General features: G+C 58.9%; 51 protein-coding genes and 2 pseudogenes (2 of these 53 only partly in view). 22 read left to right on the forward strand and 31 right to left on the reverse strand.

Annotated features, from left to right (window positions below):
• The 3 genes in view from H4W29_RS22285 to H4W29_RS22295 are tightly spaced (at most 26 nt apart) and all read left to right on the forward strand, a layout consistent with a single transcriptional unit that may run on beyond the window.
• A protein-coding gene (locus tag H4W29_RS22285; protein WP_192731045.1) for a carbohydrate ABC transporter permease crosses the window boundary here: on the forward strand, window positions 1–532 show its 3' portion. Its footprint begins 377 nt before the window's first position; the window shows 532 of its 909 coding nt (coding positions 378–909); the start codon falls outside the window, past its left edge; it ends in the stop codon at window positions 530–532.
• 4 nt (window positions 533–536) lie between these two features.
• Window positions 537–1640 carry an ABC transporter ATP-binding protein gene (locus H4W29_RS22290; RefSeq protein WP_192731046.1) on the forward strand — a complete coding sequence of 368 codons (1104 nt, stop codon included), beginning with the start codon at window positions 537–539 and terminating at the stop codon, window positions 1638–1640.
• A 26-nt stretch (window positions 1641–1666) separates the two neighbouring features.
• Window positions 1667–2914 carry an ABC transporter substrate-binding protein gene (locus H4W29_RS22295; protein WP_192731047.1) on the forward strand — a complete coding sequence of 416 codons (1248 nt, stop codon included), beginning with the start codon at window positions 1667–1669 and terminating at the stop codon, window positions 2912–2914.
• A gap of 75 nt (window positions 2915–2989) precedes the next feature.
• On the opposite strand, the gene H4W29_RS22300 is transcribed toward H4W29_RS22295, so the two are convergent.
• Both H4W29_RS22300 and H4W29_RS22305 read right to left on the reverse strand, forming a co-directional pair.
• Window positions 2990–3433, reverse strand: coding sequence for a VOC family protein (locus H4W29_RS22300; protein ID WP_113201806.1), 444 nt, complete (start codon window positions 3431–3433; stop codon window positions 2990–2992).
• 3 nt (window positions 3434–3436) lie between these two features.
• Window positions 3437–3871 carry a VOC family protein gene (locus tag H4W29_RS22305; RefSeq protein WP_192731048.1) on the reverse strand — a complete coding sequence of 145 codons (435 nt, stop codon included), beginning with the start codon at window positions 3869–3871 and terminating at the stop codon, window positions 3437–3439.
• Window positions 3872–4126: 255 nt separating this feature from the next.
• On the opposite strand from H4W29_RS22305, the gene H4W29_RS22310 reads away from it, so the two are divergent.
• A complete protein-coding gene (locus H4W29_RS22310; protein WP_192731049.1) occupies window positions 4127–4999 on the forward strand; it encodes an IclR family transcriptional regulator in 873 nt (290 codons plus the stop codon).
• A gap of 74 nt (window positions 5000–5073) precedes the next feature.
• Here the strand turns inward: H4W29_RS22310 and H4W29_RS22315 are convergent, their stop codons facing one another.
• The 3 genes from H4W29_RS22315 to H4W29_RS22325 all read right to left on the reverse strand — a co-directional run bounded on the left by H4W29_RS22315 (window position 5074) and on the right by H4W29_RS22325 (window position 8400).
• Window positions 5074–6180: a Gfo/Idh/MocA family protein gene (locus tag H4W29_RS22315; protein WP_246517413.1), complete on the reverse strand. Its 1107-nt coding sequence runs from the start codon at window positions 6178–6180 to the stop codon at window positions 5074–5076.
• Between the two features lie 27 nt (window positions 6181–6207).
• Window positions 6208–7137, reverse strand: a complete 930-nt coding sequence (locus H4W29_RS22320; RefSeq protein WP_192731051.1) for a sugar phosphate isomerase/epimerase family protein — start codon at window positions 7135–7137, stop codon at window positions 6208–6210.
• A gap of 207 nt (window positions 7138–7344) precedes the next feature.
• Entirely contained in the window at window positions 7345–8400 is a 1056-nt protein-coding gene (locus H4W29_RS22325) for a substrate-binding domain-containing protein (RefSeq protein ID WP_192731052.1), read from the reverse strand.
• A gap of 227 nt (window positions 8401–8627) precedes the next feature.
• On the opposite strand from H4W29_RS22325, the gene H4W29_RS22330 reads away from it, so the two are divergent.
• From H4W29_RS22330 to H4W29_RS22335, 3 genes and pseudogenes are all read left to right on the forward strand, one after another.
• The gene (locus tag H4W29_RS22330; RefSeq protein WP_192731053.1) at window positions 8628–9557 is read left to right on the forward strand and encodes an aldo/keto reductase; all 930 of its coding nucleotides are present in this window, start codon (window positions 8628–8630) and stop codon (window positions 9555–9557) included.
• A 16-nt stretch (window positions 9558–9573) separates the two neighbouring features.
• Window positions 9574–9806 (forward strand): annotated as a pseudogene (locus H4W29_RS34815) (sugar phosphate isomerase/epimerase family protein); the annotation flags it as partial.
• Between the two features lie 53 nt (window positions 9807–9859).
• Window positions 9860–10606: a phosphoglycerate mutase family protein gene (locus H4W29_RS22335; RefSeq protein ID WP_192731054.1), complete on the forward strand. Its 747-nt coding sequence runs from the start codon at window positions 9860–9862 to the stop codon at window positions 10604–10606.
• A 21-nt stretch (window positions 10607–10627) separates the two neighbouring features.
• Here the strand turns inward: H4W29_RS22335 and H4W29_RS22340 are convergent, their stop codons facing one another.
• From H4W29_RS22340 to H4W29_RS22370, 7 genes are all read right to left on the reverse strand, one after another.
• Window positions 10628–11371, reverse strand: a complete 744-nt coding sequence (locus H4W29_RS22340) for a tyrosine-protein phosphatase (RefSeq protein ID WP_192731055.1) — start codon at window positions 11369–11371, stop codon at window positions 10628–10630.
• A gap of 2 nt (window positions 11372–11373) precedes the next feature.
• Complete coding sequence (locus H4W29_RS22345; RefSeq protein ID WP_192731056.1) at window positions 11374–12234, reverse strand: carbohydrate ABC transporter permease; 861 nt, start codon at window positions 12232–12234, stop codon at window positions 11374–11376.
• Window positions 12224–13177 (reverse strand): carbohydrate ABC transporter permease, encoded by a 954-nt coding sequence (locus tag H4W29_RS22350; protein WP_192731057.1) that lies wholly within the window; start codon window positions 13175–13177, stop codon window positions 12224–12226. Before H4W29_RS22350 ends, H4W29_RS22345 begins: the two co-directional genes overlap by 11 nt.
• A gap of 81 nt (window positions 13178–13258) precedes the next feature.
• On the reverse strand, window positions 13259–14554 hold the full coding sequence (locus tag H4W29_RS22355; protein WP_192731058.1) for an ABC transporter substrate-binding protein: 1296 nt from the start codon (window positions 14552–14554) through the stop codon (window positions 13259–13261).
• Between the two features lie 16 nt (window positions 14555–14570).
• The gene (locus tag H4W29_RS22360) at window positions 14571–15413 is read right to left on the reverse strand and encodes a metallophosphoesterase family protein (protein ID WP_192731059.1); all 843 of its coding nucleotides are present in this window, start codon (window positions 15411–15413) and stop codon (window positions 14571–14573) included.
• 110 nt (window positions 15414–15523) lie between these two features.
• The gene (locus tag H4W29_RS22365; RefSeq protein WP_192731060.1) at window positions 15524–16165 is read right to left on the reverse strand and encodes a TetR/AcrR family transcriptional regulator; all 642 of its coding nucleotides are present in this window, start codon (window positions 16163–16165) and stop codon (window positions 15524–15526) included.
• Between the two features lie 90 nt (window positions 16166–16255).
• Window positions 16256–17980: a peptidoglycan D,D-transpeptidase FtsI family protein gene (locus tag H4W29_RS22370; RefSeq protein WP_192731061.1), complete on the reverse strand. Its 1725-nt coding sequence runs from the start codon at window positions 17978–17980 to the stop codon at window positions 16256–16258.
• Window positions 17981–18350: 370 nt separating this feature from the next.
• Between H4W29_RS22370 and H4W29_RS22375 the strand changes: the two genes are divergently transcribed.
• Window positions 18351–18524, forward strand: a complete 174-nt coding sequence (locus H4W29_RS22375; RefSeq protein WP_007813042.1) for a hypothetical protein — start codon at window positions 18351–18353, stop codon at window positions 18522–18524.
• 43 nt (window positions 18525–18567) lie between these two features.
• On the opposite strand, the gene H4W29_RS22380 is transcribed toward H4W29_RS22375, so the two are convergent.
• The 6 genes from H4W29_RS22380 to H4W29_RS22405 all read right to left on the reverse strand — a co-directional run bounded on the left by H4W29_RS22380 (window position 18568) and on the right by H4W29_RS22405 (window position 26940).
• Complete coding sequence (locus tag H4W29_RS22380) at window positions 18568–19878, reverse strand: HlyD family type I secretion periplasmic adaptor subunit (RefSeq protein WP_192731062.1); 1311 nt, start codon at window positions 19876–19878, stop codon at window positions 18568–18570.
• Window positions 19865–21712, reverse strand: a complete 1848-nt coding sequence (locus H4W29_RS22385) for a type I secretion system permease/ATPase (RefSeq protein WP_192731063.1) — start codon at window positions 21710–21712, stop codon at window positions 19865–19867. The genes H4W29_RS22380 and H4W29_RS22385 overlap by 14 nt, the downstream gene beginning before the upstream one ends.
• Before the next feature lie 7 nt (window positions 21713–21719).
• Complete coding sequence (locus tag H4W29_RS22390; RefSeq protein ID WP_192731064.1) at window positions 21720–22457, reverse strand: hypothetical protein; 738 nt, start codon at window positions 22455–22457, stop codon at window positions 21720–21722.
• 76 nt (window positions 22458–22533) lie between these two features.
• The gene (locus H4W29_RS22395; protein ID WP_246517538.1) at window positions 22534–25170 is read right to left on the reverse strand and encodes a TonB-dependent receptor; all 2637 of its coding nucleotides are present in this window, start codon (window positions 25168–25170) and stop codon (window positions 22534–22536) included.
• Between the two features lie 135 nt (window positions 25171–25305).
• On the reverse strand, window positions 25306–26322 hold the full coding sequence (locus tag H4W29_RS22400; RefSeq protein ID WP_192731065.1) for a FecR family protein: 1017 nt from the start codon (window positions 26320–26322) through the stop codon (window positions 25306–25308).
• A gap of 117 nt (window positions 26323–26439) precedes the next feature.
• Window positions 26440–26940: an RNA polymerase sigma factor gene (locus H4W29_RS22405; RefSeq protein WP_192731066.1), complete on the reverse strand. Its 501-nt coding sequence runs from the start codon at window positions 26938–26940 to the stop codon at window positions 26440–26442.
• A 418-nt stretch (window positions 26941–27358) separates the two neighbouring features.
• On the opposite strand from H4W29_RS22405, the gene H4W29_RS22410 reads away from it, so the two are divergent.
• The 4 genes from H4W29_RS22410 to H4W29_RS22425 all read left to right on the forward strand — a co-directional run bounded on the left by H4W29_RS22410 (window position 27359) and on the right by H4W29_RS22425 (window position 31768).
• Window positions 27359–28030 (forward strand): L,D-transpeptidase, encoded by a 672-nt coding sequence (locus H4W29_RS22410; RefSeq protein ID WP_192731067.1) that lies wholly within the window; start codon window positions 27359–27361, stop codon window positions 28028–28030.
• A gap of 13 nt (window positions 28031–28043) precedes the next feature.
• Window positions 28044–28580 carry an OmpA family protein gene (locus tag H4W29_RS22415; protein ID WP_192731068.1) on the forward strand — a complete coding sequence of 179 codons (537 nt, stop codon included), beginning with the start codon at window positions 28044–28046 and terminating at the stop codon, window positions 28578–28580.
• A 288-nt stretch (window positions 28581–28868) separates the two neighbouring features.
• Complete coding sequence (locus tag H4W29_RS22420) at window positions 28869–30179, forward strand: polysaccharide biosynthesis/export family protein (RefSeq protein ID WP_192731069.1); 1311 nt, start codon at window positions 28869–28871, stop codon at window positions 30177–30179.
• Window positions 30180–30259: 80 nt separating this feature from the next.
• Entirely contained in the window at window positions 30260–31768 is a 1509-nt protein-coding gene (locus H4W29_RS22425) for an O-antigen translocase (protein WP_192731070.1), read from the forward strand.
• A gap of 54 nt (window positions 31769–31822) precedes the next feature.
• On the opposite strand, the gene H4W29_RS22430 is transcribed toward H4W29_RS22425, so the two are convergent.
• Genes H4W29_RS22430 through H4W29_RS22455 form a run of 6 tightly spaced genes read right to left on the reverse strand, consistent with a single transcriptional unit; the run spans window position 31823 to window position 37369 of the window.
• Window positions 31823–33052: a DegT/DnrJ/EryC1/StrS family aminotransferase gene (locus tag H4W29_RS22430; RefSeq protein ID WP_192731071.1), complete on the reverse strand. Its 1230-nt coding sequence runs from the start codon at window positions 33050–33052 to the stop codon at window positions 31823–31825.
• The gene (locus tag H4W29_RS22435; RefSeq protein ID WP_192731072.1) at window positions 33049–34023 is read right to left on the reverse strand and encodes an NAD-dependent epimerase/dehydratase family protein; all 975 of its coding nucleotides are present in this window, start codon (window positions 34021–34023) and stop codon (window positions 33049–33051) included. The genes H4W29_RS22430 and H4W29_RS22435 overlap by 4 nt, the downstream gene beginning before the upstream one ends.
• On the reverse strand, window positions 34020–34739 hold the full coding sequence (locus H4W29_RS22440; protein WP_192731073.1) for an acyltransferase: 720 nt from the start codon (window positions 34737–34739) through the stop codon (window positions 34020–34022). Before H4W29_RS22440 ends, H4W29_RS22435 begins: the two co-directional genes overlap by 4 nt.
• Complete coding sequence (locus tag H4W29_RS22445) at window positions 34729–35832, reverse strand: DegT/DnrJ/EryC1/StrS family aminotransferase (protein ID WP_192731074.1); 1104 nt, start codon at window positions 35830–35832, stop codon at window positions 34729–34731. The genes H4W29_RS22440 and H4W29_RS22445 overlap by 11 nt, the downstream gene beginning before the upstream one ends.
• A complete protein-coding gene (locus tag H4W29_RS22450) occupies window positions 35829–36866 on the reverse strand; it encodes a Gfo/Idh/MocA family protein (RefSeq protein WP_192731075.1) in 1038 nt (345 codons plus the stop codon). Before H4W29_RS22450 ends, H4W29_RS22445 begins: the two co-directional genes overlap by 4 nt.
• Window positions 36863–37369, reverse strand: a complete 507-nt coding sequence (locus tag H4W29_RS22455) for an acyltransferase (RefSeq protein ID WP_192732758.1) — start codon at window positions 37367–37369, stop codon at window positions 36863–36865. The genes H4W29_RS22450 and H4W29_RS22455 overlap by 4 nt, the downstream gene beginning before the upstream one ends.
• A gap of 556 nt (window positions 37370–37925) precedes the next feature.
• Between H4W29_RS22455 and H4W29_RS22460 the strand changes: the two genes are divergently transcribed.
• Complete coding sequence (locus tag H4W29_RS22460; protein WP_192731076.1) at window positions 37926–38714, forward strand: response regulator transcription factor; 789 nt, start codon at window positions 37926–37928, stop codon at window positions 38712–38714.
• A gap of 273 nt (window positions 38715–38987) precedes the next feature.
• Here H4W29_RS22460 and H4W29_RS22465 read toward each other — a convergent pair whose 3' ends face one another.
• The 5 genes from H4W29_RS22465 to H4W29_RS22485 all read right to left on the reverse strand — a co-directional run bounded on the left by H4W29_RS22465 (window position 38988) and on the right by H4W29_RS22485 (window position 44570).
• Complete coding sequence (locus H4W29_RS22465; protein WP_192731077.1) at window positions 38988–39980, reverse strand: glycosyltransferase family 2 protein; 993 nt, start codon at window positions 39978–39980, stop codon at window positions 38988–38990.
• A 70-nt stretch (window positions 39981–40050) separates the two neighbouring features.
• Window positions 40051–41055 (reverse strand): glycosyltransferase family 8 protein, encoded by a 1005-nt coding sequence (locus tag H4W29_RS22470; RefSeq protein WP_192732759.1) that lies wholly within the window; start codon window positions 41053–41055, stop codon window positions 40051–40053.
• A 56-nt stretch (window positions 41056–41111) separates the two neighbouring features.
• Entirely contained in the window at window positions 41112–42164 is a 1053-nt protein-coding gene (locus H4W29_RS22475; RefSeq protein ID WP_192731078.1) for a UDP-glucuronic acid decarboxylase family protein, read from the reverse strand.
• A gap of 45 nt (window positions 42165–42209) precedes the next feature.
• On the reverse strand, window positions 42210–43697 hold the full coding sequence (locus H4W29_RS22480) for a sugar transferase (RefSeq protein ID WP_192731079.1): 1488 nt from the start codon (window positions 43695–43697) through the stop codon (window positions 42210–42212).
• Between the two features lie 15 nt (window positions 43698–43712).
• A complete protein-coding gene (locus tag H4W29_RS22485) occupies window positions 43713–44570 on the reverse strand; it encodes a WecB/TagA/CpsF family glycosyltransferase (protein ID WP_192731080.1) in 858 nt (285 codons plus the stop codon).
• A gap of 294 nt (window positions 44571–44864) precedes the next feature.
• Here H4W29_RS22485 and H4W29_RS22490 point away from each other — a divergent pair, with 294 nt between their 5' ends.
• From H4W29_RS22490 to H4W29_RS22515, 6 genes are all read left to right on the forward strand, one after another.
• Entirely contained in the window at window positions 44865–45770 is a 906-nt protein-coding gene (locus H4W29_RS22490) for a phytanoyl-CoA dioxygenase family protein (RefSeq protein ID WP_192731081.1), read from the forward strand.
• Window positions 45771–46441: 671 nt separating this feature from the next.
• Window positions 46442–47392 carry a glycosyltransferase family 2 protein gene (locus tag H4W29_RS22495; protein ID WP_192731082.1) on the forward strand — a complete coding sequence of 317 codons (951 nt, stop codon included), beginning with the start codon at window positions 46442–46444 and terminating at the stop codon, window positions 47390–47392.
• Window positions 47389–48489, forward strand: a complete 1101-nt coding sequence (locus H4W29_RS22500; RefSeq protein ID WP_192731083.1) for a glycosyltransferase family 4 protein — start codon at window positions 47389–47391, stop codon at window positions 48487–48489. Before H4W29_RS22495 ends, H4W29_RS22500 begins: the two co-directional genes overlap by 4 nt.
• Window positions 48483–49625 (forward strand): glycosyltransferase family 4 protein, encoded by a 1143-nt coding sequence (locus H4W29_RS22505; protein ID WP_192731084.1) that lies wholly within the window; start codon window positions 48483–48485, stop codon window positions 49623–49625. Before H4W29_RS22500 ends, H4W29_RS22505 begins: the two co-directional genes overlap by 7 nt.
• Window positions 49622–51832 (forward strand): GumC family protein, encoded by a 2211-nt coding sequence (locus H4W29_RS22510; protein ID WP_192731085.1) that lies wholly within the window; start codon window positions 49622–49624, stop codon window positions 51830–51832. Before H4W29_RS22505 ends, H4W29_RS22510 begins: the two co-directional genes overlap by 4 nt.
• 128 nt (window positions 51833–51960) lie before the next feature.
• Window positions 51961–53190, forward strand: a complete 1230-nt coding sequence (locus H4W29_RS22515) for a right-handed parallel beta-helix repeat-containing protein (protein ID WP_192731086.1) — start codon at window positions 51961–51963, stop codon at window positions 53188–53190.
• A 71-nt stretch (window positions 53191–53261) separates the two neighbouring features.
• On the opposite strand, the gene H4W29_RS22520 is transcribed toward H4W29_RS22515, so the two are convergent.
• Both H4W29_RS22520 and H4W29_RS22525 read right to left on the reverse strand, forming a co-directional pair.
• Window positions 53262–54569 carry a phosphatidylglycerol lysyltransferase domain-containing protein gene (locus H4W29_RS22520; protein ID WP_192731087.1) on the reverse strand — a complete coding sequence of 436 codons (1308 nt, stop codon included), beginning with the start codon at window positions 54567–54569 and terminating at the stop codon, window positions 53262–53264.
• Window positions 54570–54852: 283 nt separating this feature from the next.
• A complete protein-coding gene (locus tag H4W29_RS22525; protein WP_192731088.1) occupies window positions 54853–55122 on the reverse strand; it encodes a hypothetical protein in 270 nt (89 codons plus the stop codon).
• Between the two features lie 119 nt (window positions 55123–55241).
• Between H4W29_RS22525 and H4W29_RS22530 the strand changes: the two genes are divergently transcribed.
• The 3 genes and pseudogenes from H4W29_RS22530 to H4W29_RS22535 all read left to right on the forward strand — a co-directional run.
• A complete protein-coding gene (locus H4W29_RS22530) occupies window positions 55242–56429 on the forward strand; it encodes a glycosyltransferase family 2 protein (RefSeq protein WP_192731089.1) in 1188 nt (395 codons plus the stop codon).
• Between the two features lie 574 nt (window positions 56430–57003).
• A pseudogene (locus H4W29_RS34450) lies at window positions 57004–57468 on the forward strand (O-antigen ligase family protein); the annotation flags it as partial.
• Between the two features lie 171 nt (window positions 57469–57639).
• Window positions 57640–57671 carry the 5' end (the start) of a GumC family protein gene (locus H4W29_RS22535; protein ID WP_376776599.1) on the forward strand. 2197 nt of this gene lie beyond the right edge of the window, so only the first 32 of its 2229 coding nucleotides appear in the window; its start codon is at window positions 57640–57642; its stop codon lies beyond the right edge, outside the window.

Raw genomic sequence — 57671 nt, forward strand, 5'->3', positions numbered from 1 at the left:
ATGGGCGAACGGCTTCCTGTTCGTGCTTTTCATCTGCGCCTTCGTGCCGTTCCAGATCATCATGTATCCGCTGATCAAGATCACCGGCGCACTGCATATCTACGGCACGACATTCGGCATCGCCGTCATTCACAGCGTGTTATCGATGCCTTTCCTCACATTGATTTTCCGCAATTATTTCAAGGGAATGCCGCCGCAGATCATCGCCGCCGCGATGATCGATTCCGGTTCCTTCTGGCGGATCTTCTTCGAGATCGTCCTGCCGATGTCGGGCAACATCATGATCGTCGTGCTGATCCTGATGATAACAGGCATCTGGAACGACTTCCTGGTCGGTCTGACATTCGGTGCGCAGGACACGCAACCGATGACGGTCGTACTCAACAACATTACCGTCACGACGACAGGCGCCAAGAACTATGCGGTCGACATGGCTTCGGCGCTGCTCACCGCGCTGCCGCCGCTCGTCATCTACTTCGTTCTCGGCAGGTTCTTCGTGCAGGGCATCACTGCCGGCGCCATCAAGGGATAGAGGCATGCCTTCCATCGCATTCAACAATATCGTCAAGAAGTTTGGCGCGCTGACGGTCATCGAGAACCTGAACCTCAGCATCGGTGACGGGGAGTTTCTGGTGCTGCTCGGGCCCTCCGGCTGCGGCAAGACGACCCTTCTCAATCTCCTGGCTGGCCTGCTTGAGATTGACGACGGGGAAATCCTCATCGACGAGCGGGATGTCAGCTACCTCGATCCCAAGGATCGCGGCCTCGCCATGGTCTTCCAGTCCTATGCGCTTTATCCCACCAAGACCGTGCGTGGGAACATGAATTTCGGGCTGTCTTCCCGCGGCATTTCGCGGGAGGAGGCGGATAAGCGGATCGCCTGGGCGGCCAGACTCTTGCAGATCGAGCATCTGCTCGATCGCAAGCCCTCCCAGCTTTCCGGCGGCCAGCGCCAGCGTGTGGCAATCGGTCGGGCGCTGGTCAAACAGTACGGCGTCTGCCTGTTCGACGAGCCGCTTTCCAACCTCGACGCCAAGCTGCGCAACGAGATGCGCATGGAGATCAAGAAGCTCCACAACCAGCTCAAGAATACCGTCGTCTACGTGACCCACGATCAGGTCGAGGCCATGACCATGGCCACCAAGATCGCCGTGATGAACAAAGGCGTCATCCAGCAGTTTGGCACGCCGGATGAGATCTACAACGAGCCGGCCAATCTCTTCGTCGCCGATTTCGTCGGATCGCCGGCCATGAACCTGCTCGACTGCACCCTCAGACGCGACGGCGGCGATCTCGTTGCCGTGGATGAGAAGGACGGCATCCGCATCAATCTCGGCGAATATAAGTGGAAGGCGAAGGCTGCCGAAGGCAAGCCCGTGAAGATCGGCTTCCGGGCGGAGGAGCTTCTGATCGAGGAGCGCCATGATGCGGGAAATACCGTCCGTTTCGATTGCCCGGTCGAATATTTCGAGAAATCCGGGCCTGATGCTTTCGCCTTCCTGACCATGTCGGGAAAGAGCATCGCGGTACGCATTGATGGGCGTGACGCAAATCGCTATCGCAGCCAGCCGGCTCTGCCCGTTTATCTGCCGCTGACCAAATTGAACGTCTTCGACGCTCCGACCGGCCAGCGGCTCTGATCAGATTAAAAAGGGAGGAATGTTGCATGACGAAATGGAAATCGCTGAAACGACTGACGCTGTTGCTTGCCGCAACCACTCTTGCCGCCAACGCCTGGGCAGATGAAGTCGTCGTCTATCACACCTGGTCCAAACCATCCGAGATCGCGGCGCTCACCGTTCTCAGGGAGGCGTGGGCCAAGGACGGCCACCAATGGAAAGATTTGTCCATTGCTCATGACTCCGGAGCCAATGTCAGCCTGATGAACATGATCACTGGCGGCAATCCGCCCGCGATCTTCATGAATTCCGATCCCGGCATCTATCGGGATCTGAACAAGCAGGGCCTCGGCGTACCGCTCACCAAGCTGTTCGATAGCATTGGCGCCACGAAGAACTTCCCGCCCTCGGTCCTCAAGAACATCACTGTCGACGGCGAGATCATGAAGGCTCCGGCAACCGTGCATATCGACGGCATGGTTTACTATAACAAACATGTCGCCGAGGCTGCGGGCGTCGATCCGAAGTCCTGGAAATCGCTCGACGATCTCTTTGCGGCATTCGACAAGGTCAAGGCCGCCGGCTACATCCCGATCGCCCAGGGTGGCGACCAGTTCCAAAAGGCTTATCTGCTGCAGGCACTGATCGCCTCGGAAGAAGGCCCCGATATCTACAATCGTTTCTATGGGGAAAAGCCCGACCGCACCGTGATCGATACGCCGGAGATGCGGGCGGCTCTTAAGCGCTTCCGCCAGATCGCCGATCATACGGATCCGGGCTCGCCCAATCGCCAATGGAACGACACGACCAATCTGGTCATCACCGGAAAGGCCCTGCTGCAGATCCATGGCGACTGGATGAAGGGCGAGTTCATGGCCGCGCAGAAGAAGCTCGGCGAGGATTTCGACTGCATCAACATTCCGGGAACCAAGGCTGTCGTCGTCACCGTCGATTCCTGGGGCTTTCTCAACACCAACAATGCTGACACGGCAAAAGCTCAGGAAGACTTCGCCAAGCTCGATGTCGATCCGAAGCTCAATGCCGATTTCGTGCTGAAGAAGGGTGCAAGCCCCGTTCGTACCGACGCCGATACGACGAACCTCGATGCCTGCAACAAGCTCGTTCTGGAAACGCTCAAGGACCCGACGAAGCAAGTTTCCAACCCCTTCAATATGGCCGACGCCGACTGGTATCGCACCATCTGGCAGGAAGCCGATAAATATTGGAGCGATCCGAAGCGGACGGATGATGAATTCGTCCAGGCGATGCAGGACGCCTACGACCAGATCTTCTGAGATCGACAGACGAAAGAACCCGGCAGGTGGCTGCCGGGTTCTTTCAGATTTTGCCGCTACAGCAAAACAGTGCAATCAGACTGATTCAGCATGCAGCCTCTTGATGGCCTGCAGCTGAATACAATCCGGCGCCATTTCCATGACCTCGATCTGCGTGCCATCGGGATCCTCGATCCAGGCACCGCGATTGCCATCGATACCGATTTTGGTCGGCCTTGGCTGACTGGGCTGAATACCGACTTTTGCAAGCTCTTCGAACGTCTTGTCGATATTTTCGACGGTGAGGCAGATATGGAAGATGCCGATAGTGTCAGGGGCGGTTTCCGGCCGCCTTACGCCCTTTGGGAAAAGCTCCAGATACTGATCGTCGTTGATGCGCAGATACACGATCCACGCTTCGCCTTGATCGTTCAGCAGACGCGTCATCTCGCGAAAGCCGAGCTTCTGGTAAAAGGCGAGCGACTTGTCGAGGTCGTTGACGCGCAAGGCGATATGACCGAGATGCTTGAAAAGGTCCATGGCTCAGGCCCGTCCGTTGATGCGGCGAACAGCGGCCGTCTGCATGGCGTCAGCGCCAAGCTGCATCAGTTCGATACGGTTGCCCTCGGGATCCGCAATCCAGGCCTGGTAGTTGTTGTCGACCCCGAGCTTCTTTTCGGCCGTCAACACAACGCCACGGCTGGTGATGTCGGCGATCGCCTCGTCGATGTTTTCGGCTTCCAGGCACAGATGATTGTAGCCGACATTGGCAAATGGCGGTGCGCTATCGCCAACACCCTCCGGAAACAGCTCGATAAATTGCGTGTCGGTGATCCTGAGGTAGACGATCCACAGGCGGCCGTCACGCTCGAGCCGGAACATTTCGTCGAAGCCGAGCTTGTTGACATAGAAGTCGAGCGAGCTGTCGATGTTTTTCACACTGACGGCCACATGTCCGATCGATTTCACACTTTTCATGCATCCTCCTCCGTCTTTCCGTTTCACCACGCATGCTGGCGCAGCCACTCGCCGAACCTCCTGATCCGGCATTTTTCGGAACGTCGTGCCGAGGACAAATCGACGTGACGTTTCCTATTTGAACTGATATAAGTTCATTTAAGAATTTATCGGCATTCGCGTGTCGGAGTCAATCGAAAGGAGCCGCGATTGCGTGAACTCCAGGCATTGCTTATGGAAGGCTAAGCATTGCCTGATGGCCTGGCAGGATTTTCAATGACTGACATTCGTGAAGACGCCGCGCAGAAATATCGGATCCCCGTCATCGAGCAGATGGTGGAGGTGTTTGCGCTCCTGGAGCGTACGCCGGAAGGCGCAACGATACGCGACGTAGTAAAGGCCGTGAAGCTGTCGCGAACCACGGTCTACCGCATGCTGAACACGCTGAGCGCCTACGATTTCGTGCACCGTTCACCGGCGGGAAGCTATACGCTCGGGCGGCGCCTGCTCACCCTTGCTGCCCATGTCGCCCCCACCGTTGCGAGCTACGATCTCCTGGCGATCGCGCAGCCGCATTTGAACAAGATCTCGGAGCTCCTGGGTGAAGGCAGCAAGCTGACGGTACCATCAGGTGACAATATTCTGGTCGTCGCCTCAGCGCAGGGGCATGGCCAATATGCTCTGTCGGCGACGGCCGGCCAGCGCCTGCCGTTTCATGCGGGCGCGGCCGGCAAGATCCTGCTCGCCTTTTCACTGCAGGAGGATATTGAGCGCCGCCTGACCAAGCTCGAGCGCTTCACCAGCCAGACGATTACCGATCCCAGGCAGATGCTTGATGAGCTTGCGCTGATCAGGAAGCAGAACTGGGCGCGGGACATGGGGGAGCAAATGTCCGGCGTTCACGCAATCGCAGCCCCCGTCCGGGATCATCAGGATACGGTCATTGCAGCCGTCAGCGTTCCCTTCGTCACAGGCGTCGACGAAAAGCGTATAGCGGACATCAGACAGGCGGTGATCACGGCAGCACAATCAATCACCAACGACATCCGCTCGGCAACGCCTCACATGGCTTCGAAAGAGCTGGCCGGCGAGAAGCCGGCACCAAGGCGCGCAAATCAAAAAGCGGCAACAAGGCCGAAGCAGCGATAGACATCCAGCGGTCTGAGCTCTCCTCCCTCGACGGACGATGCATTCACGCATCGCCCGACCGGGGGGATAGAGTTCTAAATGAAACTGCCTTCCTTCAAATGCTTTGGGATCGGATCCGGACGACCGCAGCTGCTGCGGATGGCGACCGGCCGTTTGGACTGCGCAGATCGTTCAAAGGCGGTCATCACCTCAAGGGCATGAAAAGCGAGTTCCGACGAGACGCGGTGCGGCCTGCCGGAGCGCAGTGAATCCACCATCTCGGCTGCACCAAGACCTCTCAGGCCGAGATGACCAGGAACGCCTTCAACATAGGGATGGTCGACTGCCACTTCCTCCCAGGCCTCATCGCCTTCGGTGAAGATCTCGACCTTGCCCGTGAAATTGTTCGGGTCCGGCGTTACCATCGAGCCCTTGGAACCATAGATCTCGATCTGGTTGTGCTTGTGCTTGATGACGTCAAAACTCGTGGCGATCGTCACCGTCGCACCGCTATGGAACTCCATGACGCCGGTCAGATGCGTCGGCGTCAGCACCTTGATCGTCTCGCCGAAACGTGGCTGCGTCTTCACAGTCCGCTCGATGCGAGTGACCTTGGCAGCGCCGAAGACTTCGCGAACCGGCCCGAGAAGGGCAATCAGATTGGTGACGTAATAGGGGCCGACATCGAGCATCGGCCCGCCGCCGCGACCGTAGAAGAAAGCTGGATTGGGATGCCAGTGCTCATGACCTGGCAGAAGCAGCATGGCGGTTGCTGAAATCGCCGTGCCGATGCGGCCTTCATCGTAGAGACGCCGCGTCAGCTGATGGCCGCCGCCGAGGAACGTATCGGGTGCGCAGCCGAGCCGCAGATCGCCGGCGCGGGCAAGCGCCATCAGTTCCTCGGCTTCTTCCATCGAAACCCCGAGCGGCTTTTCAGAGTAGACGTGTTTGCCGGCAAGTAGCGCCTTCTTGCTGATCGAATAGTGAGCGGCCGGCGTGGTCAAGTTGATGATGAGGCCGATTTCGGGATCGGCGAGCATTGAATCGAGCGCCACCGACTGGATGCCGAATTGCTCGGCAAGTTTACGGGCGGGCTCCTGGTAGAGATCGTAGATCGATTTCACGCGAATGAAATCGAACATATGCAGCGTCGCGACATAGGTGGCACTGATATTTCCGGCACCTACAATGCCGACTCTCATAGGGTTGTTCCCGCTCATTTTTGTTCCTCAGGCGATGATGATGTCGAGTTCGGCAGCGCAGTCGCGCAGGTAGCGGATGCCGCGCTTCATTTCGGAATCGAATTCAGGCGTGGCTTCCCGGAAGTGGGTCCAGTGCGACGCGCCGGGCGCATCCTCGAGTTCCAGGGTGATCGGTCCGGAATAGCCTATGGTGCGCAGGGCCGCGAAAATCGCCTTCCAGTCGATCTTGCCGCGACCGGGGCGCCAGTGGGCATTGGTATGTCCTTCATTGTCTGAGAAATGCGTGTTGTAGATCCGGTCGCCGAGCTGCAGCACCACGTAATGCGGCATGTCGCCCGCTGGAAAGAGATGGCTTGGATCGAAATTGAGCCCGAGATTGGGAGCGCCCGTGCGCTCGATCAACCGCAGCATGCCTTGCCCGGAGCTGACCCAGCGATAGGGATGTGGCTCGATGGCGACACGCAGCCCGGCTTCCGCTGCAATAGCGCAGGCGGCCGAGAAGCCTTCCACGACGACCTCATATTCCTCTGCCCAATCCCATTCTGGCCTCACGGCAGCGGACCATTCCTGGGCCGTCGGCCGCTGCAGGATCGGCCGAATATCCGATTGGAAAGGATAAGGCGTCATGCTTGTCATGATCGGCGTGCCGATCTTTGCCGCCAGCTCGACGCCGCGTTTATAGGCATCCAGGTCCACATGGGAGACCGGCGCTCCATCGTCGCGTGAAAATGGCAGATTGTAGAAGAAGTTGGTCAGCGTCAGCCCTTCACCGTCGGCGATCGCCTTGAGCTCGCGGATCGTCTTGTCGGTGTAATAACCGAGCATCTCGACCGACCATGCGGTCAGCTCGAACCCTTTGCAGCCGGTGGTCGCCAGCCGGCGCAGAGGCGCCGCATAAGGCGGATTCCAGTTGAACGTCCAAATTGGCGAGCCGAAAAAAAGTGCTTGAGCACCCACGCCGTCCTCCCATCATTGTCGCAATGTCTTTCTCTCCCTTTGGAACGCTCCAACCTACTCCAAAAGTCAATTCGTAACGTTACGAATGCACAATAAGGCTTAGGCTGTCAACGCCTTCCGTCATGCAACTTTTGCCGCATTGCGGCAGGGAAAGGCGAATTCGTAACGTTACGAACGACTTGCGCTACGCGGGATTTCTGGGGATCTTTAGCGAAGGCTGAATTCGCTGCGGCGTTCGACAAAACTGGCGCGTACGATCTCGCTCAGACTGGATGCCGGCTCGCCCTGCATCGATCTGTAGAGGAGATCGCTCAGACGCTGTCCGATGACGAAATTCGGAAAATAATAGGTGCTGAGCGGCGGATTGTAGAAGTCGTGAAGGCGACTGCCGGAATAGGTCAGGATAGAAAAATTCTCCCCGACCTTTCGGCCAAGATCGGCAAGACCGGAAACGAAGCCGAGGGCTGCCTCGTCGCTTGCCACGAAGGCGCTCGTCACACCAGGATATTTGGCAAGCGCATCCACGGCAATCTTCTTGCCGCTATCAGGCGTGGTTGCGGTGAAGAACATCCGCTCGTCGGGAACGGTCTGGTTCCGGCGGTTGAACTCAGCTGTCCAGCCCTTGATGAATTGCAGGCTGTAGGTGAACTGGCTGGAAGGTGCGACGAGCAACGGCGCCTTGTGTCCCGCATCGAGCAGACGCGCCGCCGCTGCCGCACCGATCTCCTCGTGGTCGATATCGATGCTCGGATGTTTGCTGAGGAGTTCGGTGCGGCCGAAGGTGACGAAGGGCATGCCGACCTCCAGCAGATATTTGACCCGATCGTCCTGCGGCCTGGTATGAGTGAGGATGACGCCATCTACAGTTCCCTCCTCGACAAGATCCCGCACAGTTGCCAGCGGGTCATCTGCCTGGAACTGCGGGACCACAGTCGTGCGATAGCCAAGTTGTTTTATTGCGCCACAAAAACCCTCGATCAGCGAGGCGACGACGATATTCATCTCGCCATCCCGATGAAACGGCATGATGACGCCGACAGCGTGGGTCTTGCCTGTTCTCAGGTTTATGCCACCGAAGTTCGGTCGATAGCCGAGGTCGGATGCAGCTTTTTTGACAAGGTCGATCGTTTCACGGTTAACCTCAGGGCCATCCTTGAGCGCGCGGCTGACGGTCGTGACGGAGAGGCCGAGCGCTTTCGCCACGGTGCGCAGGGTCACCCGCTGTGCTGCCCTGCGGGATGCCGCCAGTTTCGCTTGATCCACCACGCAGTTTCCTCCAATTCGACAGCCGATGTCCTTGCTGGGACACGGCAATCTCTAACCCATCATGGGGGTTTCGTCCAAAGGGAGCGGCCGAATGCGAAGCCGGCATCTGCGAATTTTCGACGCCACCGGTCGTTGACAGCAACAGCTTCGGCTGGCCACGCGGCCATCGTTCCCGTAATAAGCGGATAACTATTTAGTTATTTCGTAACCCCGAGGTATTCATCATGAAATTCTATAAGCTTCCGCAGACCGACCTCGACGTGTCGAGCATCATTCTCGGAATGATGCGGATCGCCAATATGAGCAATGGCGAAATCCAGCAGCTCGTCGGCGCCGCACGGGACGCCGGCGTGACCTTTATCGACCACGCGGATATTTATGGCGGTGCACCGCATCGCTGCGAAGCTCGTTTCGGCGATGCGATTTCCCTCACAACTGCCGAACGCGAGAAGCTTGTCATCCAGAGCAAGGTGGGCATCCGCAAAGGATTTTTCGATTTCTCTTCCGAGCATATTCTGGCCTCGGTGGATCAGTCGCTCGCAGCACTGAAGACCGATTACCTCGACGTGCTTCTGCTGCATCGGCCGGATACGCTTGTCGAACCTGAAGAGGTTGCGGCGGCCTTCGACACGCTCAAATCTGCCGGCAAAGTCCGCCATTTCGGCGTTTCCAACCATACGCCTGGCCAGGTCGAGCTGCTCAAGACCGCGGTCACGCAGCCGCTCATCGTCAACCAGGTGCAGCTCAGCATCACCCATGCGCCGCTGATCGCATCGGGCGTTGCCGCCAATATGGCCGGACTTGACCAGTCGATCGATCGCGATAACGGTCTCCTCGATTATTCCCGCATCAACGGCATCATGCTGCAGGCCTGGTCGCCATTCCAGAAGGGCTTCTTCGACGGTGTCTTCCTCGGCGACCGCGAAAACTTCGCCGATCTGAACGATGCCATCGACGAACTCGCGAAGGCCTATGGCGTAACGCCGACGGGTATCGCGGTTGCCTGGATCACCCGTCATCCGGCAAAGATCCAGGTCGTGCTCGGCACTACGAAGCCGGAACGTGTCGTCGAAGCCGCGGCCGGTTCTTCTGTCTCACTGACCCGCGAGGAATGGTATCGGCTGTTCAGGGCTGCGGGACATACCCTGCCCTAGTCTGCCCGAAGATGCTCCAGCAGATCTCTCCGAGGTCGAGGCACTCGAGGAGCAGCGCATGATCGTCCCTCGGCCGTCGATCTGCTCGCAGATCGGATCGTCATGGCCCATGCCAAGGACCGCACGAGCGACGGACGTTTCGCGCCCGCTGGCAAGCGTGTTCTCGAGTATGTCACTATCTGCACAGACTAGCGTTCGATCGGTTTCGACGGCAGCCTGATCACTCAAGGGCTTGCGGCGGCCATTGCACACCGCCCTCACGCCCGTCATGATGCGCTCACCCTCAGCATACACGGACGGCCATGCGCATCTTTCTTGTTCGACACGGCGAATCTTTCGGCAACATCAGCGAGAGCGCCTACCGGCAGTTCGGCGATCACAATGTTCCGCTGACGGAATGGGGTTACCGGCAGGCGCTGGCAGCGGGGCGCAGCATTGTTTCCTATCTGGCAGCGCTGCCCGGCGCTACGCCAAAGGCGACCATCTGGCATTCGCCATATCTGCGCACGCGCCAGACGAAGGACGCGATCATCGAGGCCTCGCCTGCAGACGCCATCGGCGATGTGCATGAGGATTATCTGCTGCGGGAACAGGATTTTGGCCTGTTTACCGAGATCTATGACCGAGCCGAGCAGCGGCGCAAATTTCCGGAAGAATTCGAGAAATGGGCGCGGCTTCGCAGCAATAGCGGCAAGTTCTATGCCCGCCCGCCTGATGGAGAGAGCCGGGCGGACGTTGCCCAGCGGGTGCGATTGTTTCTCCAAACTGTCATGCATGACATCGGCAGCGGCAACGACACTGCAATCATCGTCGGCCACGGCGTCACCAACCGTGCCTTCGAGATGAATTTCCTGCATCACAGCGTCGAATGGTTCGAGCGCTCCGACAATCCGGGCAATGCCGATGTGACTCTGATCCACGGCACGCATGTGGAAGGCTATCGCTCGACGCTTCTGCACAAGGCCGACGACCGCGATCCCACCGAGGCGACCGAAATGCGCGGCGCCTACGGTTCGGAGCTGACGATCGCACCGAAGACTGGCGTATAATCTGGTGGGCACATAGCTGCATCAAAAGCACAACCGCTGCTCGAGGCTGGTTATCTCCTGCTGGCTCAAGCCGATGCCCGTAAGATAGGCACCGATGCCGCCGTATCGCCGGGCGAGATGTTTAAGCGTCTGCGCCATGCTATGGGGCGCAGAAGCGAGGACGAGGTCGACACGGTCGACCGGCATACCGCGGGCGACTGCCCGCACGCGCAGCTCGGCAAGCAGACGGCCGGATATCGATCCGGTCAGCGCATAGTCCTCGATGATGACAGTTTCATCGACGCCGGCATTTGCGAGCATCAGGGCGGCGATGACACCGGTCCGATCCTTGCCTGCCGTGCAGTGAAACAGGACGATCCCTTCCGCTGCACGCGCAATCGCCGTCAGCACCTTAGCAATCGCCGGCTGGCAATCGTCGAGCGCCTGGCAGTAGCGTTCGCCCATATCGAAATTCGCCGATTGCCCCGCAATCATCTCGACCGGCCCCAATGCCGAAAACAGCGGTATGTTGGCATAGCGAACCTGCTCGTGATCCATGAAAGGATTGGGCTGCTCGGCGATTTCATGGGGATTGCGCAGATCGATCACCGTGGTGAGCCCGTGATCCACGAGCACATTGATATCGGTCATGCTTAGCGCGTGCAACGCATCGCCGCGCAGGATCGAGCGCCAGCGCGTCAATCCGCCGGTAGTGGTCGGATAGCCGCCAAGGTCGCGCACATTCGAGGCGCCATCCAGCGCGATCAATCGTTCATAGGTCAGCATGGTCAGCGGATTCCGGATTTCATGAAAGATTCGATGACGTGGCGCTGAAGAACGAGATAGATCAGCAGGATCGGCAGGCTGGCGAGTGCCGCCGCCGCCATCAGCGGTCCCCAGAGATTACCCTCCTGGGTCATGAACATCTGCAGGCCGATCTGCACGACCGAGTTCTCGGGCTTGCGCGATAGCAGCAGCGGCCAGAAATATTCGTTCCAGGCGGAAATGAAGGCGATGATCGACAGCGAGGCGATGGGCGCGCCCATATTGGGTGTGACGACCTGCCAGAGGATGCGGAAGCTTCGCGCCCCGTCCAAGCGGGCCGCCTCCAGAACTTCGGTCGGGAAGGCCCGCATGGCATGATAGAGGAGCAGGATCGCAAATGCATGAGCAGCATTCGGCACGACGAGACCCGTCAAGGTATCGAGCAAACCAAGCCGGGATGCGAGTACATAGTTCGGGATCATCGTGACCTGGAAAGGCACGAGCCAGGAGAGCGCAATCAGGCCGTGAACGACCGACGACAGCCGCAAGCGCCAGCGCACCAGCGCATAGGCGGCAAACATGCCTGTGGTGACCTGCAGCAAGGCGGTGGCGGCAGACACGATCGTCGTGTTGAATAGCATCTGCAGCATCGGCACGCGCGTCACGACGAAGAGGTAGTTGTCGAAGGTCGGATCGGACGGCCAGAGTGCGGTTGAGAAAATCTCGTTCTCCGGCCGCAAGGATGTGACGATCATCCAGTAGATCGGAAAGATCGAAACGAAGGAGAGCAGGACCATGACGGCGTGCACGCCGAACCCACGCGCAAATCCGCGGGATGGCGCCGATCGGCTCGGGCGATGATCGTCGAGGGCGTCAGTTGTCATAGAAGGCAAACCTCTTCGTCAGCCACATGCAGATTGCGGCAAGCACCGCGAAGCCGGCAAAGGCGATCATGCCGGCGGCCGAGCTCCAGCCAGCCGAAAGCGTCTGGAACCCGTATTCCCAGAGCAGGTAGAAGATGTTCGTCGTGGATTTCAGGGGACCGCCATTGGTCAGCACGTTGATATAGGCAAAACTCCATTGCGCGCCGAAAAGCACCGTCATCATCGAAAGCAACAGGATCGTCGGCGAGAGCAACGGGAGCCTGATATCGCGGATGATGCGCCAGCGGCTGGCACCGTCGATGCGCGCGGCCTCGATATAGGATGGATTGATGCCGGCGTTGGCGGCAGAAAAGAGCAGTGTCGAAAAGCCGATCAGCTTCCAACCGGTGATCCAGGTCAGCGTCGGCAGGGCATAGAGGGGATCGGTCAGAAAACCGATGCGGCCGAGCCCCAGACCCTCGAGGGCAAGCGTTACAAATCCCTGATCTTCATTCAGCAGCCAACGCCACAGAATGGCGGCGACGACAGGAGCGATGATCATCGGTACGAAGATCATCGCCCGGTAGATCGTCCGGGCGCGGCCGCCGAGATCCTGTGTCCAGATCGCCACGAAAAGCGGAATGATCACCGACATCGGAAACAGGCCGATCGTGTAATAGAGCGTATTCCAGAGGGCGTTGCGCATTTCCGGCAGCGCCAGCAGCCGCTGGTAATTGGTCAGCCCGACAAAGCGCTGCGGTGACGTCGGCAGCATGTTCCACTGATAGAAAGACAAGCGGAACGTCTCGGCAAGCGGGATGTAGGTCCAGACCATCAGCAGGATGAGCGCAGGCGCCAGATAGAGCCAGGGCGCAATAGTAAACTGTCCGCGGGTCATTTCCGATTGCATCGAAGCCATTTTCGCTGTGGCGGGGCCGGCCACCTCTGCCTGGATATCTGTCATTGGCGAAAGCTCCGATTGACTGTCGGTGAAGGGCGGCCCTCGCCGCCGCCCCTCACCTTCCTCGCGTGGGCTGCGGCTGACTCACGGCATCAGGTCCTGACCCTGCTCTTGCGCACCCTTCAGCGCCTCAACCGGGTCGCCACTTCCGAAGACAGCTTCGCGAACGCCGTCCATCATCATTTTCTCGACCTGGCGATAATTCGGTCCGGGAAAGGCGATATTGGCGGTCAGATGGTCGAGCTGCTTGATATTGGCCCGGAACATCGGATTCTCCTTGAGCCAGGGGCCGAGATAGTTCGGGTCGTCGACGATATCGAGGCGCAGCGGCAGGTAGCCAATCTTGCTGGTGATGATCGTGTAGGCCTCTTTGCTCGTCAGATATTTGAGGAGCTCATAGGAGGCGCGCTGCTTGTCGGGGTCCTTACTGAACACGAAGAGGGCGCTGCCGGAATTGGTCGGTGCCGTCGGCTTGTCGCCAAAGGAGGGCATCGGCGCAAGCCGCAGCTCGAACTTGCCCTGAGCCGACTTCTTGACGCTGGAAAGCAAGGCGCTCGTATAGAGGAACATGCCCATATTGCCGGCGGCAAACGTATCGGATGCGCTGGCCGGATCGATCTTGGCATGAGCGCCGCTGTCGACCATGTTGCGCAGCATCTTGACCGCGTCCGCCGCGTTCTTGTCGGCAAAGGTCAGCTTGTTGCCGTCGCGCACCTTGCCGCCATTCGACATGACGATCGACTGGTAGACGAAGGTGCCGTCAGTCGGGCCATAGGCGCCGGGGAAGAAGCCGTTCTTGCCGGTCTTTTCCTTGATTGCCTTGCCCGCAGCGTTGACATCGTCCCAAGTCCTTGGCGGCTTGTCCGGATCAAGGCCTGCCTGCTTGAAGAGATCGGCATTATAGAAAAGGATCGGCGTCGAGAATGTATAGGCAAGGCCATAGGTCTTGCCGTCGACCTTGCCGAGCTCGAGGCCCTGCGGGATCATGCCGGCAAGCTGATCCTTCAGCTCGTTCGCATTGACCATGTCTTCGAGGGCATTGGCGCCGAGGTCGCTGGCGATATAGATCAGGTCGCGGAAAACCAATTGTGCTACGTCCGGCTGCTTGCCGGCAACGATGTCGGCCTGCACACGCGACATGATCTCGTTGGACGGGACGGCAACGGTCTCGACCTTGATATTGGGGAATTTCTTTTCGAAACCAGCGATCAGTTCCTTGGTCGCTTCGGCTCCGGCGCTCGCCGAAGCAAGATTGTAGTTGTAGAAGCTGATCGTCACCGGCTTTTCGACGGATGCTGGCATTTCGGCAAATGCGCCTGATGGCAAGAGCGAAACGGCGGCAAGCGCTGCCGTAAACTTCAACGTGGTCCTACGCAACATGGATGCCCCCTGATGTTTATTCGGCAGCGACGGGAACGGCCCGCGCCATCAGCATTTCGAGCGGATAGGTGTTGAGTTCGGCACGGTCTGACGGCAACGGCACGAAGGCCATGGTGAGGCCTGAGGGACGGATGGTGCCAATGCCGAAGGAGGCACCGCGCACCATGCGCAAGATGTCGGTGCGCAGGATGTCGGTCGCGGCATGCTGACCAGTACCGACGACGACGGGAATGCCGTGCCAGACCGACACGCGGTCATGGTGGATGTGCCCGCTGAGGATGCCGATGATGTTGCGGCCCTTGAGTAGAGCGCGGAAACGTTCCGACTGCGGGAAATGAATGGTCCGCCAGTGGGTTGTATCAGGTTCTTCACCTAGAGCCGGGGGATGATGAACGACGATGAGCTTCGGCAGGTCGGAATGCGTATCCAGCGTTGAGGCCAGCCAGTCGAACTGTTCCGGATCGATCGTGCCGCCGATCAGCCCGGGTGTCGAGGAGTCGATCGTGACGATATGGATGCCGTCGACGACGACATCGTGATCGTAGGGAGCCTCGGGATCGTCCGTTGCGACCTCCATGCCCTCGTAAAAGCCAGGACGCGTGTCGTGATTGCCGAGTGCATAGATCACCGGCACGTCGAGCCGCGCATCCATGATTTCCTTCAGTCGGCGAAAGCTCTCCGCATCGCCACGATTGGTGAGGTCGCCGCTGGCGATCACAAATTGCGGCTTGGGCGTGACTGTGGCGACCAGATCGAGCACTTGACTAAGCGTATCAATTGTATCGCTGTAGAGATGGTCATCATCGGCGGTGCCGATGTGCAGGTCGGTCAGATGAATAAAAGTGGTATCGCGGCGCATCGGAAGGCTCCCTGAGGGTTCTCTCATGGGAAGCGATAGAGGGGGCGTGTTTCGCGGGCGTGACGAATTTCGAATGCTGTTCGAAACACGTTCGGACTTGATCCGCGACGTCAGGAAAACCGACGGAACATCGGCGCAATGACCTCTACCATTCGCGCAATCACGAGATCGGGATTGTCGAGATTCATTTGATGGTTGGTGAGAACCTCGGTTCTCTGGCGACTCCGGGTGACCTGTGAGCGAATGCCGAGCGCACAGTTTAGGCGCCAGCCGATATCCACTTCATCGAGCCATGGCGCGATCCGCTTTAATTGCGGAATGAAGGCCCTGTGGTGCTCGACGTCCTCGATGATGCGACGGTATAAAGGCGCGCCGTCACGATGGTTGTGCGCCATCGAAGTGAAGTGCGACAGCACGGGATAGCTCGATGCCGGATCGGTCGCCCAGCGGATCGAAGGGCCGACAAGGGCTGCGATCACCTCCTCGATATCGGGGGGATTGGGCGCCCGCCGATCAACGGCTTTTTGCAGCAGGTTCAGGCGCTCGGCGTTCAATCGGCGATAGACACGCTCGGCGACTGCCGTGATCAATTTTTCCTGAGATCCGAAATGATAGGCGATCGCTGAAGGCGTCGCCTGCGCCTGGATCGCAATCCGGCGCACCGTCAGTTCTTCCAGAGCACGCGCCTCGCAAAGCAGCAGCTCGCAAGCGTCCATGAGGCGTTTTGCAGTAACATTCATTCGACTGGACATGAGGCATGCACCTCCGCCCAATGCCGTAGGCCGCAAGTGTGTAGTCCAGATGACGCAACGTGATGAAAATTTGGCGATGCCGTGCCGCCCTTAATATGAGGCCAGCAGGTTCTGTCCGAAATCCGGTTCGACACCCAGGATCGGTGCGACACGGCTGATGATGTCATGCACCATCGGGGCTGCCGTATTCGTCGCGAAGGTCAGCCCGTGTTGGCCGGTCAGCGGTTCGTCGATGAAGGACAGGACCACATATTTCGGCGCATCGATCGGGAAGGCTGCCAGATAGGCGTTGAAGCTCAGCGTGTGCGAATAATGGCCGTTCACGACCTTGTTTGCCGTGCCTGTCTTGCCGCCGACATGAAAGCCGGGCACGTCGGCCGTGCGTCCGGAACCCTGTTCGCCATTGAGCTTGAAGAGATAGCGGATCGTATCGCTGGTGCTTTTCTTGACGATCTGCTGCTCGGTTTTCGCCGCCTCCTCGGCCGAGCGCGGCAGGAAAGTCGGTTCTATAAGCTCGCCGCCATCGACGAGAGCCGCGCCGGCAACTGCCGTCTGTAGCGGCGTGGTCGCGACACCATGGCCGAAGGAGATTGTGATCGAATTGATCTTCTTCCAGACCTTCGGCTGCGTCGGCGTCTTCACTTCCGGCAGCTCGGTCTGCATTTTGCTCAATAGACCAAAGCGGGTCAGATAGTCTTTCTGACGATCCATACCGACGAGGTCCATCATCCTCGCCGTGCCGATATTGGAGGAATAGCGGAAGATTTCCGGAATGGTCAGCCAGCGGCGCGGCACGTCATGGTCGTCATGGATGGTGAACCCGCCGTAGTGCAGTGGCCCGGTGGCGTCGAAACTGTCGGAGAGTTTCACCGTGCCGCTGTCGAGCGCCAGTGCCATCGAGAAGGTCTTGAAGGTGGAACCCATTTCGAAAGTGCCGTTCGACATGCGGTTCAGCCAGCCTTCGCTGCCGGTCGCCTGCGGGTCGTTCGGATCGAAATCGGGGGCGGACGCCATGGCAAGCACTTCACCGGTATGGACATCGAGTATGACGGCACCGGCGGCCTTGCCCCTGTAGGTGGTGATCGCATCGGTGACGACGTCATGAACGACATTCTGCGCCCGGATGTCGATCGACAGCTTCACCGGCTCCAGATTTTCGCGCACCGCCAGCCCGGTGGATTCCAGATCCGAAAGGCCCTGCATGTCGAGATATTTTTCCATCCCGGCCATGCCTTTGTTATCGATGTCGACATAGCCGAGAATGTGGGCCGCCGTGCGCCCGCCAGGATAGAAGCGCTTCACCTCCGGGCGGAAGCCGATGGCGGGAAGGCCGAGAGCCAGAACCTCGCTTTGCTGCTTCGGCGTCAGTTGGCGACGCAGCCACGTGAATTGCGAGCGTTTGTCCGACAGCTTTTGATAGAGCGTCTTCCGATCCAGTTCCGGGAAGACTTGCGTAAGCTTCTCAACTGCTTCATCGACATCGACCATATGGCTCGGCTCGGCAAACATCGATACCGTGCGGATATCGGTTGCCAAAAGCTCGCCGTTGCGGTCGAGAATATCAGGTCTGGAGGCCATGATCGGATTTGGCGGAATGCTTGACGTGGTCGTGTCGACGGCAACGCCATAATAAATCAGCTTGCCGAACATTCCGGCGTAGACGATGCCGAGAACGGTCGCGAGAGTGACGATACGGCTTCGCGCCTGACGTGCCGTTCCTGCGGTCTTTCGAGCGGCCCGCGTGAAGGGGGCAGATTCGAAAGTGAGCTTCACCAGCCGACCGCTTCTTACGCTGATACTATGAATGATCGACATTGCCACACACCGAGAACAGAACGCATCAGCGCACATAACCCGCCCGTAGGCATCGACTCTCGAGGGGTATGTGCGGATTTAAAGCCCTACGCGGTGGAGCGCATTCTCACGGCTCTCGTAGAACGTTTAAACTTCTCTCCATCTGGAGCCTGGATGGTTAACAAGGTCTTATCCGGTTGCGTGCATTTTGTCGCAGCCGCTCGGTGCGACCCTTGCCAAGGATCACCGGAGGATTTAAAACGATTTTAAAATAGCCGCCTCAAAAGCTAATCGATTTTAATTTTGCGGTTAAAATTTTCTTGTTGCAGCGCAAAATAATTCGAGCCTAAATTCCTTTCGAAGGGTCAATTTGCTCCTCGGAGGAACGCATATGACTGTGACATTTCCACTGACTGAAAAGCGCAACGCCGATGAGTTGCTCAAACATCTGATCCAGCACAACCTCTCCTATCCGGGAAACTGTGCCGTTTCGCTCAAGGCTCATGTCGCCCTTGTCACCTCTTCCCATACATTCGCGCTCAGCACTGCACGGACGGCTTGGTAGCGATCGACAACCGAGCTTTGATTTCTGACGATCGCCATCGGCTTCAATCCTCCCGAAACGCGCGGAAGATCTGGTCGGAAAGCGGTTTGACGAGATAGGAAAGCGCGGTGCGCTCATCCGTTTTGATCATCACCTCGGCCGGCATGCCGGGAACGAGCGTGAGGCTCTTCAGCTTTTCCTTTTCGGCTCGCGGAATGGCGACGCGCACCAGGTAGTAGGACTGGCCGGACCGTTCATCGGTGGTCAGATCGGCCGCAATTCGGCTGACAAAGCCGTTGAGTTCGGGCGTCGTACGAAGATTGAAGGCGGTCATGCGCAGCAAGGCGGTATGTCCGATCTGGATTTGATCTACATCCTTCGGCGCGATTTGAACTTCAAGGGCCAGATCGTCCCCTTCCGGCACGATCAGCATGATCGGATCGGCAGGAGAGATTACGCCCCCCACAGTGTGGACTGCCAATTGATGCACGATGCCGGATTGGGGAGCGACGATGTCGATGCGCTTCAGTTCGTCCTCGGCTGCCACTTTGCGCTCGACATATTCGCCGATCTGCGCCTGGACCTCCCGCAATTCGCGGCCGACTTCTGTTCTGAGATCCTGATCGATCTGCAGGATCTGCAGTCGCGTTTCAGTGATCCGGCCCGCCGACTGGGCCTGGAACGCGATCTTCTCGCCACGTTCTCCGCCGAAGGTCGCAGCCTGGGTCCTAAGGCCGTTCAGCCTCTGGTCGGAAACAATGCCCTGTTCGCGCAACCTGTTCAAAGCGGAGATTTCCGTATTGAGAACCTCTATTCCCTCGCCGTAAGCAACTTCCTGAGCCTTCAGGCCGGCGATTTCATGCTCGAACTGCGCAATGCGCTGATTGAGTTGGGCTTTCTGCCCCTCTCTTGCGTCGCGCCGGGACTGGAACAAGCGAGATTCACTGTGAATGGCGACAGCCACCTCGGGATCTCTGTCATTGGCAAGCAGCCAGTCCGGAAAAATGATCTCATTAAGGTCGTCTCGTTCGGCTTCAAGCCGCGCCAGCCGTGCAGCCAATTCGTTGAGCCGCTTCGTGACGATCGCCAGATTGGCGCGGGTCTGAGTATCGTCAAGGCGCATGAGCACGTCACCGGCTCTGACCTCGTCGCCCTCCTGGACGAGAATTTCTCCGACAACCCCGCCTTTCGGGTGCTGGACCTTCTTGACGTAGGAATCAACGACAAAACGCCCCGGTGCCACCACAGCTCCGGCGAGATTCGTCATCGTGGCCCAGGCCCCGGCACCCCCGACCATTGCGAGCGAAGCGATGACACCCACTATCAGGTGGCGACGGATCGAACGGCTGACTTCGCGGTCATCAATGTCTGACATCGGCATCCTCCTGACTGTCCGAGGCGGCGCCACTTGCTGCATCGGATGTGGCCTGGGCGACGTTTGCGATAACCCGCAGCGGTGCAGTGCTGACGCCAGTTGCTTGAAAGCCCCGGCCCGCCGGCAGCCCCGAACCGCTCTTGAGAATTTTGGAAAGAACCTCGTCGCGGGGACCAAACGCCTTCTGTCTGCCGCTCTCGATCATCAGCACGTGATCGACGATCCCAAGCGCACTGGGTCTATGAGCAACGACGACGACGATACCCTTGCGATCGCGAACCGCGGCGATAGCCCTGACGACAGCTGCTTCACCCTCGGCGTCCAGATTGGCGTTGGGCTCATCGAGAACGACCAGAAACGGATCGCGATAAAGAGCACGCGCAAGGCCGATACGCTGGCGCTGACCTGCCGAGAGTGCGGTTCCTGCCTCGCCGATCTGCGTCTCATAGCCGAGTTCGAATTTCAAAATGAGCTCATGGGCACCGGCCGTGCGCGCTGCAGCGATGATCGCTTCCGCATCAGGAGCCTCCTCGAACCTCGCTATGTTTTCGGCAATGGTGCCGTCGAACAGTTCGACGCCCTGCGGGAGATAGCCGATATGCTCGCCGAGTGCGGCGCTGTCCCACTGGTCAAGGCTTGCGCCATCGATCCGGACCTTGCCTGCCGATGGCTGCCATGCGCCGACGAGGATGCGCGACAGGGTCGATTTTCCCGATCCTGACGGACCGACCACGCCGAGCGCGCTTCCTGCGGCCAGGGAGAAACCGAGTCCGGCGAGCGTCGGTTTTCTTTCGCCCGGAGGCACGACGGTCACGGCCTCGATGCGGAGTTCACGTTCGGGGCGCGGCAGAGAGGTGACGGGGTTGGCCTCAGGGATCTTGTCGAGCAGCTCCTGAAGCCTTGCCCAGCTCTGGCGTGCCATCAGGAACGGCTTCCAGTTGCCGATTGCGAGTTCGACCGGGGCGAGCGCCCTGCCCATCATGATCGAGCTTGCGATCATGATACCGCCCGTGGCCTGCTGCGTGATCACGAGATAGGCACCGACAGCAAGAATGGCGGACTGCAGGATCATGCGCAGCGATTTCGACACGCTTCCCAAGCCGCCTCCGATATCACCAGCCCGGCGATTGGCCGAGAGATAAGCGGAATTTACCTTCAACCATCGTTTGGCGAGCCGCGCTTCCAGCCCCATCGCGCGAACGACTTCCGCATTACGACGGGTGCCCTCGAGCAGGCAGTTGCGGGCCATGTTCTGGGCGATGGTCTCGCGGATCGGGGCTTGTGACAGGGCGTTCGTAAGCAGTGTCAGCGAGACGAGGATGACCGCGCCGACAAGCGCCGTCACTCCGATCCAGACATGGAAGAGGAAGCATATGCCGAGATAAAGCGGCATCCATGGAAGGTCGAAAAAGGCCGTCGGCCCCGTGCCGGACAGAAAGCCGCGGACGTTGTCGAGATCCCGCAACGGCTGCAGGCCGTCACCCTGGGTTCGACTGACCAACGGAAGGCGTATCACCGCCTCATGCACCCTTGCGCTGAGCTTTCCATCGAACCGTTCACCAATCCGCAGCAAGACACGGGTGCGAACGATATCGAGGACGGCCTGGAATGCGTATAGGCCAGCGGCAAGCATCGCCAGACCAATCAGCGTCGGAACACTGCCGCTTGCCAGGACCCGATCATAGACCTGCAGCATAAACAGAGGTGATGTCAGGGCAAGCAGGTTAACGACCCCGCTGATGAGGGCAATGGCAAAGGCGTTTGTCTTCAGCGGAGGGATCGCCGCCGCAGCAAAGTGCTGCGACGACGTCCGAACCAAAAACTGGTTCCTCATCGGCCGATCACGCGACGAAGATCAGATCGGAGCTGTCAAGGGTGCCGCCGCCTGCGAAGGCGACATCGATGCTGTTGCCCGCGTAGGAGATCGTCGAGCCGGAAATGCTGCCGCCAGCCGTGACGAAGTCGCTGTAATCGTCCCAACCATAGCCGTCGAGAACGATCAGGTCGTTGCCGTCAACGAAGTCGGCGATGGTGTCATCACCCCATCCGCCGGCATTAAGGTCGGCGCGATAGTAGAAGGTGTCGAAATCGCTCGCACCGGCGCCCGTCAGCACATCGTCACCGGCAAAGCTGTAGAGGGTCTCGCCGAGGCCACCGCTATTGCCAGTCTGCGTCGTGCCCTGTTCACCGAGATAGTCGTAGAGATGCGTCAGGTCGGCGAAATTGGAGAGGTAGTAGATCGCATAGGTGAACGCGGTCGAGGCTGTGGCGTCCGACAGGTCCAGCGTCAGCACAGTGCTGAGATCGTAGCCGGCGGCCGTGCTGCCGGTTAGATGCGAGCCGAATTCCAGCGTGTCGAGCGAGCCGACGAAGCCACCCGGCGGAATGTAGCTGAAATCGCCATTGAGAATGACGCCCGACTGGGCGGTACCAGCGTTGCCGGCGACCCACTGATCATAAGGCGCCGAGCCCGGGCTGAACGAGCCATGGCTGCGATATGAGAAGGAGTTGAGCCACGTGGTTTCGAGATAGTTGACCCAATCGGGCGCACCGGCGGGGACCTGAATTCCTACACTCATTGTCTTTCTCCATTGATGGTTGGTTGTCCGTCGATCGACGAACCTCGGATCCGCGGCCTGTCGGTCGGGAAATTCCTTAGAACTTGAAATTGAGCGATGCCGTCGCCGTGCGTCCCGGTCCGGGCAGACTGATGGTGCCGAGCGCCGGGACGTAAGCGACATCGGTGACGTTGTTGACGGCGAAGCGAAGCTTGACGGTGTCGTTGAAGGCGTAGGACCCGTATATGTCGTAGAGCGAATAGTCTTCGGTGACGTAGTTGCTCGCCAGCACGCCGATATTGGGTGATGTGCCGCCGACGTGGGTGGCGCGACCGCCGATCGTCAGCTTGTCGTCGAAAAGCCGCATGCCTGCATCGATGGTGAACTTGTTGCGCGGCGGCACGAAAATGATCGAGGGTTCGATTTCGTAGCTCGTGCCGTCATAGCTGTAGCTCGTGCCGAAATCCGTCTTCAGATAGGTGTAGGAAAGGCCGGCATACCATTTGCCTGCGTCGTAGCTCGCCTCCAGCTCGATGCCTTTCATGCGCGTCGTGCCGTCGACATTAACGTATGAGGCATAGTCACGTCCGGTTTCGGCGCGATGGACAGTGCCGAGCGCTATGTAGTTTTCGATCTCGCGGTAAAAGCCGACGGCCTTGAGGCGCACGCTGTCATCAGCGGACAAAAGCCCATCGGTGGTGGTATTCACGCCAAGCTCGAAAGTGTTGCCTTCTTCGGCCACGAGATCGGGATTGGGGGCGTTTTCCACGAGGTTGACGCCGGGATGACCGCCCGTCAGGAAGGTTTCCATGATCGTCGGAGGACGGAAGCTGCGCGAATATTTGGCGAAGGGCTGCAGCCAGTCGACGGGTTTGACGGCGAGCATGGCGGAGGGCAGCAGCGCGCCGTCCGAATTGTCGACCGGGATAACATTTTCCGGATAGACCGTCACGCGATCGATGGTGCCCGTCCATATCCGGCAGGTCACGCCGTTGGGGAAGTACAAGCGGCATCTCCGGTTGTCGATTGTTTTGACTTCCAGACCGTAGAGCGATGCATCGCCCGACAGATTGTAGTAATCGTAGCGCAGGCCGGCCTGCGCCATCAGCCAATCGTCGTGTTCGAAGGTGGCATTGGCAAAGGCGCTATAGACATCGCGATCGCCGGACGGGGTCGTGCCGGTATAGGTGGCCGTCATGTCGACGCCATTGAGGAAATAATCCTCGAGCGTCTCGGTCTTGCCGCGGTCGAAGAAGGCCTCGACGCCGTAGTTCAGCGAAAGTGAGCCGCCTGCCGTTTCAAAGCGGCTGGTGTTATCGATGCTGAAACCTAGTGTGCCAAGAGCGTAATTGACGGGAAAACCATCGTCGTTGATGGCGGAGCCGTAGCGTTTCTCCCGGTTTCGCGTGTGGTTGTACCAGAGGCGGGCGTTGAAATCGATGAGTTCGCTGTCGGGATCCCAATGGAAGCTGCTGGTGATCGTATCGTTCAGGACCTGCTGCGTGTCCTCATCAAGGTCGCCATCATTGTTATAGGAGCCCTGGCTGAAATCGGAATCGTTGCGAAGCCAGGTCAGCGATGTATCGAGATCGTCGGTGAGTTCCGCCTCGGCCTTCAGCAGGTAGGAGTAGGAGTCCTGCCCGGTGAAGATCGCCGCTCCGTCATGTACAGAACTGTCGTAGAGCTTGATGTCGCCATTCTCGCCGATGTCATAGGCGCCGATCTTCTTGTGGCTGATGCCACCGAGCACCGAGAAGCTGTCCGACAGTCTGACCGCCGCCATGCTTGCACCGTCGAACTGGAACTCGTTGGTGCCGACGGTTGCGTTTGACTCGCCGCCCCATTGGCGACCGTCTTCTATGAGGTCATCGGCCTCGATAGTGCGGAAGTTGACCGAGCCGCCGAGAGCGCCGGCTCCGCCAACGCCCGACGTGCCGCTTTTTTCGACATCGATTTCACGGATAAAGGCAGTTTCAACATAGGTTCGCTGCGTTGATCCATGGCCGTTGCGCTGAAAATTCTGCCTCGCCCCATCGATCATGGTGACGACGCGGTTCTGGTCCTGAAGGCCGCGAATATTGACCGTTATGCCGGGGTTCTGTCCCTCGGAGCGGTTGGCATAGACGCCGGCCGCCGTATCGAGCAGATCGCGCGCGTTACGGGCGGGTGAGCTTTGAATAGCCTCCCTGGAAATGACGCTGACGCTTGCGGGCTCCTCGTAGACCCAATCGGGCGTGCCGCGATAGCCCGAGCCGGAACTTGCACGCCGGCCGCCCTTGATGACGATCGGAGCAAGTTGGGTAACACCGTCCTCCTGCGGAATGGCATTCACGATATCGGCGCCGCCGATCGTCGCTGCGACGCCATCTCCGGAAATATGCGCCGATACTCCCGTCCCCGACAGCATACGATCAAGCGCGTCGGCAGGCGTCAATCGGCCGACGACGGCGTTGGTGTTCACCGAGCCTGAAGGCGCCGACGACAGCGTGATCTGCATGCCGGACTGGCGGCCGAACGAACGGATTGCGCTGGCCAGCGGCTGGGACGGAATATTGAAAGCGACTGTCGCGGCCACTTTTGCCTGGGCCTGAGCTGCCGGCACCGACTGAGCGTGAGCGCTGGTGATGACCGATAAAATTGCAAAAGCTGTCGTCGCTGATAGCCGCGCTTGCCGCGTACGCCCGCCTGCCTGGCGCGCACCGTTGAGCCCCAGAACCCCTACCCTCACTCGCATGCTCACTCTCATCTCTCCAGTCGCCCGCGCCGATGTCGTGCCCGGCGCTTTCAACGAAATGACGATTAGTGCTCAGAGTTTTTTCAGGGTTTTGAGTGGATTTCGCTAAATCTTGATAATTACAGTCAAATTTTTCTAGTAGCGGCTGACAATGCGCGCCAGCGAGGATATCGAGCGGACCTTCCCGCCATAAGGTTCGACCAGCGCACGCAGCGCCTGATCGGGTTGCCGGAGATTGTAGAAGCCTGTGACCCGCTGATGGGCAAGTGCCGCGTCGGGAACCGATATCCACGCCGGGTGGTAGCGCTGGATCTGATCGATCACCGAGCCGAGCGTCGCGTTGACGACATAGAGTTCGCCATTGCGCCAGTTGGCAATCTCGTCGACCGGGATCGTGTCCCTCGTCATGACGGCGCTTTTCGGATCGACGGCCAGCAGATCTCCGGGCACCAGCCGTTCGGGCGGGGTCGCAGACGAACCCTCAACAGATGCTTGAACGGAACCATGCGCAAGGGCAATGCTGGTCAGCCCGTCGGCGAGCTGCACATCGAAGGCCGTGCCGAGCACCTCGACGCGGACGCCATTAGCCTCCACCGTAAAGGGCCTGTCCTTATCCGGCGCCACCTCGAAATACGCTTCACCGGTAAGAAGCTTGATGCCCCGCCGTCCATCGCCGTAGTCCAAGGCGATCGAGGTCGCGGCGGCCATCGTTACCGTGCTACCGTCCTGAAGGGTGATCGTGCGGGTCTCAGCCGTGGATGTTGAATAGTCGGCGCTCAAGCGAAGCATCAGGCCGGGCGCAATGACGATCCCAAGACAGAGCGCGGCCACGACCGCCGCTGCCACGGCGACCCGCCGCCACGGCGCGCGATGCCGAGCCGCTCTCGGCTTGCGCATGTCGGACCGGGCCTCCGATCTTGGCGCATATTCCCACTGCGATTGCATGGCCGGGACCACCTGCCCCATCGCGGCCCATGCCTTCTCCGTGCGTTCCCAGGCCAGGCAGTGTTCGCTATCGCTGCCCAGCCAGCGATCCAAGCGCGCTTTGAGTTCAGCGTCCTCGGGCCCTTCCTGCAGGAGAAGGAACCAGTCGGCCGCCGCCGCCAGCGCCTCGTCCGAAACATCAGGCCTTTTATCCGGTTCGACGGCCATCAGTTCCCAGTCTTTCCTGTAGCCAAACCAAGTCGCAACCCCGCTGTTTTGCCGCTTCACGAATAATGACGTTTATCTCGCCCGTTTTTTTCAAGCGAATTCGAGATTCTTAGCGGATCATCCCATTTTTTTGGCGAATTCGACAATTGCAGCCTTGATCAACCTGTGGACGCCGGCCACCGAAATGTCGAGGTGACTGGCGATGTCCTCCATACGGTATCCGCCGAAACGATGCATTTCCACGGCAAGGCGTGTCTGTTCCGGCATTGTCGAAAGGATCGCCTCGACCTGTCTGACCTGGTCGCAGAAGAGTGCGTTTTCCTCGGGTGTTCCCACATCAAGGGGAAGCCCCCACCATGGCGTATCTTCCGGACGGGCGCGCAAGTCGCGCTTCTGGCGCCTGCGCACATCGAGCGCGAGGTTGCGCACCATGCGGAAGAGGTATGCCTTCAGCTTCTGGGGTGTGGCCGCGTCTTCCGGCACGAATTTTATGAAGACCTCCTGGACGAGGTCTTCCGCTTCCTCTCGCGAACCGACGATGGGCGTAGCGTATCGAATGAGGTCGGAGCGATGTGCCGCATAGACCGCATAGCGCCGGTCGTCCTCCCTGATGCCCATAGCAATATCCATAAAGAAACGCGGAGATGAACAACCGGCGGCCAACTAGACGCCGGACTGCAAATTCCGCATATTTCGCAACGGGAGAGGTAAACCAAAAAAACTTGACAATTTCCAGCATGTTTTTTCCGGGATTGAATTTACAGGAGTTTCTGAACTGAGCGGCGGTTCGATCAGTGGCTGGATGCGCAGCACCTGGATTCAACTTCGCAAGGCCGCACAGTTCGCCGCCGCCCCGGTTATGTTATGCAGGTGGGTATAGCGCCGTTCTCGCCGAGTAACGATCAGAGCAACATAGACCCCGAACATTAGCAACTCGACCTCAAGCTTTAGGGGATGAGAAGAGTTTTATGTTGTGGCAAATGAAAAATCTGATTTACTGGCACCGCGCTGCTTGGCTTTGAGGGGGATATGGCCGATGGTGTGGACTCGCAGGGATATTCTGCTTGGTGGATTGGCATTACTTGGCACCGGCGCGGTACAGAAACCGGCTTTTGCCCAGGCGGCTTCCTATTTTTCCGGCACCGCCGTCGACAATGGCGTGACGTTCCGAGCGACCAACTTCGCCAAGATCGACAGGCAGTGGCACCGCCAGGTCGTCAAATATTTCAGCAGCGAGCCGATTGGCACGGTTGTTGTCGATACGCGCCATCATTTTCTCTATGTGATCATGGAGAACAAGACAGCCATTCGCTACGGCGTCGGCGTCGGCCGCGAGGGCTTCAAATGGTTTGGCCGCGCCACGATCGACAACAAATCGCTTTGGCCGCGCTGGACACCACCGCCGGAGATGCGCAAGCGTCATCCCGAACTGCCCGAATTCGTGGCGGGAGGCTCACCGAAGAACCCACTCGGGCCCCGCGCCATGTACCTGCTGCGTGACGGAGTCGACACCGGCTATCGCTTCCATGGCACGCTGGAGCCCTGGAGCATCGGTAAGGATGCCTCCAGCGGCTGCATCCGCATGTTCAACGAAGACGCCATCGATCTTTACCAGCGTTGCCCGATCGGCACAGCGGTGCAGGTTCTGCCGCATATTGCCGACCAGGCGCCCGCCGCCGAGGTCAGCCAGGCCACCCCGGTCGAATGAGGAAATCACCCTGATGTCTGTTTTGACTGCATATGCGAGGCGCCTTGCCGCCTCGGCCATGCTTCTAGCGCTCGCGGCCTGCACCACCACCGATATCGCATCCGTAGAGGAGCCTGCGGCAGCACCGCTGACCGGCCAGACCAACGATCCCGCGCCCGGCTTCGAGAACGTCAAGGCTGGCAGTGAAGAGGATTTCATCCTCAGTGTCGGCCGACGGATTTACTTCACGCAGGATTCCGCCAGGCTCGATAGCGTCGCCATGACAACGCTGGACAACCAGGCTGCCTGGCTGAACAGGAACCCGGCCTGGCTGATCAAGCTGCAGGGATTTGCCGACGATTCCGGTTCGGAGTCAAAGATGAAGACCCTGTCGCAGCAGCGCGCCGATGCCGTCATGGCCTATCTCGTCTCGAAGGGCGTAGACGGCAAACGCATGTGGGCCAAGGGTTACGGTGCGGACCGCGAAGTCCGCGACTGCACGCAACGTTCCTGCAAGGTGCAGAACAGGCGCGTCGTCGCCAACCTGCGCACGGAGCGCGATGCGACCTGATTGCGATTGTCTGGCTTGATGACGTCAACTCGTGGGAACGCTCACCCTTCCCTTTCCAGCGGCCGTTCGTGAACTGGAGACCTATGTTCGTGCCTGATCTGGGTTGAAGCAGCATACCCCGTCTCATCAATAGTGATGAAGCCAAACATCCGGCCTTCATCTTCCTCAAGGCTCCGCCAGGCTGCACACTGGTCATGCGGCCTCGGATCCGGTGTCCGGGCGTGCGCGCAGCGTCTAAGGCATTGAACCTGTATCCGTTTAAGGATGCTTTGCAGGCTGGACATGTACATGAAGCTCTCGTACCGCGTTCCTCGCATGTTCTTTCGTGCGACGTGTGCCGTCGGCGCACTCGTCCTTCTCACTGGCGCTGTCTCGCCAGTTCTCGCCGACGACACGCCCTTTGCTCCGCAAACGAAAATCCGTCTGACGGTCGTCCAATGGATGCCATCGAAGGGACAGTTTGAGCGATGGGATGCGATTGGCGGCGAATATACGGTTTCGAATGAAGGCGCAGTCTCCCTGCCCTTTCTGGGATCGCTGTCCGTCGGAAATCTGGACAGTGCAGGCCTCACCAGCGAGATCGCCAGGCGCCTGCAGGAAAAGATGGGTTTGGCCCAGACACCCGCGGTCACAATCGACGTTCTCGATTATCCGTCCGTTTACGTTGTGGGAGACGTGACCACGCCGGGAGAATATAAGTATCGCTCCGGCCTGAGCGTCCTGCAATCCTTGGCCATGAGCGGCGGCCCGCTGCGGCCCGCAGCACGGCAACGATCCCAGACGATCACGCTTGCCGGCGATTTGCGGGAAATCGATCATTCGCTGCTTCGCAGCGCCGCAAAGCTCGCGCGGCTGCAAGCGGAGATGGCTGGAGCAAAGGAGATAACCTTCGATCAGCCACCCGTTGTCGACCAGCAATATGCCGCCAGCATCTATGACGAGGAGAGGGTCATATTTCAGGCTCGCGCAAGTGCACTGGAAAGGCAGTCAACGGCGCTCGTCGAATTGCGCGATCTCCTGAAGGCGGAAATCGATACGTTGGAAGAGAAGCTGAAGGGCTCGGATGACAATATCCAGTCCGTGGAGGAACAGTTGACCAGCGTCAAGACGCTGGTCGAGAAAGGCCTCACCATCACCTCACGCCAGATGGACCTGGAACGATTGCTCACTACTTACCGGTCTGACAAGCTGGATCTTGTCACAGCGATCATGCGAGGACGTCAAGCGATCAACGAGACGACGCGTAATCTCGAGGGACTTTCCGACACGCGCCGGAGTGAAGTCGCTTCCGAAGTACAGTCGGAGAAGGCCAACCTCGATCAGCTGAGATTGAAGCGTGACACGACGCAACAACTGCTTCTTGAAGAACTCGCCAGCAGCGGCAAAGTGAATGAGCGCGGTGAAGAACTTCCGCTGACCTTCACCGTGAGCCGGCGCGACAACGGACAGGTCAATCAGTTCCAAGCCTCCGAAACGACGGAGCTGGCGCCCGGTGACGTGGTCAGGGTAACCCAGGCCCGTATGGGGGATGCATCATCCGAGGACGCCGCTGCGCTGCCTGTTCAGACAGAAGCGCATATCAGTCAGGTAAACCGGTGACGCAGGAAAAGTATGTCCCGCAGCCGCGCTTTCTGCTGACGGTCGAGCGCCATCACGAAATAAACGGTTAGGGGCATCTGATGACTTTGCGCATGACCCCACCGAGCAGCCAGACCTACACTCAGATCCTCAAATCGACGATGCTGATGGGCGGCTCTTCGCTCGTGAATGTCGCACTGAGCATTATCAGAAACAAGGCGATGGCTGTCCTGCTCGGGCCGGAAGGCGTCGGGCTCATGGGCCTTTACGGGTCAATCCTCGATATCGCGCAGGCGGTTGCCGGGCTTGGTGTGGGAAGCAGCGGCGTGCGCCAGATTGCCGAAGCTGCGGGCACCGATCAGGCAGAAAGGATCTCGCGATCGGCGACAGTGCTCAGACGTATATCGCTGGTGCTTGCATTGCTTGGTGCGCTCCTTCTCGCCGCGCTGGCATTCCCGGTCTCGAATTTCACTTTCGGCGACTACCAGCATGCCGGTGGCATTGCATTGCTATCTCTGGCGCTCTTCTTTCGGTTGCTCTCTGCGGGGCAGACTGCGTTGATCCAGGGCCTGCGAAATATTGCAGATCTTGCCCGCATCAACGTGCTTGGCGGGCTTTTCGGCACGGCGATCAGCATTCCGCTGATCTATCTGTTCGGCATGCAGGCCATCGCACCGTCTCTCGTGGTGATCGCTGTTGCCTCGATCCTTCCGACCTGGTGGTACAGCCGACGCATCTGCCCGCATCCCACGCCAATGCCTGCGCGCCAGTTCGGCCGGGAAGTATCGGCACTGCTGAGGCTCGGTTTCGTCTTCATGGCAAGCGGGCTTCTGACCTTCGGCGCAGCCTATGCTATCCGCCTCATCGTGCTTAAGGAAGGCGGCGTGATGGCGGCGGGGTTGTACCAGGCTGCCTGGGGCCTTGGCGGTCTCTATGCGGGCTTCATCCTGCAGGCGATGGGAACGGATTTCTATCCGCGCCTGACCGCAGCAGCAGATAACAATGCCGAATGCAATCGCCTGGTCAATGAACAGGCAGAAATCAGCATGCTGCTCGCCGGCCCCGGACTGCTCGCCACACTGACCCTGGCGCCGCTCATGATGAGCTTGTTCTATTCCGCAGAGTTTCACGGGGCAGTAGATCTCTTGCGCTGGATCTGCCTTGGAATGATGCTCCGGATTATCTCCTGGCCCATGGGCTTCATTGTCGTCGCGAAACGCACCCAGGCGATTTTTTTCTGGACGGAGGTAGCGGCCGCAGTCGTGCATGTGGGGCTCGCCTGGCTCTTCGTATCGCTGCTTGGTACACCAGGGGCCGGCATGGCGTTTTTCGGCCTCTATGTCTGGCACAGCGTGCTGGTCTACGTGATCGTGCGGCGGCTTACGGGTTTTCACTGGTCCGCCGCCAATCGCAGGCACGCTTTGCTTTTCCTGCCGACATCGGGCCTGGTGTTCTTGGCATTCTCGGTTCTGCCGCTATGGCCGGCGACGGTGATCGGCTCCGTTGCCGTAACCCTCACCGGGCTCTATTCGCTGCGTATGCTGGTCGACCTGCTTCCACCAGAGTCCATGCCGGCAATCATCCGGGGATGGATCGCAAGGTCCGCATGACGAACAATGCGCGCATCAGGTGATGCGCGCATTGTTCACTGTGCAAATATTATATCAGGCAAATACGGTGTCAGATGAGAGCGGCTCTAGATCGCGCTGTACATTCGCGTGGCCGCCCACGGCTTCCGCCAGGGCTTCGCGAAGTGCCTCAACAACGCGTGCGATGTCGAGTTCCGTCATCTGGGCATAGAGCGGCAGAATGATCGTTTGCTGTTGCGCTGATACGCTCCGCGTCAAGCTTGTCGCAGCACGGTGCGAACTCTGGTCGGAATAGGCGCCTTCCAGATGAATGTTCATCACGCCGCGCCGGGTCGAAATCCCCTGATCGAGGAGGACTTGCATGACCGCCCGCTGGTCGACCGTTTCAGGCAATCTCACACAGAAGCTCTGCCAGTTGCTGCGAGCCCAACGAGGCTCGACCGGAGCCAGCCCCGGCATCGCGGACAGGCGCGTGCAATATTGCTCGGCAAGCAGCCGCCGTTGCGCGATCAGTTCAGGCAGCCGCCGCAACTGCTCGCGTCCGACGGCGGCCTGAAGGTCAGTCATACGGTAGTTGTAACCCAGTTCATCATAGTCTTCGAAGATGACTTGCTTCGAGCCATGGCGAACGGCATCGGTGACGCTCATACCATGCTGACGCCACAACCGGAATTTTCGGTCGTATTCGGGATTGGCCGTGGTCAGCATGCCGCCATCGCCTGTCGTGACGACCTTCCGGGGATGGAAGGAGAAGCAGGCAATATCGCCATGCGCTTTGCCGATCTTCTCCCAACGTCCGTCCCAGAGGATTTCGCTGCCTGTGGCGCAGGCCGCATCCTCGATAACCGGTATCTGAAGGCGCTTGCCGATCTCCACGATCGAGCGGAGATCGCAAGGCATGCCGAGCTGGTGCACGCAGAGAATTGCCTTGGTGCGGGGTGTGATTGCCGCTTCGATCAGGCTGGCGTCGATGTTGTAACCGTCCGCCTCGACGTCGACAAAAACAGGCACCCCATCGCAGTAGCGGACGGCATTCGCTGTTGCGATAAACGAATGGCTGACCGTGATGACTTCGTCGCCGGCACCGACACCGACCGCCTTCAGGGCGAGATGCAGCGCGGTCGTGCAATTGGAAACAGCACAGGCATGCGCGGCACCGACAAAGGCGGCAAATTCACTCTCGAAAGCCGCGACTTCCGGCCCTTGCGTCACCCATCCTGACAGGATAACGCGACGCGCAGCTTCGGCCTCCTCCTCGCCAAGAACAGGCTTGGCTACCGGAATGGTAGATGGTGACGGGCTCATGCAGCTTGACCTCCTGCTGCAGCAGTTTTCAGCTGCCACCATGCAACGAGATCACGAAGCCCTTGCTCCATGGAGATCTCGGCCTTGAAGCCGAGGAGCTGTTCGGCCTTGCTGATATCGGCAAGACGACGGGTCACGCCGTTGACCACGCGGGCCTCCCTGTGCTCCGGTTCAAGCGAGCAACCCATAATTTCGCTCAGCATCTTCGCGAGTTCCAACAAGCTTATTTCCTTGCCGCTTGCGACGTTGAACACTTCGTCCGTGACATCGCTCTTCGCGGCCAGGATGTTCGCACGGGCGATGTCGCGTGCGTCGACGAAGTCCATCGTCTGGCTGCCGTCTCCGTAGATGAGGGGCGGTATTCCGGACGCCAGGCGTTCCATCCAGCGGATCAGAACTTCTGTATAGGCGCCGTAAACGTCCATTCGCGGCCCATAGACGTTGAAATATCGCAGCGCCACATAGCGTAGGCCATACATCTCCGCGAAGCTGCGCAGCAGGCCCTCGTTGAATGTCTTGGCCGCGCCGTAGATCGTCCGGTTATTGTACGGATGATGCGCTTCGGTGGTCGGGAAGCTCTCGGCCAAACCTAGCACGGATGCCGAGGAAGCCGCGACGACCTTCGACACACCTGCCTTGACGGCGGCTTCAAGGACATTGAACGTGCCCTCGGCCAGAACATCGAAAGCGAGCCGCGGATCTTCCGCGCATTGCGTGATGCGGATGGCCGCCTGATGAAAGACGATGTCGACGCCCTCGAAGGTTTTTGCGAGCAGCGCCCTGTCGCGGATATCTCCCTCGATGATATTAACGGCCCCGCCGGCTATCGCCGTGCTGAGATTGTCCCGGCGCCCGCGTACAAAATTGTCGAGGATGATGATCTCGCGCGGCTTTTCCAATGCGACGAGATCGGCGATATGCGACCCGATCAGGCCGGCTCCGCCGGTAATGAGCACCCGTTGATTTCTCACGATCTTCCTCCACGCGATATATCCAGCACAGGATCGGCTTCCGTGCGCCAGCGTATGAACTTCGCCGGCACTCCGGCGACGACTGAAAACGGCTCGACATCGGAGACGACGACTGCGCCCGCTCCGACGATTGCCCCCTTCCCGATGCTGACGCCGGGAAGAATTGTCGCGTTCGTACCGATATCGGCCCATGCGCCGATACGGACCGGCTTGATTTCCAGATCCGTGCGAATGATTGGCACATCAACCGGGAGTGCCGTATGGGCCGAGCCAAGCACCTTGGCGCCGGGTCCCCAGCCGACACAATCCTCAATCACCAGGTCGCGCGCGTCGAAATAGGCCATCGGGCCGATCCAGACATTGTCGCCGATCACGCAAGTGCCATCGAAGCGTCCCTGGATATAGGCCTGGGCACCGATGAACACGCCATTGCCGATTTCGAACGTTTCCGGATGTTTGAAACCGGCACCGCCTGCGACCTGCAATCCTGTGCCGCAGCTGCGCGCGATCGCTTGCCAGATGGCTTTCCGCATCAGCGTATCGAGGACACCGTCGCCCATCGCAAAGCGACCGTAGAGTTCGATAAGGCCAGCGTGCCCATAAGATTGCTTGAGCGCTTCGGCTAGCCCGGCCTGGTAGGCAGGATCCGCCGGCCTTTCATGACGGCCGTGAACCGCCTGCACGATCCGAGCCTCGTCTACACGATTAACTGACATAGGCGTATTCCAGCGCAGCGGCCACCTGATCGACGTGCCATGCGGGCATCTCGGGATAGATCGGCAAGGAGAGGACCTCCCGTGCCGCGGCTTCCGAGACTGGGAAGTCGCCGGCCTGGTAGCCAAGGTCGGCATGGGCCTTCTGCAGATGGACGGGGATCGGATAATGCAGCCCGGACTGAATGCCTTCCGCGCTGAGCACGCGCTGAAGTTCATCGCGATCACGGCTTCGGATGGCATAGACGTGATAGACATGGCGCCGGTCGGTGATTTCGACTGGTGTTTTCAAATGCGCAGATCCCGCAAGCAACGACGAGTAGCGGCGGGCATGGGCGCGACGCGCTTCGGTCCATGCCTCGAGATGCCGAAGCTTGATGCGCAGGATCGCGCCTTGAATGGCATCCATGCGATAGTTGAAGCCCTTCAGCAGATGGTGATAGCGCTGCTCCTGACCCCAGTCGCGCAGCATCCGCATCGTCTTGGCGTGATCGTCTCTGTTCGTGACGATGATACCTCCCTCGCCGCAAGCGCCGAGGTTTTTGCCCGGATAGAAACTGAAGCAGCCGGATGTGCCAATGCTGCCGGCGCGCGCGCCTTTGTAGCGAGCTCCATGTGCCTGGCAGGCGTCCTCGATGACCGGTATCCGGTGGTGGTCGGCAATCGCCTTGATCGCGTCCATATCGGCCATCTGGCCATAAAGATGCACAGGAATGATCGCCTTGGTCCGGGCCGTGATCTTCGCCTCGAGCTGGGCCGCATCCATTGTGAGCGTCACGGGCTCGACATCGACGAAGACGGGCCGTGCCCCTGTGTAGCAGATCGCCGACACCGTCGCGACAAAGGTGAATGGCACGGTGATGACTTCATCGCCGGGGCCTACGCCCGCGGCAAGAAGGGACAAATGCAAGGCACTTGTCCCGGTATTGACGGCTATCGCATGCTTGACTTCGCAAAAATCTGCGAACTCCTGCTCGAGACGGACGACCTCCTCGCCGAGTATGTATTGCCCCGAGGCCAGGACGCCGAGGACGGCGGCGTCGATTTCACTTTTGATGGATTGATATTGTGCTTTGAGGTCCAGAAAGGGGATCATGCAATGCGCCTCGCCTCTTCGAGTTCGATGATACGACCGCGCTGAGCGAGCGACCGGCTTGCCGCTTCAAGAATGCGAACAACACGCAGGCCGGCATGACCGTCCGTAATGGGCCGCGAATTCTGCTCGATGCACTCGACGAACTGATCCAGTTCGCGTTTCAATGCTTCGGTCATATCGAGCTTGGGCGCCCACATGTCGCCGCTGCGGTAGCCGACCATCATCTGGTGCACCTTTTCGCCATAGGCTTGAGAATTTGGGTTCAGCGTGATGCCCTTGTCGTACACCTTGATCTTTTCGCTGGGCTCCAGATCATCGTAGACGACCATTTTGTTGCTGCCGCCGATCAGCGTGCGGCGCACCTTGACCGGCGCCAGCCAATTGACATGGATGTGGGCGATAAGCTTGCTTTCGAAGAAGAGCGTCAGATAGGCGATGTTCTCCGGCTCGCCGAGCACATGGCTCATGCCCGTCGCTGAAACAGCCACCGGCCTTTCCTGCACAACATGATCCAGGATGGAGAGATCATGCACCGCAAGATCCCAGATGACGCTGACATCGTGCTGGAACAGCCCCAAATTGACCCGGACGGAATCGTAGTAATACATATCGCCTAAGCCACTTTCGACCAGTTCGCGCATCTTGCGGACGGCGCCGGTGTGGACGAAGGTATGATCCACGGCTAGGACGAGGCGCCGGCGTGCGGCCTCTTCGACCATTCGCGAGGCTTCTTCCGTCGTTGATGCCATCGGCTTTTCGACGAAGACATGCTTTCCGGCCATCATAGCCTGCATTGCGAGCTTGAAATGGGTCGAGACTGGCGTCGCGATGGCGATAGCATCCACTCTCGGGTCACGCAGGACTTCCTCGAAATTGTCGGTGATCGCTACTGCGGGGTACCGGCTTTTAACTGCCGCCAACCGTTCGACATTGAGATCACAGACTGAAATGAGCTGCGCACCGGCCGCCTCCGAGATGTTGCGAACCAGGTTCGGGCCCCAATACCCATATCCAACAACAGCAATGCCGATCATCGCATTCCTCCCAACGCTTGCATGTCAACTGATCTGTCATGAACACGACCGGTAATCCTGGCCGGAACGCCGGCGACAATGGCGCCTGCAGGCACATCCTTCGTTACAACCGCCCCGGCACCGACCTGTGCTGCCTCTCCGATGGTGACGCCGGGCAGAATGGTCGCATTACTGCCGATCGACGCGTGGCGCTTGACAAGCGTTGGGATGACAACCCAGTCCGCTTCGGTCTGCAGACTGCCGTCCGCATTGACGGCGCGCGGGTACGTGTCATTGGTGAACATGACCCCGTGGCCGATAAAAACGCCGTCTTCCAGCGTCACGCCTTCGCAGATGAAGGAATGGCTGGAGATTTTGCAGTCTTTTCCGACGAGGACGTTTTTTTGGATTTCAACGAAAGTGCCGATGCGCGTTCCCGCGCCGATCGTGCAGCCATAGAGATTCACAAGATCTCGATGATGGATGACGCTGCTATCATCCAGCTTTACGTCTGATGCAATCATACGCATGCACCCCTTACTCTTCAACAAACCCCGATTTCTAGATGAACCCGTCAATCAGATGATTGCGCCCAAGGTTTCATTTTGAAAAAACAAATATTTCTTTCCATTAAATGAGAATTGTTTTCGTGATCGGAGTAAAGAAACAAAACGTCTAAGATTATTCACCTAAAGGCGTATCTACCTATGACGACGTACGCCGAAATTCATAGCCAACGATCAACATTGGTGGTGGGGCAAACCTGGACCTGCCCCGATCGTACGCCTGAGGCGCGCATTATTTTCATGCGCTTAGCAGCTCCATCCGTAACCGAGGAGCAACGCAATCAGCCCATCCGCGAATGGTCTAGTATCGTATAAGTTTATACCAAGAATTATATCCGATTTACACCTTACGATGGAACTAATCTGCTCCTTTAGCCTATATTAGCTAGTTTAAGATAACAGAAACTGTGGTATTTAATTCCTACTTTAGTGCTGCCAAACCCTCATATCTGAAGGGCTTGAGTATTCGGTTTTTGTTGGGGCGTAGGGAAACTCGGCTGGGGAGGATGAAGCAGTGAATTCAGCGCTTGTACCAAATTTAGACCTTAGGCAGGAAAATGTGGCTCTTCCACTTAAAGTAGAGAATAGCTCTACCGGATTGAGCTTGCAGTCGAGGCCAAAGCATTCTTTGGTGATTCTCGACAATCGCGAACTTGATCGGCAATGCCTTGCGCAGTGCATGGCTGCCTACAAGACGGATTTGCTTATACTGGCATTCGGAAGCGTGGAGGAATGGAAGCAGAAGTGCGACGAATATCCGCCGCTTTCGGCAATCCTGCTGAACATTGGCGGCAAGAAGATCGATGAGCCCGCCGTTTCGGGACAGATCAGGAGCCTTGCTGCGGAATTCGGGACGATACCAGTCATCATATTGGCTGACAGCGACGATTTCGGCCAAATCGTGAGGGCGATTGAATACGGAGCCAAGGGCTACATACCCGCCTCGGTCAGCATCAGCGTCTGCATGGAGCTGATCGCGCTGTCAGTAGCGGGGGGCGTCTTTGTGCCCGCAAGCACGCTATTCGCCATGCGTCACTTGCTGGAGTCCAGCAACACGACCGCTCGTCCGCTGGCCGGGATTTTCACGGATCGTCAAGCCGAAGTCGTAGAGGCACTTCGGCGCGGAAAGGCGAACAAGATCATCGCCTATGAGCTCAATCTGCGAGAAAGCACCGTCAAGGTACATGTTCGCAATATCATGAAAAAGGTCAAAGCAACGAACAGAACAGAAGTTGTGTTCAAGCTCAACGATCTGTTCCAGAACAGTATTTCCGGCTTCAGTGCGAATAAGACGCCGTGCTGATGCTGTTGTTCGGCAAGCGCGTTCTTGCTCTAAGTTATCCCGGTGGCGCAGTCCAAACGGCCACCGGGGTTCTGTCTGAAGCCGTGGCACCTCGGCTGTTGTCACTCACTCGGATGTCTGAGGTCGCCATAGCGCGTTCGCAGCTGTCGAAGATCAACGATCCTGTCGCACATCCCATCTTGGCGTGAGCAGCGATCAAGCGCTCAACCACCGGCTATTGTTTCCGTGCCCTGCCTATGAACTAGTAGATGAATCCGGCTCAGTCTTGCCCATTCATCCTGCAACTCGTCGCCCAATAGAATTCAGAACACTCCAGTATTTGGGCCCGATGGTTTGCTTGCAGACCAACTTGATCCAGGGCAATGAATTTCGCACTTCCGGAGAAACCTCCAGAGCAAAGCGTTGAATAGCCACGGCTGTGGCAACATCGAAGTTATTGAACGCCATGCCAGCCAGTCGAAGCGCCTCTTTCCCGAGATCTCTGGCAAGAAAGCGCCTTAGTTTCTCATCCTTCCTGAGACTATCCGCGCCCTGGCGAAACAGAATATCGAAAGCCTGTTTTCTTTGCCGAAGGTCGGGAAGAATATTTTGTCCATAGTATTGCAGCGACATATTGGAAGCATGTCTGCGGTATACTGCTTGGTCTTCGTTGATGTAACCCACTCCGGCATGTGATGCGAGCCGCAGCCACATCTCCATATCGCCGGTATGCGGCAGTTCCTTATTGTAGCCGCCGACCTGCTTTTGCAACGCCGTTTTCACGACGGCCGTTGGTGTCGGGACCAGGTTATTTGCTCCGCTCAACCGCATGAATTGCGGACCGGACAAAACCTGCATGGCGGGCACATTATGGTCGCCGAGAGGATCGACGCGTCTGGTTATGATGCCATCTGGCTCAGCTATAAGCGCATTCCCGAACGTGAACCCCACATCCGGATGATTGCGCATCAACTCCGACGAGCGACCCAGCGCCCCCGGCAAGAGATAATCATCGGCGGAGAGAAGCAGGAATAAGTCACCGCCCGCCCACTCGATCCCCTCATTATAGGTGGCGATGTGGCCCTTGTTTGCCGTGTGCCGCAGATAGGTCACCCGTTTGTCCCGGGATGCCAAGGCCATTCCGACTTCCGGCGTATTGTCCGGCGAGGCGTCATCCAGGACGAGCACGCGCACATCGACATCGGCTTGCGAAAGAACGCTTTCAACAGATTCCTGCAGGAAATGAGCATAGTTGTAGCAGGGAATTACGACATCAACACGTTGCAAACTTGTTCCTCCGCAGGCAGTCGTTTCGTTCGGGGATTTCTGGAATCCTGAACTCGGCTTCGTTTCGCTCTTATAAGTTCTTCGCCCCTCGATTCATTCGCGCCGACGTAGAGACTTGCACCCGCATCGCGGACTTCGTGCAGGACCATGCGACCCTTAGCAGGGCGGATCGGGCAAGCAGCCAGGAGCCTGCGCGCTTCAAGCCGCTTTGAATGCGCTCCCGACTCGTGAGTGCAAAGCAGGTCCGAGATCGAAACGTATCGTAGAATGCGACGTTCGGGCTCAAGCTTCCTGACTTCCAGGGCTTTACGTTGGTCACGAAATGAACGATCGCGGGCTGGTGCTCGGGAATGATACGAGCGAGCGCCTGCGTAGGCTCGAACTGAAAATTCCAAGCGCGGTCCAGGACTTTCCACTTTCCGTCGCAGGCGACGTTGAGAGCGTCCTGATCCGAATATTCCGTGGTCGGAAAGCGATCGAGATAATCCAAAGATCGTTCCGATATTCGCTCGGTTCGCCATCTTGCAAGGTCGATAAGAAGAATGCCGGCGTTGAAGTAGCGCTCGACCCGAGCACCGCCTGTAGCACCCCGGCCGTTGCTGACCACATTGTCCAGCCAGTAATCCGGGACGGCGCCAATCACTGCTTCGCCCAGGTCGATGTTCCACAACTGTTCGAGCGCTGCCAGTACAAGGATGTCGCCGTCCAGATACAGAGCCCGGTTACAGGTCTCCGGGAGGAACTGCGGCAGAAGGATCCTCGCGAAGGTCATCTTGGAGACGCCCGGACGAGTGGAGAATCCGCTTGCGAAGGAAAGCGTGCCGATGGGATGCCATTGGATGACGGCTGAGTTTGCGGGCAGAGAATCGAATATCCGCCGCTTTGTTTCCTCGCCTATTCCTTCATGAATGACATGGATATCCAGAGGCCATGCGCTTCTGTTGTTCTCGGCGACCGATCTGAGGGCGGTCGCCAAGGGAACGGCGTAGGCCGCATCGACCGCAAAGACGATAGGCCCCAACCCCTGTTTTGCGCCCACAGGGGCGGCTCCTGTTGGAATGCTATGCACATTCATGTTTCCGGTACCCATCCCATCGAAAACGAGCTTCGCCTTATGAGCGACGCTGCTGTTCACGTCCCGATCGATACGGCTTCCTGAACGGGAAGGCCGACGGCTGGGTTAGGCAGATGGGTGTAAGCCGTCTGCGGGGACCGAACGCCAGGCATGCTCCTGGCTCCGCCAGCAAGCTTCCATTCGAAATAGGCGATCGTCTTCTCGAGACCCTCGCGCAGGTTCACCTTCGGTTGCCAGCCCAGGTCCTGTTTTGCGCGGCTGATGTCCGGCTTACGCTGCGTCGGGTCGTCGATGGGCAGGGGCTTGTAAACGATGCTTGATTTCGACCCCGTCATTTCGATGACCATTTCGGCCAGTTCCCTGACCTGGAATTCTCCTGGATTGCCGAGATTGATCGGGCCTGTGACGCCGGCCGGTGCCCCCATCAGGCGGATGAAGCCCTCAATCAGATCGTCCACGTAGCAGAAAGAACGCGTCTGCGTGCCATTGCCGAAGATGGTGATCGGTTCGTTTTGAAGCGCCTGAACGATGAAATTGGAGACGACGCGGCCGTCATTGGTCTGCATGCGCGGCCCGTAGGTATTGAAGATCCGCGCCACCCGGATTTCCACGCCATATTGACGATGGTAGTCGAAGAACAATGTTTCGGCACACCGCTTGCCTTCATCATAACATGCCCGCGGCCCTATGGGATTGACGCTGCCTCGATACTCCTCGGGCTGAGGGTGGACTGCCGGATCACCATAGACTTCGCTTGTGGAGGCCTGGAAGATCTTCGCCTTGGTGCGTTTGGCGAGGCCGAGCATATTGATGGCCCCGTGCACATTGGTTTTGACCGTCTGAACGGGATCGACCTGATAGTGGACCGGAGACGCCGGACAGGCGAGGTTGTAGATCTCGTCGACCTCCACATAAAGCGGGAAGGTAATGTCGTGGCGAAGGATCTCGAAACGCGGGTCGTCGAGAAGGTGCAGCACGTTATCGCGCGAGCCGGTGTAGTAGTTGTCTACGGCGAGGACATCATTGCCTTCCCGCAACAGTCTTTCGCACAGGAATGATCCCAGAAACCCGGTGCCGCCGGTTACCATAATTCGCTTTTGTCCGTGCATTGGTGTGCTCCGTTGTTGATGGTTGCCCCGCAGAAACGAGGATCGTCAGTAGGCTCCCCTGCGCTTGAAGACCGCAGGAATTGTGCTGAGAAGAATTTGGCAATCGAACCACAGGGACCGGTTGTCGATGTAGAACTCGTCGAGTTGCTGCTGCAGCTCGATATCCGCATTGCTTCGTTCGGATATCTGCCAGAGGCCCGTGAGCCCCGGCGTTACGGAACGGCGCTTGTCTCTAAATTCGCCGTCCATGGCCAGGAGGTGATACTCCGGGAACGGGCGCGGTCCGACGATGGCCATCTCGCCTGCAATGATGTTCGCCAATTGCGGGAGCTCGTCGAAGCTCGAAGAACGCAGAAGATGTCCGATGACCGGGAGGACGCGCGGATCGTCCTTGAGCTTGAAGTGGGCCAACCACTCGGCCCGCATGGCGGGGTTCTCGCGGAACAATGCTTCGAGGCGTTGTTCCGCATCTTGATACATCGTCCGCAGTTTCAGGACGTGCACAGGCTTGCCGGACAGTCCTTCCCTGGTATGCCGGAAGAAGACCGGCCCGGGATCGATGGCGTAGATTGCGGCGGCCGCAATCGCGATGAAGGGCGCAACCACGATCGTTGCCGGGATGGCGATTGCGAGATCGAGGATCCGGCGAACCAGGTCCGAGTTGACCGAATTCCCACCTGTCGTGAGGCGAATGCCGATCTCTCCGCCGACATCTGCGGGTCGCAAACCGCTGACCTTGAGGCTCGGCGTATCGGACAGGAGGATGACTTCAGCGAACCTCCGGCGCATCGCCGCCAGATCGAGTGCAAGCGAGCCTGTGTCACCCGCAATCAGGGCAATGGATGGCCCACCGTCAGGCGATGCTTCCGGCGCATCGGAGGAAGCGTACTCCGGCTTGATGCCATACTGCCAATGGTCCTTGAAATGCGCCATGAGCGCGGGGATGAGGTTGCGCCCCCCTATGATCACTGCGCGTTCCCCCCAAATTCCGAGTCTCCAGCATAGGCTTCGGGCGAACCAGTGCACGAATTGCTGAACAATCAGCCCGAGGCCGAGGAAGCCAATGATGGCAAGCGGCAGCCCGCCCCCTTCCGACAGGATGATTGCTCCGAATACAGTAAGGACAGCGACCTTGACGGCAGCTATCGCGCGCCGCCGCAGATGTTCGTGGTCGTGCAGCCGATAACCGGGATAGAGGCCGGCCGATGCATAAAGAACGATCGCAGCCAGTGCTGCGAGGGTGAAAGCACGCTCCACAACCGTGCTCTCCGAGCCACCGGGAAGAAAGGTCAGGAGAACAAAATAGGCAACCAGATAGCTTGCAATGTCACCGGCAACCAGGAATGACGACGTTACGAGCCGAGGAAGCCGACGCCGCAGTGCAATCGGCATATTCAGCCCTGACAGCCCCAAAGGATCGGCGGTCTTGGCTGCTATGGGGGGCACGGAACCTGCCGGAATTGCCCGCGACGCCATGTCATTTGTGGTGTTCGACGGACCCGATGTTATCGCTGACGGCGCAAATGAGGACATGATGCTCTTACTCCTCTACGGCCTCTGTCCCGACACACCCGATCCAGAAACGGCGTCTTCGATCGGAAACTTCCGAAGGCCCAGTCTCTGGAAGGCAGTCAGTGAGATGAAGGTTGGCACGACGAGCGCATAGCGCCGCCACAGCCGTCGCGGCTCGCATAGAAGACGAAACGCCCATTCGAAGCCGCTTCTTTGAATGACCCTTGGAGCCTGCCGCTTGAGGCCGGCGTGGAAATCGAAGGCAGCGCCGACACCGATGAGCATCGGTGCTTCCAGACGGTCGCGCATGCGTGCCATCCAGAGCTCCTGCTTGGGACTGCTCAGCCCGACCCAGATGATATCGGCGCCCGACCGATTGAGCCGGTCGGCAATATCCGCTTCCTCCTGCATCGAAAGCTGGCGGAAAGGCGGTGCGTAGGAGCCAGCGATCTGTGCTTGCGGAAATTTTGCGAGAAGTCGCGCCTGCAGCTGCTCGAGCGTTTCCGCAGTTGCGCCGTAAAGGAAGTGGCGTAAGCCTTTGGAGCTGCCCGCATCGAAAACGGACAGCATGAGATCCGGTCCGTAGACCCTGTCACTTTCGACATGACCAGCGTGTTTCAGTGCCCACACCAACGGCATGCCGTCGGGGGTTACAAGGAATGCCCGGTTATGGATGGATCGAAGCTCGGGATCCTTTTGACACCGGACGACACCGTGCGCGTCGCGAACGCATACATATTCCTTCCTACCGTCTTCAATTGCCTTTTGGATAAGTCCGGTCGCGCTCTTGAGATTGACCGCGGAAACTCGAACACCAAGGACATTCGTCCACTTCAGGGAACTCTTTACATCACGGACTGAAGGTTGGTTTCTGTCTGCCGGTGAATTTCTCATGACCTACGCTTTTGCCAACTGAAACTGTAGTCAGAATATGCTGGCAAGCCCGCGGCCTCCATACTTTCAGCTCCAGCTATTGGACGTAGAAAGACTTCACATTTCTGGTTCCGCATAGAAATAAATTACAATATTCGAAGTAAGGCAGTATCCCCGGGGTATGCCCGATTGCTCTTTTTGATAGGCGTTACCCCGAAAAGAGCGGTTTGACCTTCGCGCAGCCGTAGAAGACAGTCGCTTTAGCGCGACCAAAGCTGGGGAGGTTTGAGCGCAACAAAACCGGGGAGAGAGACAATGGTGAATTCAACAGGGGCGAATTCAATAGACGAATTACGGGCGCCGGCCAGCGAGCTTTCAAAAGCGCCCAGCACGACCAACCAGTTGCAGAACGATTTGACCTCTGACGGCTATATCGTCATCAGGGATGTCCTGACGCCCGAGCAGGTGGAAAGGTTACGGCGGGTCGCCAAACAATATCTGAGGTCCGGCGGCAAGTATTTGTACGGCGGCAAATTCCAGCTTCACGCCATGTATGTCGTAGACGAAGTCGCTAAATTTATGACTTCAAATACAATTTTAAGTCGCCTAAAGGAAATAACGCAACCCCTCGATGTTGTTCTTACCGGGGAATGCGATCTCATGATCAACACGACATCGTCGTGGCACAATGACGTCCCTCACCATCCTCGCTGCGTTGATGGAAGCATTTTCTCGGACGAGAGCTTCAGGGTCTACAAGATCGCATTCTACCTGCAGGACCAGGACGAGAACTCCAACGCCACATTGAAGGTGCGACCGAGATCCCATCTCAAGGGTTTGGTCCAGAGCCTGCCAGCGAAGGGCCTCGGGGTAAGGGCGGGCGACGCGATCATCTTCGACGTGCGTATCGAACATGCCGGGCAGATGCCGACGCTGATTGACAGGAGCCTGCGCAAATTCTTCGAGCGGATCGGGCCGTTGCTTCGCCTGGATGTTCAGAAGGCATTCACCGTAACGCGATCAATCATTCGACGGCTCAGCAGAACGCCTGACCGCGTCGCGGTTTTCATGACATTCGGTCCATCAGATGCGGAGACCTACTCCTATGCCGAGGAAGGCCGCCATCGCCATCCCGGCGTTCGGGGAACGCTCAATGCGGACGTGCTGTCACAGCTTGCCGCAAACAACATTGTTCCGCCGATTATCGGGGCGCCCGCGTAACCGCATCAAGCCTTCGGGCACGGACCTCAATGCACATGATCATGCAGGCCCATGCCTGCGCACTATTGAAAATTGTGCGCAGGCTACACCGGTCGCACGGTGAGCCGCCGGCGATGCCGAACGGTGCGGCATTCTCGATCAGCTTGACCGCGATCCCGATACTGCCAACTACCGGCAACATGGGCCGACGACATCAAAATAGCCTCACAATATCCGCAACGAACTAACCCCGATGGCGGCAGCATCTACGTCTAAAGCATGTACCCATTATCCAGGGACCAGGTTGCATTTACGCTCTCCGCGGTTCCCTCCCCCAAAGGGTGGCGGCCAGGGTCAAGGGGATTGCCAATAAGAGCAGATGTTACGTGTGTCCATTCACCGGTAGCTTGGAAAGGAATGCATAGCGCAAAGGACATGGCTGGGCGGTAGTTTCTAATGACGTAAGGCGATGATTCCGGCGCAGGCTGATTGTTCGTAGTTGACGCTTAGAGGTTGGGATTCCTATGGTTTCGCGTTCTGGTCCTGGTTCTGCACAATACACGATGGAAGCGTCACTCGCCCCAACATTGTTGGCGGTGACCTCTTCAGCTCTATGCGAGATCTCGTCGGACACGATCGTGGTCACGGTGCCGCACCGCGGTGCAGCACCGCAAGCCGCTTGAGAGGGTGTCATGGAGCGGCCGGGCATCAGCGTTCTTATCAACAATTACAACTACGGCCGCTTCGTCGGACAAGCGATCGACAGCGTCTTGAGCCAGGGGATTGCCGACGTCGAGATAATCGTCGTCGACGATGGATCCGGTGACGAGTCGCGCTCCGTTTTGGAAGCCTGTGACAGCCGGGTGAAGGTAATCTTTCAGGAGAACGCGGGACAGGCTGCCGCGATCAACGCCGCCGTGAAGCTCAGCAGCGGCGGCATTCTCTGTTTTCTCGATGCTGATGACTGGTGGGCGCCGGGCAAACTATCGGCGACCGTAGCGGCCTTTCGCTCGCATCCCGAGGTATCGCTTGTCTATCACCGACTTCAGCCAACTTCGGTTGATGGATCACCGACCCTCAAACCGATCCCACGAACCCTGTGTTCCGGAGACCTGTCGCCGCAGCTGGCCAAATCGGCTGGATGGTGGCCCTTCCCCATGACATCGGCCATCTCCGTACGACGCAGTGCGTGGGATGCTGCAGGGCCTATTCCCGAACAGTTCCGCATATCCGCTGATGCGTGGCTCACGGGGATCTATCCGTTTCTGGGAGACGTTGCCGCCTTACCGGAACCACTTGGGTTCTACCGAATTCACAACAACAACTGGTACCGGCCGATCGATGATGCCTCCATGCTGAAGCGGCGAATGGCGCATTGGCAACGTAGTGTCGAGGCGACAAACCGGTTTCTCTCATTCCATGATCTGCCGGCGAGGCTTAGTCTCGCGGATCACTATCCCTATCAGATGGCGGCAGCTGTGCTGGATGGCGTCAATGCACGCACCCGGCTCAAGCTTGCTGTCGAAGGGCTATTTTTCGCCGGAGAACCGAACTTGCTGCGGCGGACGCGCGACGCGTTGCGTGGCGCCTATCACCTTCCTCGCCCCGGCCGGGACTTAAGCTTATCGGAGGCAGCGGAATGAAGGCGCTGCTGCTGGTTTCCGAGCTGGAAGACTACACCATATCGTTCGCGAGCGGCGTTGCACGGCACATGCCGGTCATCCTTGGCGTTCCGCGCCGGCGCTACGCACATCTTGCTTCCTGGTTCGATCCGGCCGTCGATCTTCACCTTCTGGACTGGCCACGGCACCGCTCGCTTGCCAATCCGTGGTTCCTGCATCACCTCACGCGTCTCATCCGGCAGGAGAAGCCGAATCTCATTCATCTCCTCAGCAATTCCACGCTATGGCTGAACTTTGCCGCGCCATTCTGGCGCCCGATTCCGCTCTTGACCACTGTCCATGATGTGGAAGTGCATCCCGGCGATTCCGATACACGCACGTTGCCCGGCTGGGCTCCGGAATTGATGGTAAAACAGTCAGGGCATATCGTCGTGCACGGCGAGGGGCTGAAGCGGATGGTCCTCGATCGATATTCAAAAGCCCCGGATCACGTCCATGTGCTGTCGCATCCTGCCATCCATCGCTATGCCGAACTCGCTCGGCGGCAGAAGATGACGCGGAGTGCCGCCGACGGAACGGTCCGCGTCCTGCTCTTTGGACGGATTTTCGCTTACAAAGGCTTGGAGCATCTGATCCGCGCCGAGGCCATGCTCAAAAATGCGCTCCCCAATCTGCATATTACGGTCGCAGGCCGGGGCGACGATCCCTGGGTGTTCCGATCGCTGATGGGAGAGGCCGGGCGCTACGATATTCGCAATCGTTTTATCGAAGACGCAGAAGTCGCCCAGCTTTTCCTGGATGCCGATATTGTCGTCCTTCCCTATACCGAAGCATCCCAAAGCGGCGTGCTCAACCTTGCTGCGGCGTTCGGCAAGCCCGTGATCGTGACCGACGTGGGCGAATTGCGAACGACCGTTCAGCCCAACGGACTGGGAATGGTGGTTCCACCAGGGGATGCGGCAGAGCTCGCAAAAGCCATCCGGACATTGGCTGACAATAGCGAGCTCAGAAACAATCTCGGTGCCAACGCGCTCGCATGGGCCACAGGACCGAATTCGCCCGAACAGGTCGGCGCCCACGCCGCAGCCCTTTATCGCGAGGTGGCCGGATCATGCTGATGAAGGTACTCGCGGATGGTCCTCAGATGGCGATACGAAAGAGGGCAAGCGTCCGCCACTATGTTCCGGGTGGCTGCGAGAATGGCGGCGGTATTGGCAGGCTGGTCGGTTATATAACCAGCACGGCGAAAGAGGGCGGAGCAGAACATGCCGTCACTGACACCAGGGGACCTCGATGGTCCGCGGCGACGTCGTCTCTGCGCCTTTTGGGCGCCATCGTGACGATGGCGAAGGATCGAATCCTCGATCCGACACGCATTCATCATATCCATGTCGCCGGCCGCGGCAGTACTTCCCGAAAGCTGATCCTGACCGAGGCTGCCCATTTGCTCGGGTGCTTTCACATATTGCACCTGCACGACTACGACTATGCCAGCGACTTTGCTGCACGCTCGCCGCGTCAGCAATCGCTCATACGCCGGATGTTTCAACGTGCTGATTGCGTCGTGGCGCTGGGCGAGCGGGATCACGTGACGCTCGCCACACTTCTCGGTGTAGACGAGCATCGCCTTGTGATTGCTCACAATTGCGTCCCCGATCCCGGCGCGCACAATGTTCGTGCCGGCGAGCCGCCATTGATCGTGTTCCTCGGCCGGCTGAGCGAACGCAAAGGCGTTCCGGAACTTCTGCTCGCCCTCAGCCATCCAGTCATGAAAGAGCTTCGATGGCGGGCAGTACTGGCGGGCGATGGGCCTGTAGAGGATTATCGCCGCCAGGCTGCAGACATGGGCCTTTCAGGTCTGGTGGAAATGCCAGGATGGCTTGGCGCCGATGAGGCACGGGCGCTGTGTGCTCGTGCTGATATCTTGGTCCTGCCCTCACATGCCGAAGGCTTGGCAATGGCCGTGCTCGAAGGACTTTCCCACGGACTTGCCGTTGTCACCACCCGTGTTGGAGCACATGACGAAGTCATCTCCGATGGCGAAACCGGTGTCTTCGTCCCTGTCGGGGACAAGGATGCCTTGGCCGCAGCCCTGGCGAAACTGATTACGGATCCAGAGACCCGCAGCCGCCTCTCAGCCGGGGCACGCGCTCATTATCTCAACCATTTCAGTATGAAAGCATACATGCGGTCGATGGAAAAACTCTACGAAACCATCTCCGCGCAACCTCAAGCAAAGGTTAGCGCACAATGACAATTTCAACTTTTCCGCCAGACCGAAACGTCCCGCTCCCGGCCGTCCATTATGAGCCCCGGTTTCAGACGGAGATGAAATCGGAAGAGTTCGACCTGACGTCTGGATTACGTTTGCTGCGTCGGCGTCTTGCGATGATCGTTGCGGTGATGGTGGTGCTGATGGCGGCTTCGATCGTGCTGATCTCAGGCTTGAAGCCGACCTATCACGCCGCCTCCCGGCTGATGATCCATAAGCCCCTGGCAACCGCACTCAGCACCGGCGATGCCGGCAACACTGCGCCGCTGAACGTCACGTCCGAGACCGAGCGGCTTCTGTCCAGAAGCGTGACGGAGCGCATCATCCGCGACTTGCGGCTCGACGAGCGGCCGGAGTTCAACCCGGCCCTGCGCCAGGCCTCCGTCATCGACGAGATCAGGGCAACCTTGCGCGGCCTGGTGAGCAGCGATAAGCCGTCACAGCCGGCAGAAGACAGTATCGAGCCGATCATCCAGGCCTATTACAAGGCGCTGAGTGTCTGGCGTGACGGCCAGAGCGATGTCGTCCAGATCGGCTTTACCGCCAGCGATCCCGAACTGGCAGCCGCCGTCCCGAACCGGCTCATCAGCATCTATCTCGAAGAGCGCAAGGACAGTATCCGCGGCAGCCTGGACACGGCGGAAGCATGGATCGGCCAGCGCATCGCCGAACAGCAGGATCGCGCCAGGGCCGCCCGCGATGCCGCCGACACCTATCAGCAAACGATGGGCGTCGTTCAAAATGACGATGAGCAGAGCGAACAGGTCAAGGCGATCGTCGAATTGAGCGACCGGCAGACGAAGATCGGACAAAGCCGCGCCGACATCAAGGATACGATCGCCGCACTGGAAGCAGCCCGCGACCCTTCGCTTGCCGCCCAGAGCAAATCCGTCCCCGACAGCATCGGCGTAATGCAAAGCGACCTTCGCGCCCAGCAGCAGGATCTCGCACGCCTTCTCGACATCTATGGCAACGATGCCGCCGCCGTGGTCGACCTGCGGGCAAGGATCGACAGGTCCCGCACCGATCTCGGCGCGGCGGTCGACCGGTACCTGCAGTCCATGCGCGCCAAGCTGAGCACCCTTGATGACGAGGATCGTACAGTGCGATCGGCACTGGCGTCCGCCTATGAGCAACGCTCCCGCTCATCGCTGGCGCAGACCGAGCTCGGGCGGCTGCAGCGCATTGCCGACAGGGAGCAGACGGCGCTCGACAAGCTGGAGGAGCAGCGCCGCGGTCTTGCCGGACAGGCCATGCTGCCGGGCACCGAACTGGAGGTCCTGTCACCGGCTGCGGTGCCGCTTGCGCCGCAGGGGCGCAGCCGGCTGTTCTACCTGATCGGCGCCTTCTTCGCTTCGATCTCGGTTGCGGTGACGGCCGCCTTCGTGGTCGAGATGATGGACAGGACGGTGCGCAGCTTCGACCAGATCACTGGAATGGCGCGCATCGTGCCGGCCGGCTTCGTCCCGCATTTGCGACGCAAGGACCGCAGAGATCCCTCGCGGCTGTTCGGGCAAACGCAGATCGGCATGTTCGACGAAGCCATCCGCACCGTGATGATCTCGCTCAAACAGGCCAATGGCGGCAAGCTGCCGAACAGCATTGCCGTGACCTCGGCCCATAGCGGCGAAGGCAAGTCGCTGGTGGCCGGATCGCTGGCAATCGAGCTCGCCGCCAACGGAACGCCGGTGCTGCTCGTCGACAGCGACATCCGGCGCGGACATCTCGACACGCTGTTCCGGTCCGGCCTCAAACAGGGGCTGAATGAGTTCCTGAGCGGGCAGGCTGGCCTCGAGGACGTCGTCCATCACCATCCGAGCGGCATCGACTTCATCCCGGCCGGCAATCCCCGCCTGCAGCGGCGTATGCGCATGACCGACGTCGCCGAGATCATCGAGATGGCCCGCGCCAGAGGCCAGATCGTCATCTTCGACAGTGCGCCGGTGCTCGCCTCGGCCGATACGATGCATCTGACGGCGCTGACGGAACGAACGCTGATGGTCGTGCAATGGGCAAAGACCAGCCGCAGAGCCGCAGAGTTCTGCCTGCACCAGCTCAGAAGCGCCCGCAATGCCGATATCGTCGTCGCCATCAACAATGTCAAACCCAAACGGCACGCAAAATATAACTTCCGTGACTCCGAATTATACGCAAGGTCATTGATGAAATACCACGATTTTAAAATGTAATTCTCGACATTACGAAGGATCTAATAGGCTTGGTCGATCCACTGCTGCTTCAGCAGCAGGCGAACGCCATTAATCATCACAACCGGTACCCCAAGGGATCACCAGACTACAGGGACAGGAGAGGAGTGATGACGGATTATTACGTTGCTATTGACGGAAGCGACATCGCCAAAGGCAGCCTTTCAGCGCCATGGAAAACGATCGGCCGCGCCATGCAGGCGCAGCTCAAGCCCGGCGATCAGGTCGTGGTGAAGGCAGGAACGTATCACGAGCAGATCGTGGTAACGAAGGATGGCACGGCGGATAATTACCTCACCATCCGCTCCGAACAGTCGGGCGACGCTCTGCTTAGGCCGCCTGCTTCGGACACCTATAGCACCCTGAACGTGCGAGCGAACTACGTCAGGATCGAAGGCTTCGACGTCGTTGGCGGCGAGGGACACGCGATCGATATCGAAGGGTCGCACCATGTCACGATCAAGGACAATATTGCCCATGACAGTGGCGGTTCGGGTATTTCCAGCGCCAAATCGGATTGGCTGACGATTGAGGACAACCGGGTCTATGGCAACGCCGCGACGAACGGCTATCAGTGCAGTGGCATTTCGCTCTGGCAGAACATGGATCTCGCCGCGGGCAATGCCGAATTCCGCAACATCATCAGGAACAACATAAGCTATGACAACGTGCAGGGACCCGCAATCAACTGGGAACATACGGATGGAAACGGTATCATCATCGACGGCTTTCACGATACCAAATACCGCTACGGCACTCTGATCGAAGGCAATGTCTCATACGGCAATGGCGGTAAAGGCATTCACGTCTTCCTGAGCGACTTCGTCACGGTGCGCAACAACACCGTCTGGCACAACAACCATGACAATGCCAACAAGGGAAGCTGGCGAGGCGAACTGAGCAACGCCATGGGCAGTCACAACACCTGGGTGAACAATATTGCGGTGGCGGATCCGGGGACGGATTCTAGAAACCGGGCCATTAACGACGTCAGCACCAATGGCTACGTGAACGAGGATGTGAAGTGGTACAATAATATCACCTTCAACGGCACTCCGCGCGAGGCATCGGTGCTTTCGGACGGCCATGCGCCGGATGCAGCCAACGGAAACCTGCTTGGGCTTGATCCTCTGCTTTCGAATCCCGCCACGGGAGATTTTCAACTGAAGCCTGGTTCGCCGGCCATCAATGCCGGAACCTCCGCCTTCGGGCTTGGATCTGTCGATCTGGACGGGCGGGCCCGCTCAAACGGCAAGGTCGACATCGGAGCGGATGAGGCCGATTCCAGTGCGGACACGCCACCGAATGCCGAGAACATCTCTGGCTCGGTGCGGCGATGACCGCAGCCTGCGAAAAGCATCTTCGCCAATGGCGGCCAGATCACGGTGAGTTCAGCGGCGTGGATTGGCGCTTAGCCGCACGGCAACGAAACCGTCGATGACGCTCGTCGCCAGACCTGGAAAGCCTGAAAGGTTTCGGTGACCTGAAAATGCTGGTCGGACAGGAATGCGGCCAGCGCTCCCTCTGGATCGTAGATATCAGGCTTGCTGGTGACGACGAGAGTCGGAGCCTCCAGGGCGGAAGCAAAACCGGGCCGTGGCTCAGAGACATAGAGCGCGCTGCCACACCCCTTGCCCAACGGCACATGGTACACGAGAGCACCAAGTGCGTCGGCGCTCCACCAGACTCGATCGCCCCCAGTGAGGGCCGAGCGTACGACTGTGGCCGCAGCGCGATAATCGTCCTTGGCGTGACGCGGCGCGAATCTGATGCTCGCGCCAGAGGCCAACGCCATCATCAGGAAGCCAAGCACCACAAGCTTGCCGACGGGCCGGCGCCAGAGCAGCGTCGCACCTGTTGCCTGCAGCGCCAGGACAACTGCTATTGCGGGGGCAAGGTGGCGACCGACGACGCGCCAATGCAGAATATATCCGGCGATCAGGATCAATGCTGCGGCGGCCGTGAACGCGATCGCGCATGCCGCCAGTGTGCGAGGCGGAATATCGCGAACGGCCTGTATCACGCCGGCCAATGTTACCGCAGCGACCAGGATGGCGTAGCTCGCGAGCGCAACGAGGTAAGACGAGACGATCGCCCCCTCCCCGGCGCGCAGATCCGTGCGGCCCGGGCCAAGGCCCGCGAAACCCAGCAGTTCGTAGGCCGAGAACAACAATGTCCGCACGTCGGTCGTCGCGACTTTGGTGCCGCCTGCCCCCCCAAGCACGGTCCAGAGATAGTAGAGCCCGAGTGGCGCCAGCACGACCACGAGCAGAACCGACGGCCCGATGATGTGGCTGATAGCAAGCCGGCGAACGCGCCAGGGTACGGCACAAGCGGCGGCACCAACCGCGGCGGCAGCCCATATCGCGCCGAGCAAGCTGCTTCCGGCAAGAGCAATAAGCCCGAACGCCAGCAGCCAGACTTGATAGCGGCGAAGGAGCGGACCTTCCGCACTGCGATCGCTCGCTGCAACCACTGCGCGGTCGAGGAGACCGAAGACCATCAGGCTCGCCCCGATCTGCATGCCATAGGGCCGCGCCTCATCGATATAATACCAGAGGAACGCACTGGTCGCGGCGATCAGAAGGCGATCAACTCGGCCATTGGCGAAGACGTAGAGGCCTGGAATAAGCCAAAGAAGGTTCATCACTCTCAGCGCAACCTCGCCGTCGCCTGCAACCTTCTCCCAGGCCCAGATCACCACGAGGAAAAATGGCATCTGCGCATCTGAGCCTGTCTCCGCGACCATGCGCGCCAAAAGCGTCCCAAAATGCGGCTCCGCGGCACGCCACGCGGTGTTGGCCTCGTCTATCCAGTAACTCTGCCCGCTGATTGCGGTGCAAAGCGCAACCAAAGTGGCGACCATGGCGAGCCACAGGATGACGTGCCGCGATAATGGGTACGACTTCTGCAAAAGAGATGCTGGCTTATTGACTGGGTTCGATGGTCCCGAGATCTCCGCGCCCAGCGCCGGATTGAGGTCAGATATGCCCATACACGTACTAGTCCCAAAACCGTGTCCAGCGCCCCGCCGGTAATATATCCATCCCGGCCTGGATTTTCTCTAAGACTAACTCTTTCTCCGTTTGAGCAACAATCAGCACAAAGTGGTACGCATACGTCTTATGGCTCGCTTTCGACCGGCCGACATAAAGAATAAAGTTCATTTCTACAGAGGCTTGCGCGTCATCACGGACAGCGATGTCGGGGAAAATTCGATGAGCCTTGGAGCTTGCGAGTTCGGCAAGCTGGATGGAGCCGAGGATGGTCAAGAGTAAGACTATTGTAAAGAGTGATCGGATCGAACGGTTTCCTCGAAGGACCTGCGCCGACCGTCGTGCGGTAGCAGGCACGCATGGTCCAACACATTTCATTACATCGGGGGCTTAACATGTTGCCGCGTCGCACAGAGTCCCCCCGCACATGGCCAATTACCAAAACTGATCTTTCGCCTCACGGCATCTCAGATACGGACGGCCTGGTACTGAGTATTGTGGTGCCGGTGTTCAATGAGGAGGAGACGATCGTGCTCTTTCTCCAGGCCATGGATGCACAGACCAACGCGATCCGCAGCGCTCTCGGACCGGGCGGACAGGTAGAGATTCTCTTCGTCGACGATGGCAGCCGCGATCGTACTGTGGACATCATCGAAGGTCTCGTGGCGCAGCGAACGGACATCGGCCTGATCTGCCTGTCGCGAAACTTCGGCAAGGACGCAGCTCTGGCAGCCGGTCTCGCTCATGCCCGCGGAGATGCAATCATCCCGATGGACGTCGATCTGCAGGATCCGCCAGATATCGTTCCTGATATGGTGGGCGCCTGGATGCGCGGCGCAAAGGTGGTCAACGCACGCCGCAAGAGACGCGTCAGCGACACCTGGCTCAAGCGGTGCAGCGCCGCGGCCTTCTACGGCCTCTATAACAGGATGGCCGACTATCCCATCCAGGACAATGTCGGCGATTTCCGGCTACTGGACCGCAGCGTCGTCGATGTCCTGAACGGCATGCCGGAACGCATCCGCTTCATGAAGGGATTGTTCTCCTGGGTTGGCTTCACTCAGGCAACGGTCGAATACGACCGGCCGAAACGTACGGCAGGCACGTCGAAGTGGGTATATTGGCGCCTGTGGAACTTTGCCTTGGACGGGATCACCGGATCGACGACGATGCCTTTGCGGATCTGGACCTATGTCGGCCTCGTTGTCGTCTTTCTAGCGCAACTCTACGCGGCCATCATCATTGGGCGAACGCTGATATTTGGAGTCGATGCGCCCGGTTACGCCTCCATAATGGTGGTCATCCTGGTGTTCGGCGCGTTCAACATGATTTCCGTTGGGCTTCTCGGCGAATATGTCGGCCGCATCGCAGTCGAGGTCCGGCAACGGCCTTTGTATCTGGTCGAGCATCTGACCGGCCGGGCCGCTGCGGGGTCGATCAACGGTGCCGCTGCCGATCAGGCGCGACGCGATGCGTCCGCCGGTGCCAGCGCTCTGCGGCGGGTTGGCATCGCGGCAAGTCCAGCGGTGACAGGCGCGAGAACGACGGAAGGCCAGTTGAGCAGCCAGTTTCCGGCAGAATGACATGATGGAGAAGGCTTGCTATCCGGCAGTCGACAGCCCCAAAGTCATCATGCCCTGGCGGTCGATGGAGTGCATCGGCGTCCTCATTGCGCTGTTCCTTCTGAGCGGCTGCATTTTCCCCTTGGTCGATCGCGATGGCTCCCTGGACGCCAGCGAGATGGCCAAACTTCGCCTGCTGGGCATGCCTATCTATCTGATTTCTCTCGGGCTGTTGGCTCGAAATCAGGCAGAGCTGCTGCTCGCCATTCGCCGTAGCCTGCCCTTCGCCATACTTCTTCTCTTGCCGCTTGTCTCAGTGCTGTGGTCGTCGAGCCCCGCTCTCACTCTACAGCGGGGCATTGCGCTCATTCTCTCCGTATCGCTGGCATATCTTCTCGCTATCCTGTTCACGCCGCGGCAATTGCTATTGCTGACGGTTGTGGTGCTTGGTGCCGGCATGGTGTTCAGTCTTTTGATGGCTGCCGCATGGCCCAGTCGTGCGTTCACCGTAGGCGAGAGCTCCCTGAGAGGGGTCTTTGACAATAAGAACACCCTCGGGTGGAACGCAGCGATCGCGACTTTCGCGTGCAGCATGATGGCCGTGGATCGACGGGCTGGGCTTAGAATCGTCAGCATACCGCTGCTGTGCGCCAGTCTCGTTTGCCTCGTCGCGTCCCAGTCGATGACAGCCATGACCTCACTCGCCAGTGCGGTAGTGGCGACGGTTTTCTTCCTCGCCCTGTCGAAGACCCGCGATCTTGGGCGGGCGACGCTCGTGCTGGTCTGCCTGCAATTGGTTGCGCTGGTCCTTATAGGCCTCAGCGAATTGCTCGTTCCCTTGCTCGAAGCGATGGGCAAGGACGCGACACTGACCGGTCGCGTTCCGCTCTGGCGGGAAGTGGATCACGCAATCGGAAGGCGGTTGTTGTTCGGTTATGGCTATCAAGCCTTCTGGGCCGACTCCAACGCCGACGGCTGGTACGTGCGCGCTGCGGCCGGGTGGCCTGCGCCGCACGCCCATAACGGATTTCGCGACGTATTGCTGGGCCTCGGCCTCCTGGGTTTCATACCCTTGGTTTGGACCATTGCTCGCGCTCTTCGGCAGGGCGCGACGCTGGTGTGTGACGCTCCCGAGGAGGGTTGGCTGTGGCTGAATGTGCTGGTCATCATGTTCCTGGTGATGAACCTCACCGAAACGATCATCCTCACGCAGAATAGTATTCTCTTCGTCCTGTTTGCGACTGCCGTGGTTACGTTCGCGAT

It is taken from the genome of Rhizobium viscosum (assembly GCF_014873945.1).
Taxonomy (GTDB): Bacteria; Pseudomonadota; Alphaproteobacteria; order Rhizobiales; family Rhizobiaceae; genus Rhizobium; species Rhizobium viscosum.

Excerpts from the sequence above, each read along its gene's own strand:
- H4W29_RS22445 (WP_192731074.1), bottom strand. The coding sequence starts at position 35,832 with ATGATCCCCTTTCTGGACCTCAAAGCACAATATCAATCCATCAAAAGT.
- H4W29_RS22485 (WP_192731080.1), bottom strand. The coding sequence starts at position 44,570 with ATGAGAAATTCACCGGCAGACAGAAACCAACCTTCAGTCCGTGATGTA.
- H4W29_RS22340 (WP_192731055.1), bottom strand. The coding sequence starts at position 11,371 with ATGCTGACCTATGAACGATTGATCGCGCTGGATGGCGCCTCGAATGTG.
- H4W29_RS22335 (WP_192731054.1), top strand. The coding sequence starts at position 9,860 with ATGCGCATCTTTCTTGTTCGACACGGCGAATCTTTCGGCAACATCAGC.
- H4W29_RS22410 (WP_192731067.1), top strand. The coding sequence starts at position 27,359 with ATGGTGTGGACTCGCAGGGATATTCTGCTTGGTGGATTGGCATTACTT.
- H4W29_RS22390 (WP_192731064.1), bottom strand. The coding sequence starts at position 22,457 with ATGAGTGTAGGAATTCAGGTCCCCGCCGGTGCGCCCGATTGGGTCAAC.
- H4W29_RS22530 (WP_192731089.1), top strand. The coding sequence starts at position 55,242 with ATGTTGCCGCGTCGCACAGAGTCCCCCCGCACATGGCCAATTACCAAA.
- H4W29_RS22425 (WP_192731070.1), top strand. The coding sequence starts at position 30,260 with ATGACTTTGCGCATGACCCCACCGAGCAGCCAGACCTACACTCAGATC.
- H4W29_RS22500 (WP_192731083.1), top strand. The coding sequence starts at position 47,389 with ATGAAGGCGCTGCTGCTGGTTTCCGAGCTGGAAGACTACACCATATCG.
- H4W29_RS22415 (WP_192731068.1), top strand. The coding sequence starts at position 28,044 with ATGTCTGTTTTGACTGCATATGCGAGGCGCCTTGCCGCCTCGGCCATG.
- H4W29_RS22290 (WP_192731046.1), top strand. The coding sequence starts at position 537 with ATGCCTTCCATCGCATTCAACAATATCGTCAAGAAGTTTGGCGCGCTG.
- H4W29_RS22345 (WP_192731056.1), bottom strand. The coding sequence starts at position 12,234 with ATGACAACTGACGCCCTCGACGATCATCGCCCGAGCCGATCGGCGCCA.
- H4W29_RS22310 (WP_192731049.1), top strand. The coding sequence starts at position 4,127 with ATGACTGACATTCGTGAAGACGCCGCGCAGAAATATCGGATCCCCGTC.
- H4W29_RS22470 (WP_192732759.1), bottom strand. The coding sequence starts at position 41,055 with ATGAATGTGCATAGCATTCCAACAGGAGCCGCCCCTGTGGGCGCAAAA.
- H4W29_RS22380 (WP_192731062.1), bottom strand. The coding sequence starts at position 19,878 with ATGTCAGACATTGATGACCGCGAAGTCAGCCGTTCGATCCGTCGCCAC.
- H4W29_RS22315 (WP_246517413.1), bottom strand. The coding sequence starts at position 6,180 with ATGAGAGTCGGCATTGTAGGTGCCGGAAATATCAGTGCCACCTATGTC.
- H4W29_RS22405 (WP_192731066.1), bottom strand. The coding sequence starts at position 26,940 with ATGGGCATCAGGGAGGACGACCGGCGCTATGCGGTCTATGCGGCACAT.
- H4W29_RS22305 (WP_192731048.1), bottom strand. The coding sequence starts at position 3,871 with ATGAAAAGTGTGAAATCGATCGGACATGTGGCCGTCAGTGTGAAAAAC.
- H4W29_RS22375 (WP_007813042.1), top strand. The coding sequence starts at position 18,351 with ATGACTGTGACATTTCCACTGACTGAAAAGCGCAACGCCGATGAGTTG.
- H4W29_RS22300 (WP_113201806.1), bottom strand. The coding sequence starts at position 3,433 with ATGGACCTTTTCAAGCATCTCGGTCATATCGCCTTGCGCGTCAACGAC.
- H4W29_RS22420 (WP_192731069.1), top strand. The coding sequence starts at position 28,869 with ATGAAGCTCTCGTACCGCGTTCCTCGCATGTTCTTTCGTGCGACGTGT.
- H4W29_RS22365 (WP_192731060.1), bottom strand. The coding sequence starts at position 16,165 with ATGTCCAGTCGAATGAATGTTACTGCAAAACGCCTCATGGACGCTTGC.
- H4W29_RS22395 (WP_246517538.1), bottom strand. The coding sequence starts at position 25,170 with ATGCGAGTGAGGGTAGGGGTTCTGGGGCTCAACGGTGCGCGCCAGGCA.
- H4W29_RS22330 (WP_192731053.1), top strand. The coding sequence starts at position 8,628 with ATGAAATTCTATAAGCTTCCGCAGACCGACCTCGACGTGTCGAGCATC.
- H4W29_RS22490 (WP_192731081.1), top strand. The coding sequence starts at position 44,865 with ATGGTGAATTCAACAGGGGCGAATTCAATAGACGAATTACGGGCGCCG.
- H4W29_RS22355 (WP_192731058.1), bottom strand. The coding sequence starts at position 14,554 with ATGTTGCGTAGGACCACGTTGAAGTTTACGGCAGCGCTTGCCGCCGTT.
- H4W29_RS22505 (WP_192731084.1), top strand. The coding sequence starts at position 48,483 with ATGCTGATGAAGGTACTCGCGGATGGTCCTCAGATGGCGATACGAAAG.
- H4W29_RS22475 (WP_192731078.1), bottom strand. The coding sequence starts at position 42,164 with ATGCACGGACAAAAGCGAATTATGGTAACCGGCGGCACCGGGTTTCTG.
- H4W29_RS22360 (WP_192731059.1), bottom strand. The coding sequence starts at position 15,413 with ATGCGCCGCGATACCACTTTTATTCATCTGACCGACCTGCACATCGGC.
- H4W29_RS22495 (WP_192731082.1), top strand. The coding sequence starts at position 46,442 with ATGGAGCGGCCGGGCATCAGCGTTCTTATCAACAATTACAACTACGGC.
- H4W29_RS22430 (WP_192731071.1), bottom strand. The coding sequence starts at position 33,052 with ATGAGCCCGTCACCATCTACCATTCCGGTAGCCAAGCCTGTTCTTGGC.
- H4W29_RS22480 (WP_192731079.1), bottom strand. The coding sequence starts at position 43,697 with ATGTCCTCATTTGCGCCGTCAGCGATAACATCGGGTCCGTCGAACACC.
- H4W29_RS22455 (WP_192732758.1), bottom strand. The coding sequence starts at position 37,369 with ATGATTGCATCAGACGTAAAGCTGGATGATAGCAGCGTCATCCATCAT.
- H4W29_RS22440 (WP_192731073.1), bottom strand. The coding sequence starts at position 34,739 with ATGTCAGTTAATCGTGTAGACGAGGCTCGGATCGTGCAGGCGGTTCAC.
- H4W29_RS22400 (WP_192731065.1), bottom strand. The coding sequence starts at position 26,322 with ATGGCCGTCGAACCGGATAAAAGGCCTGATGTTTCGGACGAGGCGCTG.
- H4W29_RS22385 (WP_192731063.1), bottom strand. The coding sequence starts at position 21,712 with ATGAGGAACCAGTTTTTGGTTCGGACGTCGTCGCAGCACTTTGCTGCG.
- H4W29_RS22450 (WP_192731075.1), bottom strand. The coding sequence starts at position 36,866 with ATGATCGGCATTGCTGTTGTTGGATATGGGTATTGGGGCCCGAACCTG.
- H4W29_RS22515 (WP_192731086.1), top strand. The coding sequence starts at position 51,961 with ATGACGGATTATTACGTTGCTATTGACGGAAGCGACATCGCCAAAGGC.
- H4W29_RS22350 (WP_192731057.1), bottom strand. The coding sequence starts at position 13,177 with ATGACAGATATCCAGGCAGAGGTGGCCGGCCCCGCCACAGCGAAAATG.
- H4W29_RS22370 (WP_192731061.1), bottom strand. The coding sequence starts at position 17,980 with ATGTCGATCATTCATAGTATCAGCGTAAGAAGCGGTCGGCTGGTGAAG.
- H4W29_RS22295 (WP_192731047.1), top strand. The coding sequence starts at position 1,667 with ATGACGAAATGGAAATCGCTGAAACGACTGACGCTGTTGCTTGCCGCA.
- H4W29_RS22520 (WP_192731087.1), bottom strand. The coding sequence starts at position 54,569 with ATGCCATTTTTCCTCGTGGTGATCTGGGCCTGGGAGAAGGTTGCAGGC.
- H4W29_RS22510 (WP_192731085.1), top strand. The coding sequence starts at position 49,622 with ATGACAATTTCAACTTTTCCGCCAGACCGAAACGTCCCGCTCCCGGCC.